The sequence below is a fragment of the Microbacterium saperdae genome (assembly GCF_006716345.1).
Classification (GTDB): domain Bacteria; phylum Actinomycetota; class Actinomycetes; order Actinomycetales; family Microbacteriaceae; genus Microbacterium; species Microbacterium saperdae.
In genome coordinates, this window is the sequence record NZ_VFOX01000002.1 from 167,750 (window position 1) to 223,960 (window position 56,211).

Annotated in this window: 55 protein-coding genes and 1 pseudogene (2 of these 56 only partly in view); 23 read left to right on the plus strand and 33 right to left on the minus strand. The window is 68.8% G+C overall.

Annotated features, from left to right (window positions below; translation table 11 throughout):
• Positions 1-266 carry the 5' portion of an HU family DNA-binding protein gene (locus FB560_RS15395; protein ID WP_017203554.1) on the minus strand. 22 nt of this gene lie to the left of the window's left edge, so only the first 266 of its 288 coding nucleotides appear in the window; the start codon lies at positions 264-266; the stop codon falls past the left edge of the window.
• 181 nt (positions 267-447) lie between these two features.
• Positions 448-1,032 (minus strand): TetR/AcrR family transcriptional regulator, encoded by a 585-nt coding sequence (locus FB560_RS15400; RefSeq protein ID WP_141873409.1) that lies wholly within the window; start codon positions 1,030-1,032, stop codon positions 448-450.
• 132 nt (positions 1,033-1,164) lie between these two features.
• Between FB560_RS15400 and FB560_RS15405 the strand changes: the two genes are divergently transcribed.
• A complete protein-coding gene (locus tag FB560_RS15405) occupies positions 1,165-2,229 on the plus strand; it encodes an LLM class flavin-dependent oxidoreductase (RefSeq protein WP_211350000.1) in 1,065 nt (354 codons plus the stop codon).
• Between the two features lie 18 nt (positions 2,230-2,247).
• Here the strand turns inward: FB560_RS15405 and FB560_RS15410 are convergent, their stop codons facing one another.
• Positions 2,248-3,564 (minus strand): NtaA/DmoA family FMN-dependent monooxygenase, encoded by a 1,317-nt coding sequence (locus tag FB560_RS15410; RefSeq protein WP_141873410.1) that lies wholly within the window; start codon positions 3,562-3,564, stop codon positions 2,248-2,250.
• A gap of 171 nt (positions 3,565-3,735) precedes the next feature.
• Here FB560_RS15410 and FB560_RS15415 point away from each other — a divergent pair, with 171 nt between their 5' ends.
• Positions 3,736-4,995 (plus strand): acyl-CoA dehydrogenase family protein, encoded by a 1,260-nt coding sequence (locus tag FB560_RS15415; protein ID WP_141873411.1) that lies wholly within the window; start codon positions 3,736-3,738, stop codon positions 4,993-4,995.
• A gap of 27 nt (positions 4,996-5,022) precedes the next feature.
• Here FB560_RS15415 and FB560_RS15420 read toward each other — a convergent pair whose 3' ends face one another.
• Positions 5,023-6,093, minus strand: coding sequence for an LLM class flavin-dependent oxidoreductase (locus FB560_RS15420; protein WP_170198179.1), 1,071 nt, complete (start codon positions 6,091-6,093; stop codon positions 5,023-5,025).
• A gap of 220 nt (positions 6,094-6,313) precedes the next feature.
• Here FB560_RS15420 and FB560_RS15425 point away from each other — a divergent pair, with 220 nt between their 5' ends.
• The 4 genes from FB560_RS15425 to FB560_RS15440 are packed head-to-tail and all read left to right on the plus strand — an operon-like array spanning position 6,314 to position 11,511.
• Positions 6,314-7,909 carry an ABC transporter substrate-binding protein gene (locus FB560_RS15425; RefSeq protein ID WP_141873413.1) on the plus strand — a complete coding sequence of 532 codons (1,596 nt, stop codon included), beginning with the start codon at positions 6,314-6,316 and terminating at the stop codon, positions 7,907-7,909.
• 9 nt (positions 7,910-7,918) lie between these two features.
• The gene (locus tag FB560_RS15430) at positions 7,919-8,872 is read left to right on the plus strand and encodes an ABC transporter permease (RefSeq protein WP_141873414.1); all 954 of its coding nucleotides are present in this window, start codon (positions 7,919-7,921) and stop codon (positions 8,870-8,872) included.
• A 3-nt stretch (positions 8,873-8,875) separates the two neighbouring features.
• A complete protein-coding gene (locus tag FB560_RS15435; RefSeq protein ID WP_141873415.1) occupies positions 8,876-9,775 on the plus strand; it encodes an ABC transporter permease in 900 nt (299 codons plus the stop codon).
• Positions 9,772-11,511, plus strand: a complete 1,740-nt coding sequence (locus FB560_RS15440; RefSeq protein ID WP_141873416.1) for a dipeptide ABC transporter ATP-binding protein — start codon at positions 9,772-9,774, stop codon at positions 11,509-11,511. Before FB560_RS15435 ends, FB560_RS15440 begins: the two co-directional genes overlap by 4 nt.
• 87 nt (positions 11,512-11,598) lie before the next feature.
• Here FB560_RS15440 and FB560_RS15445 read toward each other — a convergent pair whose 3' ends face one another.
• Together FB560_RS15445 and FB560_RS15450 are read right to left on the minus strand one after the other, a co-directional pair.
• Positions 11,599-12,609 carry an LLM class flavin-dependent oxidoreductase gene (locus FB560_RS15445; RefSeq protein ID WP_141873417.1) on the minus strand — a complete coding sequence of 337 codons (1,011 nt, stop codon included), beginning with the start codon at positions 12,607-12,609 and terminating at the stop codon, positions 11,599-11,601.
• The gene (locus tag FB560_RS15450) at positions 12,609-13,898 is read right to left on the minus strand and encodes an NtaA/DmoA family FMN-dependent monooxygenase (protein WP_141873418.1); all 1,290 of its coding nucleotides are present in this window, start codon (positions 13,896-13,898) and stop codon (positions 12,609-12,611) included. Before FB560_RS15450 ends, FB560_RS15445 begins: the two co-directional genes overlap by 1 nt.
• 223 nt (positions 13,899-14,121) lie before the next feature.
• Between FB560_RS15450 and FB560_RS15455 the strand changes: the two genes are divergently transcribed.
• The 9 genes from FB560_RS15455 (at position 14,122) to FB560_RS15490 (ending at position 24,288) form a co-directional block, all read left to right on the plus strand.
• Positions 14,122-15,132, plus strand: coding sequence for an LLM class oxidoreductase (locus tag FB560_RS15455; protein WP_141873419.1), 1,011 nt, complete (start codon positions 14,122-14,124; stop codon positions 15,130-15,132).
• Positions 15,129-16,508, plus strand: a complete 1,380-nt coding sequence (locus FB560_RS15460) for an O-acetylhomoserine aminocarboxypropyltransferase/cysteine synthase family protein (RefSeq protein WP_141873420.1) — start codon at positions 15,129-15,131, stop codon at positions 16,506-16,508. Before FB560_RS15455 ends, FB560_RS15460 begins: the two co-directional genes overlap by 4 nt.
• 166 nt (positions 16,509-16,674) lie before the next feature.
• Positions 16,675-17,688 (plus strand): GNAT family N-acetyltransferase, encoded by a 1,014-nt coding sequence (locus FB560_RS15465; RefSeq protein WP_141873421.1) that lies wholly within the window; start codon positions 16,675-16,677, stop codon positions 17,686-17,688.
• A 193-nt stretch (positions 17,689-17,881) separates the two neighbouring features.
• Entirely contained in the window at positions 17,882-19,675 is a 1,794-nt protein-coding gene (locus FB560_RS15470) for an ABC transporter substrate-binding protein (RefSeq protein WP_141873422.1), read from the plus strand.
• A gap of 64 nt (positions 19,676-19,739) precedes the next feature.
• Entirely contained in the window at positions 19,740-20,927 is a 1,188-nt protein-coding gene (locus FB560_RS15475; protein ID WP_211350001.1) for an ATP-binding cassette domain-containing protein, read from the plus strand.
• Entirely contained in the window at positions 20,831-21,367 is a 537-nt protein-coding gene (locus FB560_RS21065) for an ATP-binding cassette domain-containing protein (RefSeq protein ID WP_211350010.1), read from the plus strand. Before FB560_RS15475 ends, FB560_RS21065 begins: the two co-directional genes overlap by 97 nt.
• Positions 21,364-22,326 (plus strand): ABC transporter permease, encoded by a 963-nt coding sequence (locus FB560_RS15480; RefSeq protein WP_141873423.1) that lies wholly within the window; start codon positions 21,364-21,366, stop codon positions 22,324-22,326. Before FB560_RS21065 ends, FB560_RS15480 begins: the two co-directional genes overlap by 4 nt.
• A 5-nt stretch (positions 22,327-22,331) precedes the next feature.
• Positions 22,332-23,324: an ABC transporter permease gene (locus tag FB560_RS15485; RefSeq protein WP_141873424.1), complete on the plus strand. Its 993-nt coding sequence runs from the start codon at positions 22,332-22,334 to the stop codon at positions 23,322-23,324.
• Between the two features lie 127 nt (positions 23,325-23,451).
• Positions 23,452-24,288, plus strand: coding sequence for an alpha/beta hydrolase (locus tag FB560_RS15490; protein WP_141873425.1), 837 nt, complete (start codon positions 23,452-23,454; stop codon positions 24,286-24,288).
• Positions 24,289-24,421: 133 nt separating this feature from the next.
• On the opposite strand, the gene FB560_RS15495 is transcribed toward FB560_RS15490, so the two are convergent.
• The 16 genes from FB560_RS15495 to FB560_RS15570 form a co-directional block, all read right to left on the minus strand.
• Positions 24,422-25,111 carry an endonuclease domain-containing protein gene (locus tag FB560_RS15495; protein ID WP_233444109.1) on the minus strand — a complete coding sequence of 230 codons (690 nt, stop codon included), beginning with the start codon at positions 25,109-25,111 and terminating at the stop codon, positions 24,422-24,424.
• Positions 25,112-25,529: 418 nt separating this feature from the next.
• A complete protein-coding gene (gene rpsN / locus FB560_RS15500; RefSeq protein ID WP_017829734.1) occupies positions 25,530-25,835 on the minus strand; it encodes a 30S ribosomal protein S14 in 306 nt (101 codons plus the stop codon).
• A gap of 3 nt (positions 25,836-25,838) precedes the next feature.
• Complete coding sequence (gene rpmG / locus FB560_RS15505) at positions 25,839-26,009, minus strand: 50S ribosomal protein L33 (RefSeq protein ID WP_017203558.1); 171 nt, start codon at positions 26,007-26,009, stop codon at positions 25,839-25,841.
• Positions 26,009-26,245 (minus strand): 50S ribosomal protein L28, encoded by a 237-nt coding sequence (gene rpmB, locus FB560_RS15510; protein WP_141873427.1) that lies wholly within the window; start codon positions 26,243-26,245, stop codon positions 26,009-26,011. Before rpmB ends, rpmG begins: the two co-directional genes overlap by 1 nt.
• Before the next feature lie 135 nt (positions 26,246-26,380).
• Positions 26,381-27,124 (minus strand): DNA-3-methyladenine glycosylase, encoded by a 744-nt coding sequence (locus FB560_RS15515; protein ID WP_141873428.1) that lies wholly within the window; start codon positions 27,122-27,124, stop codon positions 26,381-26,383.
• Position 27,125: 1 nt separating this feature from the next.
• Entirely contained in the window at positions 27,126-28,994 is a 1,869-nt protein-coding gene (locus FB560_RS15520) for a hypothetical protein (protein ID WP_229672857.1), read from the minus strand.
• Positions 28,984-29,775, minus strand: coding sequence for a TIGR03943 family putative permease subunit (locus FB560_RS15525; protein WP_141873429.1), 792 nt, complete (start codon positions 29,773-29,775; stop codon positions 28,984-28,986). The genes FB560_RS15520 and FB560_RS15525 overlap by 11 nt, the downstream gene beginning before the upstream one ends.
• Positions 29,768-30,787, minus strand: a complete 1,020-nt coding sequence (locus tag FB560_RS15530) for a permease (protein ID WP_141873430.1) — start codon at positions 30,785-30,787, stop codon at positions 29,768-29,770. The genes FB560_RS15525 and FB560_RS15530 overlap by 8 nt, the downstream gene beginning before the upstream one ends.
• Before the next feature lie 32 nt (positions 30,788-30,819).
• Positions 30,820-31,236 (minus strand): Fur family transcriptional regulator, encoded by a 417-nt coding sequence (locus FB560_RS15535; RefSeq protein WP_141873431.1) that lies wholly within the window; start codon positions 31,234-31,236, stop codon positions 30,820-30,822.
• A gap of 65 nt (positions 31,237-31,301) precedes the next feature.
• On the minus strand, positions 31,302-32,153 hold the full coding sequence (locus FB560_RS15540; protein WP_141874571.1) for a metal ABC transporter permease: 852 nt from the start codon (positions 32,151-32,153) through the stop codon (positions 31,302-31,304).
• Between the two features lie 23 nt (positions 32,154-32,176).
• Positions 32,177-32,974: a metal ABC transporter ATP-binding protein gene (locus FB560_RS15545; RefSeq protein ID WP_141874572.1), complete on the minus strand. Its 798-nt coding sequence runs from the start codon at positions 32,972-32,974 to the stop codon at positions 32,177-32,179.
• Positions 32,975-33,078: 104 nt separating this feature from the next.
• Entirely contained in the window at positions 33,079-34,068 is a 990-nt protein-coding gene (locus FB560_RS15550; RefSeq protein WP_141873432.1) for a metal ABC transporter solute-binding protein, Zn/Mn family, read from the minus strand.
• A 132-nt stretch (positions 34,069-34,200) separates the two neighbouring features.
• Positions 34,201-35,892: a glycoside hydrolase family 13 protein gene (locus FB560_RS15555; RefSeq protein WP_141873433.1), complete on the minus strand. Its 1,692-nt coding sequence runs from the start codon at positions 35,890-35,892 to the stop codon at positions 34,201-34,203.
• 48 nt (positions 35,893-35,940) lie between these two features.
• Positions 35,941-36,819 carry a carbohydrate ABC transporter permease gene (locus tag FB560_RS15560; protein WP_141873434.1) on the minus strand — a complete coding sequence of 293 codons (879 nt, stop codon included), beginning with the start codon at positions 36,817-36,819 and terminating at the stop codon, positions 35,941-35,943.
• Complete coding sequence (locus tag FB560_RS15565; protein WP_229672861.1) at positions 36,819-37,790, minus strand: carbohydrate ABC transporter permease; 972 nt, start codon at positions 37,788-37,790, stop codon at positions 36,819-36,821. Before FB560_RS15565 ends, FB560_RS15560 begins: the two co-directional genes overlap by 1 nt.
• Entirely contained in the window at positions 37,787-39,130 is a 1,344-nt protein-coding gene (locus FB560_RS15570; protein ID WP_229672863.1) for an ABC transporter substrate-binding protein, read from the minus strand. The genes FB560_RS15565 and FB560_RS15570 overlap by 4 nt, the downstream gene beginning before the upstream one ends.
• Before the next feature lie 100 nt (positions 39,131-39,230).
• On the opposite strand from FB560_RS15570, the gene FB560_RS15575 reads away from it, so the two are divergent.
• A complete protein-coding gene (locus FB560_RS15575) occupies positions 39,231-40,451 on the plus strand; it encodes an ROK family protein (protein WP_141873435.1) in 1,221 nt (406 codons plus the stop codon).
• Between the two features lie 85 nt (positions 40,452-40,536).
• Here FB560_RS15575 and FB560_RS15580 read toward each other — a convergent pair whose 3' ends face one another.
• Positions 40,537-41,196 (minus strand): HAD-IA family hydrolase, encoded by a 660-nt coding sequence (locus FB560_RS15580; protein ID WP_141873436.1) that lies wholly within the window; start codon positions 41,194-41,196, stop codon positions 40,537-40,539.
• Positions 41,197-41,414: 218 nt separating this feature from the next.
• Between FB560_RS15580 and FB560_RS15585 the strand changes: the two genes are divergently transcribed.
• A complete protein-coding gene (locus FB560_RS15585) occupies positions 41,415-42,188 on the plus strand; it encodes a DeoR/GlpR family DNA-binding transcription regulator (RefSeq protein WP_141873437.1) in 774 nt (257 codons plus the stop codon).
• Complete coding sequence (locus tag FB560_RS15590; RefSeq protein ID WP_141873438.1) at positions 42,181-43,473, plus strand: MFS transporter; 1,293 nt, start codon at positions 42,181-42,183, stop codon at positions 43,471-43,473. Before FB560_RS15585 ends, FB560_RS15590 begins: the two co-directional genes overlap by 8 nt.
• An 88-nt stretch (positions 43,474-43,561) precedes the next feature.
• Here FB560_RS15590 and FB560_RS15595 read toward each other — a convergent pair whose 3' ends face one another.
• The 8 genes and pseudogenes from FB560_RS15595 to FB560_RS15625 form a co-directional block, all read right to left on the minus strand.
• Positions 43,562-44,152, minus strand: coding sequence for a hypothetical protein (locus FB560_RS15595; protein ID WP_141873439.1), 591 nt, complete (start codon positions 44,150-44,152; stop codon positions 43,562-43,564).
• Positions 44,153-44,255: 103 nt separating this feature from the next.
• On the minus strand, positions 44,256-46,130 hold the full coding sequence (locus FB560_RS15600; RefSeq protein ID WP_141873440.1) for an alkyl/aryl-sulfatase: 1,875 nt from the start codon (positions 46,128-46,130) through the stop codon (positions 44,256-44,258).
• 163 nt (positions 46,131-46,293) lie between these two features.
• Positions 46,294-46,668 (minus strand): GAP family protein, encoded by a 375-nt coding sequence (locus FB560_RS21070; RefSeq protein WP_170198180.1) that lies wholly within the window; start codon positions 46,666-46,668, stop codon positions 46,294-46,296.
• Between the two features lie 58 nt (positions 46,669-46,726).
• Positions 46,727-47,005 (minus strand): annotated as a pseudogene (locus FB560_RS21210) (GAP family protein); the annotation flags it as partial.
• Positions 47,006-47,251: 246 nt separating this feature from the next.
• On the minus strand, positions 47,252-48,589 hold the full coding sequence (locus FB560_RS15610; protein WP_141873442.1) for a dihydrolipoamide acetyltransferase family protein: 1,338 nt from the start codon (positions 48,587-48,589) through the stop codon (positions 47,252-47,254).
• Positions 48,590-48,714: 125 nt separating this feature from the next.
• A complete protein-coding gene (locus tag FB560_RS15615) occupies positions 48,715-49,695 on the minus strand; it encodes an alpha-ketoacid dehydrogenase subunit beta (protein ID WP_141873443.1) in 981 nt (326 codons plus the stop codon).
• The gene (locus tag FB560_RS15620; RefSeq protein ID WP_141873444.1) at positions 49,692-50,819 is read right to left on the minus strand and encodes a thiamine pyrophosphate-dependent dehydrogenase E1 component subunit alpha; all 1,128 of its coding nucleotides are present in this window, start codon (positions 50,817-50,819) and stop codon (positions 49,692-49,694) included. Before FB560_RS15620 ends, FB560_RS15615 begins: the two co-directional genes overlap by 4 nt.
• A 9-nt stretch (positions 50,820-50,828) precedes the next feature.
• Entirely contained in the window at positions 50,829-51,935 is a 1,107-nt protein-coding gene (locus FB560_RS15625) for a histidinol-phosphate transaminase (RefSeq protein ID WP_188894992.1), read from the minus strand.
• Between the two features lie 92 nt (positions 51,936-52,027).
• Here FB560_RS15625 and FB560_RS15630 point away from each other — a divergent pair, with 92 nt between their 5' ends.
• From FB560_RS15630 to FB560_RS15640, 3 genes are read left to right on the plus strand one after another with little or no spacing between them, the layout of a single operon-like run.
• The gene (locus FB560_RS15630) at positions 52,028-52,234 is read left to right on the plus strand and encodes a ribbon-helix-helix protein, CopG family (RefSeq protein WP_141873446.1); all 207 of its coding nucleotides are present in this window, start codon (positions 52,028-52,030) and stop codon (positions 52,232-52,234) included.
• Positions 52,231-52,593 (plus strand): type II toxin-antitoxin system death-on-curing family toxin, encoded by a 363-nt coding sequence (locus tag FB560_RS15635; protein ID WP_141873447.1) that lies wholly within the window; start codon positions 52,231-52,233, stop codon positions 52,591-52,593. Before FB560_RS15630 ends, FB560_RS15635 begins: the two co-directional genes overlap by 4 nt.
• 47 nt (positions 52,594-52,640) lie before the next feature.
• A complete protein-coding gene (locus FB560_RS15640; protein WP_141873448.1) occupies positions 52,641-53,045 on the plus strand; it encodes a phage holin family protein in 405 nt (134 codons plus the stop codon).
• Positions 53,046-53,067: 22 nt separating this feature from the next.
• Here FB560_RS15640 and FB560_RS15645 read toward each other — a convergent pair whose 3' ends face one another.
• Both FB560_RS15645 and FB560_RS15650 read right to left on the minus strand, forming a co-directional pair.
• Positions 53,068-54,345 carry a hypothetical protein gene (locus tag FB560_RS15645; protein ID WP_141873449.1) on the minus strand — a complete coding sequence of 426 codons (1,278 nt, stop codon included), beginning with the start codon at positions 54,343-54,345 and terminating at the stop codon, positions 53,068-53,070.
• On the minus strand, positions 54,342-54,605 hold the full coding sequence (locus FB560_RS15650) for a hypothetical protein (protein WP_141873450.1): 264 nt from the start codon (positions 54,603-54,605) through the stop codon (positions 54,342-54,344). Before FB560_RS15650 ends, FB560_RS15645 begins: the two co-directional genes overlap by 4 nt.
• A gap of 137 nt (positions 54,606-54,742) precedes the next feature.
• Between FB560_RS15650 and FB560_RS15655 the strand changes: the two genes are divergently transcribed.
• Positions 54,743-55,255, plus strand: a complete 513-nt coding sequence (locus FB560_RS15655) for a low molecular weight protein-tyrosine-phosphatase (protein WP_188894994.1) — start codon at positions 54,743-54,745, stop codon at positions 55,253-55,255.
• Positions 55,256-55,278: 23 nt separating this feature from the next.
• Positions 55,279-56,211, plus strand: the 5' portion of a protein-coding gene (gene purB / locus FB560_RS15660) for an adenylosuccinate lyase (protein WP_141873451.1). Its footprint extends 450 nt past the window's final position; only the first 933 of its 1,383 coding nucleotides appear in the window; its start codon is at positions 55,279-55,281; its stop codon lies off the right edge, out of view.

A 56,211-nucleotide genomic window follows, 5' to 3' on the forward strand; every position in this document is an offset into this window, starting at 1 on the left:
TTGGAGCCAGCGGTGACCTTGACGCGCTTGCCGGCCGGGATCTTGATCTCGGCGCCGGTCTGCGGGTTGCGGCCCGTGCGGGCAGCGGTGTCGACCTGCTCGAACGAGATCCAACCCGGGATCGAGACCTTGCTGCCCTTGGCAACAGCGTCGGAGACCGTGGCGAACAGCGAGTCGAGGACACCGGAGACGGTGGCCTGGCTCTGGCCCGTGGCGCTTGCGATGCTCGCGACGAGCTCGGTCTTGGTGATGGACTTGTCAGCCATGTCATCCTCCAGCGACGAGATCCCGTCGCATCGTTGTGGGTGTCGGAGCGGATGCTCCTGGTCGAGTGACCGCCTTGAATGTATCAACCACCACCCTCATTTCCGCGTCATTTCGCGGGTTTTGGCGATATCCAGGGCGTGTCGCACCACTTTTGTCACTCTGTTAACAGGTTTCCGGCCCTCAGAGCGGCCGATGCGCGTCGATCACGGCACGCGCCGTGCGCTCGAAAGCAGGGGCCACACGCTCCTCGCCATCGAGATATCCCCCCACGAGGGCGGCGTCGCGCAGCAGGACGAGGGAGGCCGCGACCTCGGCAGGACGCTCCAACTCCGCCGTCTCCGCCACGGACTGCAGCGTGCCCCGGAACCACTCCCGGTGCTCGTCGATGAGCCGACGCACGGCCCCCTCGGCATCCGGGTACTCCGCGGCGGCGTTGATGAACGGGCATCCGCGCGTGTGCCGCAGACGGATGTCGGCCGCGATGCCCTCGACGACCGCGTCGAGGAGTCCTTCCGGATCCGTGACGGATGCTCCCGCCGCGACGAACATCGCGCGGAGGTTCTCGTCCTCGTTGTGCAGGTACGCGAGGACGAGGTTCTCCTTGCCGCCGAACTGCTTGTACAGGGTGGCCCTGGTGACCTCGGCCTCGGCGATCACGCGGTCGACGCCCACGGAATGGATGCCCTCGGCATAGAAGAGACGGGTGGCGGTGTCGATCAGGCGCGCGCGAGCCGGGCTCGGCCGTTTCGACGTGGTGGTGGTCATGGGTTCCTCCCGCACGGATAGACAGAACGATTGGTCTACTTTCAGCGTACCCGGTTTCCGACTGTTGCAGGCCGCTGGGGCGCAGACGTCCGCACGGCCTAGCGTCATGACCATGTCTGCAGGAGGAGATTCATGACCACCGCCGCCCCGCGCATCCGTTTCGGATACTGGACCCCGATCTTCGGAGGATGGCTCCGCAACGTCGCCGATGAGCAGACGCCCGCCGATTTCGCGCACCTCGCCGCGATCGCCCGCGCGGCCGAGGACGGCGGCTTCGACCTGACGCTGATCCCCGAACTCAACCTCAACGACGTCAAGGGGCCGGAGGGGCCGGCACTCGACGCATGGACGATCACGGCAGGTCTCGCCGCCGTGACCTCGCGACTGGAACTCCTGGCCGCCGTGCGTCCCGGATTCCACAACCCCGCCCTCGCCGCCAAGCAGGCCGCCACGATCGACGCGATCTCCGGAGGCCGCTTCACCCTCAACGTCGTCTCGGCGTGGTGGGCGGAGGAAGCCAGGCAGTACGGCGGCGTGTTCACCGCGCACGACGACCGCTATGCGCGCACGATCGAGTTCGTCGACGTGCTCCGTGGGCTCTGGAGCGAGACCCCCTTCTCGTATGCGGGCGACTACTACACACTCGACGGCACGTTCCTCGAACCCAAGCCGCAGGTACGACCTCGCATCTACGCGGGCGGCGAGAGCGAAGCAGGGCGACGCACGATCGCCTCCTTCGCGGATGCCTATCTGACCCACGGCGGCACCGTCGACGAGCTCAGGGCGAAGGTCGAGGACATGACCCGACGTCGCGCCGCCGCCGGTCGTACTCCGTTCGAGGCGTTCGGCATGGCGGCGTTCGCGGTCGTGCGCGACACCGAGGACGAGGCCCGCGCCGAGGTCGAGCGCATCACGAACGTGCAGGACGGCCCCGCCTACGCGTCGTACCAGGAGTTCGTCAGCAAGTCGCAGCTCGACACCGCGGTCGACCTCAAGGACTACTCCGTGTCGAACCGCGGCCTGCGCCCCGACCTGATCGGCACGCCCGACCAGGTCGCCGAACGGTTCCTCCGCTTCGCCGAGGTCGGGGTGTCGACGTTCCTGCTGCAGTTCTCGCCGCAGCTCCCCGAACTCGTACGTTTCGCGGAGGAGGTCATCCCCCGCGTGCGGCGGCTGGAGGCCAAGCGCGACGCCTGAGTCGGCCTGTCGACGGCATCAGCGCGCAGCGGTGTACCGGTTCGCCGGGGCCGGGATGCCGAGGTGGCTGCGCAGGGTGTCGCCCGCGTACTCGCGGCGGAAGAGGCCGCGCTGCTGCAGGATCGGCACCACATGCTGCGTGAACTGCTCGAGCTGATCGGGAACCACCGCCGCCTGCAGGATGAACCCGTCGGCCGCACCGTCCTCGTACCAGTGCTGGATCTCGTCGGCGATCCGCTCGGGCGATCCGACCACCCGGAATCCGAACGCCGAGATCGTCCGGTAGAGGAACTCGCGCAGCGTGGCAGAGCCCTCGGCGATGTGCCGGTAGCCGGCGAGCGCGGTGTGGTGCTTCTCGGATGCGGAGGCGAAGCGGTCCAGCGGCACGGGGCCGTCGAGCGGATAGCCGGTCACGTCGATGTCGACCTCCTGGAGCCAGGCGGCCTGGTACTCCGGGATGAACGCCTCGGCGAGGTGCTCCTCGATCCGCCGCGCCTCCTCGTCCGTCGAGCCGACCACGAACGACAGGCCGGGGGTCACGATCGGCAGATGCGTGCGGCCGGCATCACGCGCCTGTCCGGTGATCCGGCCGTAGAACTCCTGCGCCCGCTCGAACGTGGGATGCCCGGTGAAGATCGCATCCGCGTGCCGGGCGGCGAAGTCCGTGCCCGCGGTCGAAGAGCCGGCCTGGAAGATCACGGGCTGCCCCTGCGGCGAGCGCCGTGCACCGAGCGGACCCGTGACGTCGAAGTGCTCGCCGTGGTGGTCGGCGCGGTGCACCTTCGAGACATCGAGGAAGATCCCGCGTTCGGCATCCGCGATCACGGCATCCTCCTCCAGCGAGTCCCACAGCGCACGCACGACCTCGAGCGTCTCCTCCGCCTGCCGGTAGCGGTCGTCGTGGGCGACCACGCCGCGCGTGCCGAAGTTGTCCGCCGCGGCCTGGGCGAAGCTGGTGACGAGGTTCCAGCCCGCGCGCCCACCCGTGAGGTTGTCGAGCGACAGCAGCTGCCTGGCGAGGTTGTACGGCGCCTGGAACTGCGACGACCCCGTCACCACGAGACCCAGCCGTTCGGTCACGGTCGACAGCGCGGCCGCCGTGGTCAGGGGTTCGAAGTCATCCGGTGTCTTGTGCGGCCAGGTGCCGGCGGGGCCGAAGTTGAGTCCGTCCGCGAAGAAGATCGCGTCGAGCAGCCCCGCCTCCGCGACGCGGGCGGTGTCGATCGTGCGCTGCAGCAGGCTCCTCCGATCGGTCGCGACCTCGGGAAGGCGCCATGCGCCGGTCAGCGCTCCTGGCACGTGGCCGAAGGCGAGCAGATGCAGCTGACGGGACATGGATCCTCCTGGGTCGGGTTCCGCGGAAGCGGTGCTCCGATGCAACCGTCTGCTGCGGGCAAGCGATGTCCGTGTGACGCGCCGTGACGGCGCTTTACGGCGCTTTACGCCGCGCGACGCTCTGCGATCGGTCGGGTGCGCCCCCCTCACGGCCACAGCTACCGTGCGAGCATGACGACCATCACCGCCTCCTCGCTCCTCGCCCCGCCGACCGCTCTGGACGCCGATCTCTCGGCGCGATTCCAGCCGGTGTTCGATCGCATCGCCGAGGGCAACCGGGAGCGCGAGTCCGTCAGGGCCTTCCCCACGGAGCAGGTGCGCTGGCTCATCGAGGCCGGCTTCGGGCGGCTCCGCATCCCCGAGTCGCTGGGCGGATGGGGAGCGTCGCTGCGGCAGACGTTCCAGCTGCTCACCGACCTCGGCGAGGCCGACCCCAACGTGTCGCACGTCTGGCGCAACCATCTCGCCTTCGTGGAGGACCGGTTGAACGCCGAACCGTCGGAGACGACCACCGTGTGGCTCGACCGGCTCATCGCCGGCGACTTCGTGGGCGGCGGGTGGACCGAGGCGAACAACGGCTCGTTCTCCGATCTCAAGACGATCCTGCGCCCGCAGGAGGAGTCGGACGGATGGCTGCTCACGGGCGCCAAGTTCTACGCCACGGGCAGCCTGTACGCGGACTGGCTCGACGTGCTCGGGCGCACGGACGACGGACGCATCCTCACAGCCCTCGTGCGCCGCGAGCAGCCGGGCGTCGAGCTGACCGACGACTGGCCCGGATTCGGCCAGCAGACCACCGCGAGCGGCAGCGCGACGTATCGGGATGCCCGTGTCGACGCGCAGGACATCTTCCCCGTCGAGACCCGGTTCAGCTACCAGGGCCTGTTCTATCAGACCTCGCTCCTGGCGATCCTGGCCGGCATCGCCAGGGCGGCACGGCGCGACGGGGTCGCCGCGCTCAAGGCACGCACGCGCACCTACGCCCACGCGCTCGACCAGTCCCCCGTCGACGACGCGCAGCTGCTGCAAGTCATCGGTCGGGTCTCCGCGCACGCCTACGCCGCGGAGGCCGCCGTGCAACGCTCCTCGGCCTCGATCGACGCGGTCGCCGAGGCGCACGCCGTGGGCGATGCGGCCGCCGAGAAGGAGGCGCTCATCCGCTCGACGGTCGAGACCGACCAGGCCCAGCTCGTCGCGATCCAGGCGGCGCTGGATGCCAGCACGATCGTGTTCGATGCCCTCGGCGCCTCCGGCGTCTCCAAGGACCTGCTGCTCGACCGGCACTGGCGGAACGCCCGCACCCTGGCCTCGCACAACCCCCGGGTCTACAAGGAGCGCATCGTCGGCGACTGGTTCGTGCGCGGCACCGACCCGACCAAGATCTTCGGCGAACTCAGCGCGAGCATCGCCGCGGGACAGGGCGCCGGCTGAACCGGACCGCCCCGCCCTCGGCCGGGATCAGCCCCGCGTCCAGCCGAGGGCCGGGGCGATCTCGGTGACGAGCTGTGCGATACGCCGCAGATCGACGTCCGTCGCCGGTGTGACGTCGCCCGCGGCCGGGTACAGGCTGAGGATGGCGTGGAAGTCGGTCGCGACATCGGCGATACCGACATCCGCACGCAGCTGATCGACGACATCCGGCAGCGCCCCGTAGCGCGTCACACGCGCCAGGTACTCCGCTGTGGTCAGGTCGCCGAGCTCCGGCGCGAAGGTCCTGATCCGCTCCTGATGCGCCGCGAGCCCCTCGCGCACCTCGTCCTCGATCGCGGCCCGCGAGTCTCCCGTGTAGACGAAGCGGCCGGCCGAGATCCGACGACGCACCTCCGCGTGCCCCGCTGCGGCGAAGGCCTGCGCGTAGGCATCGATCTTCGCGCGCTGGAAGGCAGGCGTGTCACTGAACGTGCCCGTGAGCAGCCGCACGCCGCGACGCCCCGCCTCGGCCGCGCGTTCCACCGTGCCGGCCGCCACCCAGACCCGGTCCCGCAGATCGCCCGCCGCCGGCACCAGTGAGGGCCCGCCGGCCTCGCCCGTCAGCGATGCTCCCTCGAGAGCCTCGAGGAGGCGTGAGAGGTGCGCATCGAACGCACGGCGGCGCCCCTCGCTCGATCCGTCCCGCCCGAACGCGCGGTAGGCGGGCTCCGAGCCGCCACCCGCCCCGACCCCGAGTTCGAGCCGCCCACCCGAGAGCAGATCCGTGACGACGGCATCCTCCGCGAGCCGCAGCGGATCCTCCAGGGGGAGCACCACGATCGCCGTTCCCAGGCGGATCCGGCTGGTCCGCTCCGCTGCGGCGGCGAGCAGGGGGAACGGCGACGGCAGCCGACCGCTGGAGGGGTCGACGTGGTGCTGTCCGACCCAGAACGTGTCGACGCCCAGCTCGTCGGCGGCCACGATCGCGTCGAGGAGGCGCGCATACACCTCGCGGATGTCCTGCCCCGTGCGCCCATGCACCTGGGAGAAGACGCCCAGTCGCCGGATGCGCGGCTCAGCGACGCCGCGGGCGGCGGTGGACTGCTCGGTGATCGTCATGCTTCCTCCCTCGCCGGGGGCGCCGAAAGTGCCGCCTCGGATGGCCCTCATCCTCCTCGCGAGCCCCTCGACGGCCGCGTGTGAGTCGTTCCGCGACGGATCACTACGTTCTGTAACGCGGTCTCGGCGCGCGTCGCGCGACCCGGCTTTACTGGGCCGATCCCGAACGACGCGTGGCCTGCATCCGCCGTCGTGACCCGCACGAGAGGACCACACAGACATGCGATTCAGAAGAGGGGCGGCTGTCGGCGCGATCGCCGTGATCGCCGCCCTCGTCATCAGCGGCTGCAGCACCAACGGCCCGGCCGACCAGAACGGCGGAACGGGCGAACCGGTCGCGGGAGGGGACTTCGTCTCGGCGCTGTACCTCGAACCGCTGGCACTCGACCCCCATCGCCAGGGCTACTGGGAGACCTACCGCGTCTCGCGCAACCTGTTCGAGGGACTCACCAAGGAGGACACGTCGGGAGAGACCGACCCGACCGAGATCCTCCCGAGCCTCGCGACCGAGTGGAGCGTCGACGACTCCGGCACCGTGTGGGACTTCACGCTGCGCGACGACGCGACCTTCCACGACGGCACCCCGTTCGACGCCGAGGCGCTCGACAAGAACGTGCGCCGCATCAGCGATGAGAGCTACGAGTTCTACGACGAGAAGAGCGCGGCGAACCTCGCCGTGTGGTTCGGCGGGCTGATCTCGGGCGAGGTCGTCGACGACACCCACTACCGCTTCACGTTCGACAAGCCGTTCCTCGGTTTCCCCCGCATCCTCGCGCAGTCGATGGCCACGCTGAACATCGGCAACCCGGCGGTCTGGGAGGAGTACGGCAACGACGGATTCGCCGAGCACCCCGACGGCACCGGCCCGTACACCTTCGTGTCGCGCACGACCGGCGACCGGATCGTGCTGGAGAAGAACGAGGACTACTGGGGCGACGAGCCGAATCTCGACTCGCTCACGTTCCGGATCATCCCGAACAACCAGACGCGACTCGCGGCGCTGCTCAGCGGCGAGGTCGACCAGATCAGCTACGTGCAGCCCGACGACGTCGACACCCTCGAGGAGCAGGGCTTCCAGGTGCCGGAAGGCACGGGCGCATCCCTCCTCTACCTGTCGTTCAACTTCCGCAACCCCGACATCAAGGACGAGCGCGTGCGTCAGGCGCTCATCCACGGTCTGGACCGCGAGAAGCTGACCGCCGAGGTCTACAACGGGTACGCCCAGCCGCAGTACTCCTTCCAGCCTCCGGGCAACGAGGCGTACGACCCCGAGGCGCGCGACTTCGAGTACGACCCGGAGAAGGCCGAGGAGCTGCTCGCCGAGGCGGGCTACACCGCCGACAAGCCGCTGTCGTTCACGATCGTGATCGACGTCGCGAACCAGAATGCCGCCGAGTGGCTGCAGGCCCAGTACAAGGAGATCGGCGTCGAGACCGAGATCGTCTCGCTGGACCGCACGAGCTACATCGCCCGCGCGTACTCCGACGCCGAGCCGACCGATGGCCTGACGTTCGACGAGTACGGCGGATCGTATGCCGAATGGCTCTACCAGGGGTACAACGGCCTCACCGCCAAGGGACTCGACACCGCGGACTTCCCGGAGATCTCGGCAGCGCTCGACGCCGCTCTCACGACGGACGACGAGAGCCAGCGCATCCCGCTCTGGCAGGCGGCAGAGAAGCTCGTGCGCGAGAACGCGGTCGTCATCCCGATCGCGAACCTCACGCGCTACTACGCGCTGAGCCCCGATGTCGAGGGCTTCGTCTGGCCGGCGACCAACTGGTACGACCTGACCTCGGTCTGGATCGACGGGTAGTCATCGCCCATGGGTACGCTCAAGCACGTCCTCCTGCGTCTGGTCAACCTCGTCCCGGTCCTCCTGATCGTGTCGGTGCTGACGTTCGCGATCGGCCACCTCACGCAGGGTGACCCGATCGAGGCCCAGTACGCGCGTACCCACACCCCGGAGCAGATCGAGGCCATCCGCGTCGCGTACGGCCTCGATCTGCCCCTGTGGGAGCAGTACCTGCGGTGGCTGCGGAGCCTGTTCGTCGAAGGCGGTGGCCTGTCGATCGTGCAGAACCAGCCGGTGTTCGCCATCCTGTGGCCGAACTTCCTCAACACGCTGATCCTCACGGCCGCCGGCGTGGTGGTGTGCGCCGTGTTCGGCATCCTGATCGGCACGCTCGCCGGCACCGGCCACGGCCGCCTGATCGATCGGGCGTCGATGTTCATCGTGCAGGTCGGCAGCAACCTCTCCGTCTACTGGTTCGGGCTGGTGCTGATCTGGATCTTCGCGCTGCAGCTGCAGTGGCTCCCCGTGAGCGGCATGTACTCGCGCCGCGGCGGCGGCTTCGGCGACCTGCTTCTGCATCTGATCCTCCCCAGCATCTCGGCCGCGCTGATCTCGATGCTCGTGCTCGCACGCTTCACCCGCATCGGCATCATCCAGGAGCGGCAGTCGGACCACTTCCGCACCTTCCGTTCGCAGGGCATCGGACCGATCCGCCTGTACGGGCGTCACGTCGGCCGCAACATCCTGCCGCCCGTCGTCAACATCATCGGGCTCGAGATCGGCACCCTCATCACCGGCGTCGTCTTCGTGGAGTCGGTGTTCAACTGGCCGGGCATCGGCACCCAGGTGCTCAACGCCGTCAACGGCAAGGACTATCCCCTGATCCAGGGCGGGGTGGTGCTCGTCGCCCTCTGCTACCTGGTGGTGAACCTGGCGACCGACGTCACCGTCGATGTGCTGAACCCCCGATTGAAGAGGACCTGACCGATGGTGCTGCAGACCGCGAAGGGCGAGGCGCTCACGATCGTCCGCGGGCCCCGTGCGCGCAGGCGCCGCTCGAGCAGGCGCATCCACGGCCAGCTGGCCCTCGCCGTGGCGCTCCTGGTCCTCATCGTCGGTGCCACGCTGCTGGCGCCGTGGATCGCCCCTCATGATCCGCTCGCCGCCGACGGCGCGCTGAAATACCTGCCCGTCGGATCACCCGATCACCTGCTCGGCACCGACGAGCAGGGGCGCGACATCCTCAGCAGACTCCTCTACGGCGGACAGACCTCCCTGCTCATCGCGATCGCCGCCGTGGCGGCCTCCACGGTCCTCGGCTCGGTGCTCGCGCTGATCGCCGGCTTCTCCAACGACAACATCGCCGGCGTGATCATGCGCACGATCGACATCCTGTTCGCATTCCCCGTGATCATCGCGGCCGTCGCGCTCGCCGCGATCCTCGGCCCGGGCACGACCGTGGTGATCGCCGCGATCGTGTTCTCCGCGACGCCGTATGTGGCGCGCATCGTGTTCGCCGAGGTGAAGCTGCAACGCGGGAAGGACTACGTCGAAGCAGCACTCTCGCTGGGCGCCGGGTTCTGGTCGGTGCTGTTCCGCGAGGTGCTGCCCAACGTCGCGGCCCCGATCTTCATCTACGCCAGCGGCCTGGTCGGCATCATGATCGTCTTCTCCTCGAGCCTGTCGGCGCTCGGGATCGGCGTGCAACCGCCGACACCCGACTGGGGGCGCATGATCTCGGAAGGTGCCAAGGTCATCATCTCGGGCAACATCGTGCCCGCTCTGCTCCCCGGACTGGTCGTGCTGCTGGTCGCACTCGCCTTCAACTGGCTGGGCGACGGGCTGCGCGACGTGCTCGACCCGCATCGACGGAGGATCCGCTCATGACCGATCTGCTCTCCCCTCCCGCGACCGCCGCCGACCGCGCGGAGTCCGCACCGCCCGCGTTGCGTATCGCCGACCTCGCCGTGGAGTTCGGCGAAGGTGATCACGCGACCCGCGTCGTCGACGGCGTCACGCTGGAGCTTCATGCCGGACGCACCTTCGCGCTCGTCGGGGAGTCGGGTTCCGGAAAGTCCATCACCGCCTCGACCGTGCTCGGGCTGCTCCCCCGTGATGCGCACGTCGTCTCGGGATCGATCACGGTCGGCGGCGAGGAGATCGCCGGGGCGAGCGAGGCCCGGCTGCGACGGTACCGCGGTTCGCACGTGGGCATGATCTTCCAGAATCCGCTCGCATCCCTGGACCCGTCCTTCCGCATCGGCAGTCAGCTCCGCGAGATCATCGCGCATCACCGCCCCGACACGCGCAGGCCGCAGCAGGACGACATCGCGCTGACCTGGCTCGAGAACGTCGGGATCACGGATGCCGAGCGCGTGCTGAAGTCGTATCCGCACGAGCTGTCAGGCGGCATGCGCCAGCGCGTGATGATCGCGCTCGCGAGCCTGTCGCAGCCGGCGGTGCTGATCGCCGACGAGCCGACCACCGCACTCGACGCGGTCATCCAGAAGCAGATCCTCGACCTGCTGCAGACCGTGGTGAAGGAATCCGGTGGCGCGCTGCTGATCATCACCCACGACTTCGGTGTCGTGTCCTACGTCGCCGACGACATCGCCGTGATGAAGGACGGGCGGATCGTCGAGACCGGCGAACGGCGAGTCGTGCTGCAGAACCCGCAGCACGACTACACCCGTACCCTCATCGCGGCGGTGCCGGGGATCGGCGCGCGCTTCCCGCTGGAGGCGGCCGGTCTGCCCGTGCGGCTCGGTGCGGCGGTGGAGGCCGGAACGGATGCCGTGTCGCCGCGCACGGCCGTGGAACCGGCGGATGCCCCGCCGACCCTGCTCCGGCTGGACGGAGTGAGTCGAGAGTTCCACGTCGGAGGGATCGGCACGGGTGTCACCCGCCGCGTCTTCCGCGCGGTCGACGACGTGAGCTTCGACGTCGCACGTGGAGAGGTGTTCGGGCTCATCGGCGCCTCGGGTTCGGGCAAGTCCACGCTCGCGCGGGTGATCGGCGGTCTGCTGCCGGCGACGGGCGGACGGGTGGAGTTCGACGGCGTCGATCTGACGGCCGCATCCGCGAATCGGGTGCGTGCGCTGCGGCCGCGGTTCCAGTTCATCTTCCAGGACGCGAGCAGCTCGTTGAACCCCCGCATCCCGGTGGGCGAACAGATCGCGCGACCGGTGCGGCGCTTCGGCAAGGCCACGGGAGCGAGCGAGGCCCGCGCCACGGTCGCCCGCGTGCTCGACCTCGTGGGGCTTCCGGCCGACTATGCCCGCCGGTATCCGCATGAACTGTCGGGCGGGCAGCGGCAGCGCATCGGCATCGCGCGGGCCCTCGCCCTCGAGCCGGAGCTGCTCATCCTCGACGAGCCGACCTCGGCGCTCGACGTGTCGACCCAGGCGACGATCATCAACCTGCTGCTCGATCTGCGCGAGCAGCTCGACCTCACCTATCTGTTCATCGGACACAACCTCAGCATCATCGAGTTCGTGTGCGACCGGATCGGCGTGCTCGACGCCGGGCGCCTGGTCGACCTGTTCCCCGCACGGGAGCTGTTCTCCGACGAGCGCGACCAGGTCACCCGCACGCTGCTCGACGCGATCCTGCCGGTGGAGTGAGGCGGCAGCATCCGCTCGGCATCCGCTCGGCATCCTGGAATGAAGGAGTTCTCGTGGAATGAAGGACCCCACGAGACAGGAGCTCCTTCATTCCACGAGAACTCCTTCAGAACGAACGGCGACGAGCGCGTCGACCTGGGCACGGGATGCCGTGGCGCTGAAGGTCGACTGCACAGCGGAGTTGGCCACGACATCTGTCGCGAGCGCGACCACCGGGTCTGCGGCGAGCGCCGCCTGCGCGTCGTCGGCGGATCCGTAGATCGCGCCGACCGCGTCGAGATAGTCCTCCAGCCCGAGTCCGCGGAGCCGATCGTTCCCGCTCACGCTCGCCCGGTCGGCGAGGAGCGGCAGCCGCGGCCCGAGGATCGGTTCGAGCTCGGCGAGCACAGCATCCCGCGACACCCCCAGGTACACGAAGCGGAACACCCCGATGCGGGGCAGGTCGTCGGGCCCCGTCGACGAGTAGGCGTCGAGATAGGCCTCGACCTTCGGCAGCTGCCCGTCGACGACGGAATCGAAGAAGGCGCCGACCTGGATGCCCTGGCCCAGCCTCCCGGCGGAACGAGCCCGGTCGAGCGAGGTCACCGCCTGCCACACGCGCCGGTGCAGGTCGGGGACGTGCGGCTGGATGATCGCCGGGGAGCTGTCCGAGACCGGTCGCCCGGCGAGGATGTCGTTGAGCCGCGCGATCTTCTCGTCGAAGAGGCGATGGCGGTCGGCGGAGTCGTGTCCGAAGGCCGAGAAGGCGCCGAGGTTCGCGCCTCCCGTGCCGACGCCGAGCTGCACGCGGCCGCCGGAGAGCACGTCGAGCGTGCCGGCATCCTCCGCCAGGCGGATCGGATCCTCCAGCGGCAGTGTGACGATCCCGGTGCCGAGATCGATGCGCGAGGTCCTGGCCACCGCGGCCGTGAGCAGCACGAGCGGAGAGGGCACGGGACCCGGGGTGTTCGTGAAGTGATGCTGCCCGATCCAGACGGCATCGATCCCGCTCTGCTCCGCATATGCGACGACGTCGAGCACATCCTCGTACAGCCGCGCGGTGGCCGGGACCGAGCGGTCCTCGAGCCCCAGGTTCAGCGCGAGCCCGAACCTCGGCATCAGGCGGGCTGCCCGACGGATGACGCGGCACGGAAGTGGTCGCGGAGCGTCTCGGTCTCGTACTCGTGCCGATACAGGCCGCGCTTGCGGAGCAGCGGCACCACCTCCTCGGCGATGACCTCCAGCCCGTCGATCAGCCGGTCGGGCTGCAGGTTGAAGCCGTCGATCGCTCCGGAGCGGTACCAGTCCTCGATGCGGTCGACGAGCTGTTCCGGGGTGCCGGCGAACCCGGCGTGCCCGGATCCGACGTAGCGCGTCTCGCGCAGGTACTCGCGCACGGTCGGACGCGTCTGTCGGATGCGCTCGAAGATCGACTGCCGGAAGCCGATGCTGCCACCGAACGTCGTCGGGTCGATCTCGCCCTCCAGCAGCTCGTCGGGGAAGCGCTCGTCCAGGGGCAGCGTCGAGACGTCGAAGCCGATCGACTGCGAGAGCCACTGCGTGGAGTACTCGATCGGGCCGAGCTCGTGCAGCTCGTCGCTGCGACGCCGCGCTTCCTCCTCGGTGCTGCCGAGCGTGAGCAGCAGCCCGGGCAGGATCTTCACGTCGTCGGCGGCACGCCCGAACCGCGCGGCGTGCGCCTTGACCTCGCGATAGTGCTCGATCGCGCCCTCCTTCGTGAGTTCGGCGGCGAACACGCCGTCGGCGACGCGGCCGGCCAGCTCACGCCCCTGCGGGGAGCCTCCCGCCTGGAAGATGATCGGACGCCCCTGCGGCGACGCCGGCACCGTGAGGCGACCTTCCACATCGAAGTGCGCCCCGTGATGGCGGATGTCGGCGCCGTCGCGCGCGGAATCCCACAGCGCGGTGACCAGATCGACGAACTCGCTGCCGCGTGCATAGCGCTCCTCCCGGCCGAGGAGCCCGTCGAGACCGAAGTTCGCCGCCGCCTGCGCATGCCGCGAGGTCACGACGTTCCATCCGGCACGTCCACCCGAGACGACGTCGAACGACAGCAGGCGCTGCGCGAGTTCCCACGGGTCGTTGAAGGTCGTCGAGGCCGTGGCGATGAGGCCGACGCGTTCCGTCGAGCGGGCGACGTGCGCCCACGCGACGGTGGGGTCGAGCCGCACGTTGTTGGCGTCGTTGGCCGGGTTCCCGAGCGCGGCCCCGTCGGCGAGGAAGATCGCGTCCAGCGTGCCCTTCTCGGCGAGAGCCCCGATCCGCGCCCAGTACGCCGGGTCGAGCGGCGCATCCTGCCCCAGCAGATCCGTCTGCCAGGCGGCGGGGAGGTACCCGAGCACGAGCACATTGACACCGAGGATGACGTGGCCGGCGCGATCGGACATCGAGGACTCCTGTTCTCCTCCGGCGGCTGCGCACCCGCGTGCGGCGGTCCGATCCGGAGGTGCCCGTCACATTAGGGGAGGCGTTCGGACCCCCGGGTCGGCGGCGACACATTCCTCAACACGCGGTCATGCAGGTACTCGCAGCGTCGCGTGCGGCCCTGTTTGTTTCGACCCGTGACGGACGGGAGGGGCCGCCGCGGGTCCTCCCTTTAGCGTGACGTGCGTGACCCGAACCGAGGAGGACCCCGTGAGCGAGAACCCCGAACAGCGACGCCGACTCGCCGTCGCCCTCACCGGAGCGCAGGTGCTGGATGCCGTGCAGACACCGGAGCTGTGGCGCCGGTTGCACGACACGGGTGTCGCCTACGTCGTCATCGGGATCGACCGTCTCGTGGACGACGCCGCCTGGGACGGCCCGGGCATCGACGGCTCGATCGCCGCGACCTACCTCGCCGACGACACGACGGGCGCCACTCTCATCACGGCCGCCGCCCACCGCGATCACCCCTACAACCTCGCCCGTCGCGTCGCGTCCAGCGATCACCTCAGCGGTGGTCGCACCGGCGTGCTGCTCGGACGCCGCGACGTGCTCGCTCCCGATGACCGCGGTGAGGCACGGGCCTGGAGCGGCGCACGACTCACCGACGGGGGTCCGCTCGCCCCCGCCACGACCCGCAACGCCGCCGAGGCTCTGCGGGCGCTGTGGCTGAGCTGGCCCGCCGACACCATCGTCGCCGACCGGGAGACCGGCATCTACGCCCTGTCCGACCGCATCCTCCAGGTCTCCCACACCGGTGTCTTCGCCAGCGCCGGGCCGCTCACCGTGCCCACCACCGCGCAGGGCGCTCCGGTACTCGCCTGGTACGCGGCCGATGCCGCCGACCTCGCCGCGGCGGAGGGCGTCGCCGAACTCCTGATCATCTCCGATGCCCTCGCCGCAGCCGGCGAGATCGCCGACGCGTGGACGCTGTCGACCGTCGACCTCGACGCTGGTTCGCTCACCGAGCTCGTGCTCAGCGAGACCGTGCGCGAAGCGGCGGGCGACGTCGTGATCCGCACGACGGCTCCGCTCGCGCGCATCGTCGAGACCCTGGAGCAGGCGCGCCGACAGGATGCGTTCCCCGCGGTCACCGGCACCACCCTCCGGGAGCGGCTCGGCATCGATGCGCCCCTGGCGCTGGAGATCTCCGACGACATCGTGCCCGCTTTCGCCGCGGCCCGGGCCACGCGATGAGCCTCGCGCCGGGCGAACAGGCGGCAGGCATCGACGAGACGGCGGCGGGCGCTCCCCGCGTCATCCCGGCGCGCTACGACTGGCGTGGATTCGGGTTCGAGACGCGCCAGATCCACTCGGGCGAGCTGCCGGAACCGGGCCACGGCTCCCGCGTGACGCCCATCCACCTCTCCAACGCCTTCCGCTTCGACGACTTCCAGCAGACGTGGGATCGCTTCGCCGGCGTCGAAGACGGGCAGCTGTATTCGCGGCACCTCAACCCCACGAACCAGGTCGCCGAGCGTCGGATCGCCGACCTCGAAGGCGGCACCGGCGCGATCGCCGTCGGCTCCGGCACGGCCGCGATCAGCTCGGCGCTGCTCGGACTGCTGGAGTCGGGCGACCACTTCCTCTCCACCGCGAGCATCTACAGCGGCACGCAGGTGCTGTTCGATCGCGCACTCGGACGCCTCGGCATCGAGGTCGACTACGTCTGGGACTGGCGCGACCGCGACGAGTGGGAGCGCCTGATCCGGCCGTCGACCAAGGCGATCTTCACCGAGACGATCCCGAACCCGAAGAACGACATCACCGACATCGCGGCGATCGCCGAGATCGCGCATGATCACGGCATCCCGCTGGTGGTCGACAACACGGTCGCGACGCCGTACCTCATCCGCCCGATCGAGCACGGAGCCGACATCGTCGTGCACTCCTCGACCAAGTTCCTCGGCGGCCACGGCGCCGGGCTCTCGGGACTCATCGTCGACGGCGGCCGCTTCGACTGGGCCGCGACCTCGCGGCACTACGGTCTGCTCACCGACCGGCAGAAGCCCGAGGTGCCGTCGTTCCTCGAACGGTTCGGCACCGAGCACGCCTTCGAGCGCTATCTGCGTCTGACCGCGGTGAACGACTTCGGTCCCGCGCTGTCGTCGTTCAACGGCTTCCTCCTGCAGCAGGGACTGGAGACGCTGTCGGTGCGGATGGATCGGCACGTCGACAATGCCCGCGCCCTGGCCGGGTGGCTGGACGAGCATCCGGTCGTGCGCAGCGTGGACTACGCAGGGCTGCCTTCGAGCCCGGACCATGCGCTCGCCGAGCGGCTGTACGGTGGCCGCACCGGATCGGTCTTCGCGTTCACGGTGCCGGGCGGCCTGGAAGGGGCGCGCACCCTGATCGACAATCTGCAGGTGTTCTCCCGCATGACCAACATCGGCGACACCCGTTCCCTCGCGATCAACCCCGCGACCACGACGCATCTGTCGTTCTCGCCGGAGCGGCGTGAACGCCTGGGCATCGACCCCGGGCTGATCCGTCTCTCGGTCGGTCTGGAGACGCTCGACGACCTCATCACCGACCTCGACGGCGCCCTCGGGGCGGTGGCCGCGCGCCTCTGAGTCGTGCGTTCGGCTCCCGTGCAGATGTCGGAGGATGACGCTCCACGACGCCGGACGACACTCCGCTACGGGCGGTGTCACTCGGGATGACGGGGGAGCGCGGCGATGCGCACACTGATGGTCCAGGGCGGCGGATACCGGATCGCCCTCATCCCCGGAGGTGCGTATGACCACGACAGCACAGACCACGGCGGACCTCTCCGTGAGACGGTCCGATCAGGCGGCGCCGACCGCTGCGCTCGTGCCGTACACGGATCGGCTGCTCGACGACCTGGTCGACTTCCACGCGCGCACGCTGCTGCCGGGCGGGCGCAAGTTCCCCACCTCGGATGTCGGCGTCGGAGACGGCATCGCCGGCCACGTGCCCGGCACCGCTGTCGTGCTCCGCGCCGGGCACGAGATCGCCGGGTACGCCGCGTTGTTCGCACCGCAGGTTCCCGGAGCGCCCGGCTGGCACGCGAATGTCGTCCACGCGCGCGAGATCTCGGATGGCTCCGCCGGGCTGCTGTGGAGCCACATCGTCGAGGCCTTCCACCTGCACCGGCCGCACGCCGCAGGGGTCGGCCACCTGCGGGTGTTCGAGTCGCGGGCCCATGATGCGGCGCTGCGTGCGGCCGCCGCGCACGGATTCACCGAGGAGCGCCGGTTCCACGCACGTCGTCGCCCGCTCACCCCGGCGGATCGGAAGGCACCCGAGACGCCGGGCCTGACCACGATCGGCTGGGACGAGGTGTTCGACCTCGGGCTCACCGAGCAGGTGCGCCACGTGCAGTACGTCTCGTTCCTCGAGCACTTCGGCGGACTGAGCAAGTCGCCCAGCGCCTGGGAGCATCACCTGCGCGGACCGATCTTCGCACCGGAGCTCTCGGTGGCCGTGCTGGCGGACGACCAGGCGGTGCCGACGGTCGTCGGCGCCCTGCTCGCCTCCCGCTACACGGATGACAGCAGCGGCGTGCGGGAGAGCCAGGCCCATGCCGACTACATCGGCGTGCTGCCCGAGTGGCGGCGGCGCGGCGTGGCCGAAGCGGCCATCCGGGCCCACCTGTCGCGGGCCGTCGAGCGCGGCTACGCGGCCGCCTCGCTCGGTGTCGACACCGTCAACGACGCTGCGAACCGCGTGTACCACCGCCTCGGATACGAGATCAGCGGCGGCTCCGCGGCGTTCCGCCTCGACGCCTGACACCGCTCTCGCCCACTGCTGCCGGCTGCGGGGATATCCCCGCATGGCGGTGCGTGACGAACCGAGACGGGCTGTGTCGCGCCGTGTCATCCACGACGCGCGGCCACCCGCGCTTCTTCCACACTGACCGCAGAACCCGCGCTCGCGGGGCCCGACACCTGCGCCCATCCCGGCGCCACCCCCTGGAGAACTCATGACCCTGCCCTCACGCCCCCGTCGGCGACTGGTGGCCGGCGCCCTCATCGGCGTCGTCGCCGTCGCCCTCGCCGCCTGCTCGACCGCGGGCGGTCCCGCCGCGGACACCGACCTCACCGACGTCGACAGCGCCACTCCCGGCGGCACGCTCGACATCGTCGCCGTCGGTGACTTCTCGGCGCTCGACCCGCTCAACGCCTACGCCGTCGACGACTGGGGCCTGCTCCGTGCGACGCAGCGCCAGCTGGTGACCTACCCCGGCAGCGCCGAGTCCATCGCGGCCGACACCGAACTCGTCCCCGACCTCGCCGAGAGCTGGGAGGTCAGCGACGACCGGCTCACCTACACGTTCACCCTGAAGGACGGGATCTCGTACCGCGGCTCCACCGACCGTGCGATCACGGCCGAGGACTTCGTCTACCAGATCAAGCGCTTCCCCGACCCGAACAAGCAGGTCGCGGCGATCAACTACTTCAACAGCGCCATCGTGGGCTTCGAGGAGTTCGCCGCCGGATTCCAGGAGATCGCTCCCGGTGACCTGGCCGCGGCGAAGGAGTACCAGGACACGCACGACATCGAGGGCGTGAAGGCGCTCGACGACAAGACGCTGCAGTTCACCCTCACGCAGCCGGCCTACGACTTCCTCGGCATCCTGTCGATGGGCTTCGTCTCGCCGCAGCCCGAGGAGATCGTGTCGCAGTACGTCGGCGACTCACTCGAGTACCGCCAGAACATCGCCTCGTCCGGCGCCTACGCGGTGACCGAGTACGTGCCGAACCAGAAGGTGGTGCTCGAGAAGGATCCCGAGTACGACGGCAGCACCGATCCCCGCCACAACTTCGTCGACAGGATCGTCGTCGACACCACCGCCGACTCCGCAGCGACCGCGCTGCAGCGCATCGAGACCGGAGACGCGGACCTCGCACTGAACGTCGACATCCCGCCGATCTCGACGATCCAGCAGTACGTGTCGCAGAAGAGTCCGTACATCTTCTCGTCGCCGTCCGGCTCGCTGAGCTCGATCGGCTTCAACTTCCGTGAGCCGCAGAGCCCCGGCCAGGAGGCCATCCAGGACATCCGTGTCCGCCAGGCGATCGCCTACGCGGTGAACAAGGAGAACCTGGTGCAGAACCGTGGCGGTGAGGCGACGGGCAGCCCCAGCGGCCAGATCATCACCAGCACGCTGCTGGGATACGAGAAGTTCGACCCGTACGCCACCGAGGGAAGCCGCGGAGACGTCGACAAGGCCAAGGAGCTGCTCACCGAGGCCGGATACCCCGACGGTGTCACGCTGAACGTCGCGTACCGCACCAACGAGGATGCCGAGAAGGAGGCGACCACGCTGCAGGAGGATCTCGCCGCCGCGGGGATCACGCTGAACCTGCTGCCGGTCCCGCCCGCCGACTTCCACGCGTTCCTCCAGGACGATTCCCGCTCCGCGCAGTGGGACATCATCGCGAACCTGGTCTACGCGCCGGACTGGCAGGGCGACTCGACCCGCATGATCCTCGGCGGCTGGCTGAACTCGGACGCTGCACCCTGCGGCGCCGGCAACGTGTACGGCATCTGCTACGACAATCCGGAGCTCAACGCGCTCGCCTCCGAAGCCTTCGCCTCGGAGGACCCGGGTCCCATCTGGGCCGAGGCCGACAAGGTGGCATCGACCGATCTCGCCTGGGTGCCGGTGTACGAGCGCAACCGCATCGTCATCGTGAGCGACGACGTGACCTACTTCCAGTGGTCCAACCTCGCCACGGGCGCCGACCCGACAGGTCTCGCCGTCCGGCAGTGACCGAGAGGGGCGGCGGCCTGCACACCGCCGCCCCTCTCCCCCCTCCGTTCCGAAAGGGAATCCCATGAGCGTGTTCGAACTCGACGACCTCCGTGTCGGCTTCACGGCAGGACGAGCCGTCACCGAGGTCGTCCACGGCGTCTCCCTCGCGGTGGACCAGGGTCGCACCCTCGCGATCGTCGGAGAGTCGGGCTCGGGCAAGTCGGTCTCCTTGCTCGCTGCGACCGGTCTGCTCTCTCCCCGGGCACGGGTCAGCGGCAGTGCACGATACGCCGGACGCGAGCTCGTCGGGCTGGCGGATCCGCAGCTGCGCACGGTGCGCGGACGCGACATCGGGTTCGTGTTCCAGGAGCCTTTGACGAGCCTGCATCCGCTCAAGAGCATCGGGGCGCAGGTCGCCGAGGCGATCTCCTCCCACGAGCGGATCTCCTCTCGTGTCCTTCGCGATCGCGTCGTGGAGCTGCTCGAAGAGGTCGGCATCCGCGATGCGGCTTCACGGCTCGACGACCCTCCAGCCCTGTTCTCGGGCGGTCAACGTCAGCGCATCGGCATCGCCTCGGCGATCGCGTTGCGCCCTGGTCTGCTGATCGCGGATGAACCCACCACGGCGCTGGATGTCACGATGCAGGCGTCCATCCTCGAATTGCTCGGCCGCCTGCAGCGCGAGCACGGCACGGCGATCGTGTTCGTCAGCCACGACCTCGCCGTGGTCTCCGATTTCGCGGACGATGTGGTCGTGATGCGCGACGGCCACGTCGTGGAGTCCGGTCGCCTCGCCGACGTGCTCGACGCGCCGGCGCATCCCTACACGGCTGAACTGCTCGCCGCAGCGGAGCACCGGTTGCCGGTCGCGCCTCCATCCGGCGCGATCACGGACGAGCCGATCGCCGAGCTCCGCGCCGTGAGCCAGACGTATGTGTCCCGCGTGCGGGGGAGGAAGCGCTCCCGACCGGTGCTGCACGACATCGACCTCCCCGTGCGCACCGGCGAGATCCTCGGGTTGGTCGGCGAGTCCGGATCCGGGAAGTCGACGATCGGCCGCACTCTCGCGGGCGTCGTGCGCATCGACGGCGGCGAGGTCCGTGTCGCGGATGAGGCCGTCAACACACCGGGGCGCGGGCGCCTGCCGCTCACGCTCGCGCAGCGCGCGCGTGTGTGCAGACGATCTTCCAGGACCCGCTGGGCAGCCTCAACCCGCGGCACCGCATCACCGACATCCTCGCCGAGCCCCTGCGCGTGCACCGGCGGGTGACGGCGGATGGCATCAGGGCCGCAGTGGATGACCTGCTCGACGCCGTGCGCCTCCCCCGCACCTTCGCGAACCGGTACCCGGCGCAGCTCTCGGGCGGTCAGCGGCAGCGGGTGGCGATCGCCCGGGCGCTCGCCCTGAATCCCTCGCTGCTCGTCGCCGACGAACCCGTGTCAGCGCTCGACGTCACGACCCAGCGCCAGATCGTCGAACTGCTGCGCGACCTGCGCCTCACCCGCGGCGTCAGCATCCTGTTCATCTCCCATGATCTCGGCATCGTCGCCGAGCTGTGCGACCGCGTGGTCGTGCTCTCCGAGGGGCGCATCGTCGAGACCGGCGACACGGCCGAGGTGTTCCAGAATCCCCAGCACGAGTACACGCGTGCGCTGATCGCCGCGATCCCCGGACGCGGGATCATCGACCCCTCCGAGGTGTCCGCATGAGTCTTCGCATCACCGTCGACCCCGCGCACGCCGGGGAGCACGGCGCCGTATCGCCCGCGACCGAGGGGCCGTGGCGCAGCTTCGCCCGCGCCCTCGCGAAGGAGCGGCTCGTGATCGCCGGAGCCTCGATCGTCGGCGTGGTCGTACTGCTCGCGCTGCTCGCCCCGGTCTTCGTGGCCATCACAGGGCACGGGCCGACCGATCAGTTCCGCGACCAGGCCGTCGACGGCTTCGGCATCCCGGTCGGTCCGAACTCCTCGTTCTGGTTCGGTGCCGACGGGTCGGGCCGTGACGTGTTCATCCGCGCCGTGACCGGCGCCCAGGTGTCGCTCGCGGTCGGCATCCCCGCCACGACGCTGGCACTGCTGGTCGGCACGACGCTGGGCCTGATCGCCGGGTACTTCGGCGGCCGTGCGGATGCCGTGATCTCGCTGCTCATCGACGTGACGCTCTCGTTCCCGTTCCTGGTGACCGCCCTCTGCCTCGTGATCCTGAATCGCGGCGAGAACGGCCAGCCGATCGTCCCGCCGGTCACGGTCGTCGTGGTCGTGATCGCCCTGTTCTCGTGGACGTTCTTCGCCCGCATCGTGCGCGGACAGGTCATCGAACTCCGGCGGCGGCCCTTCGTCGAGGCGGCCGAGGCCGTCGGTGCATCCCGCGCCCGCATCATCCGCCGGGAGATCATCCCGAACGTGCTGCCCATCGCGATCGTCTACTGGGGCGTGCAGCTGCCGCTGAACATCGTGGGTGAGGCGACGCTCTCGTTCCTCGGAGTCGGAGTGGTCCCGCCGACTCCGAGCTGGGGCAACATGATCGCCGACGCCCAGGCATCCGCCCTGTTCCAGAGCCAGCCCTGGATGCTGCTCGGCCCCGGACTCTTCCTCATCGTCACGGTGCTCGGATTCAACCTGCTCAGCTCGGGGCTCCAGAACGCCCTCGATCCCGCTCGGAGTCGCTGACCGCCATGCTCCAGACCTTCTCCCGCACGGGCCGCGCCCTGCTGACGCTCGTCGCCGTGTTCGTGCTCACGTTCCTGCTCACCCGGCTCGCCTACCGCAACCCGGCCCTCACGCTCGCTCCCCGCAACGCCTCGCCCGACACGGTCGCGGCGATCTCCGCCCAGTACCACCTCGACGAACCGTGGTTCGTACAGCTCTGGTACTACCTCGTGCGCGGGCCGGAGATCCAGGGCACCCCGACCGGGCTCGTGAACTGGCCACCGTCGCTCGGCCACTCGTTCGTGCAGTCGCGACCCGTCACCGACCTGATCCTCGAGAAGCTCCCGGTCACGGCATCGCTCGCGATCGGAGCGCTCGTGCTGTGGGTGCTGCTGTCGTTGCTGCTGGGGGTGCTCGCGGCGCGGCGGCCCGGTCGCCTGTTCGATGCCGTCACCTCGGTCGGGGCCTTCATCGGCCTGTCGATCCCGACCTTCCTCGGCGGGGTCCTGCTGTTGTACGTGCTGTACTACCAGCTGTCGCTCGCCGGTATCCGGATCTTCCCCGGCGGCGGCTACGTGCCCCTCACGGAGAACCCCTGGGAGTGGGCGCGGCACCTCGCCCTGCCCTGGCTCACCCTGCTGATCGTCGAGGTCGCCACCTTCCAGCGCGTGGTGCGCTCGAGCATGCTCGAAGTGCTGGGCGCCGACTACATCCGCACCGCCCGGGCCAAGGGCGTGCCCGAACGGCGGGTGCTGTTCGACCACGGCCTGCGCGCGGCGCTCAACCCCGTGATCACGCTCGGCGGCCTGGAGTTCGCCGCGATCCTCGGCGGAGCGATCGTCACCGAGACGATCTTCGGGCTCGACGGCATCGGCCGGGCCGCGTACACGGCGGCGGTCTCGGGCGACTTCCCCGTGATCGTGGGGATCACGCTCTTCAGCGCGGTGGTGTTCGTGGGGGTGAACCTGATCGTGGACCTGATCACCCGGCTCCGGGATCCCTACGGCGCGACGGTCTGAGGCCCGTCGCCTGATGGATCTCGATTTTCGGGAATAGGTTGCGGTAGATAGAACGTTCGGTCTACTATCAGTGCAACGCACTCCCCCTCGGGGCACATCGCCCGGGTCGAACAGAGAGAAGAAGATCATGAGCACCACCGCCAAGACCCCCATCGTCCTCATCCACGGACTCTGGATGACCCCCACCAGCTGGGACACCTGGGCCGAGCGCTTCCGCGCCCAGGGCCATGAGGTCATCGTCCCGGGCTGGCCCGGCATCGACGACCGCACCGTCGCCGACATCCGCCGCGATCCCTCCGCACTCAAGGGCATCGGCCTGAAGCAGATCACCGATCACTACGAGCGCATCATCCGCGCCCTCCCCGTGAAGCCGATCATCATGGGCCACTCCTTCGGTGGCGTCATCACGCAGATGCTCGCCGACCGCGGCCTCGGTGTCGCCTACGTGGGAGTCGCCCCCGGGCAGACCGCCGGCGTCACCGCCCTCCCCCTGTCGACCCTCTGGACCGGCGCCCCGATCCTGTCGAACCCGTTCGGCCGCAACGGCGCGAAGCCGCTGTCGAAGCGCCACTTCCACTTCACCTTCGGCAACGATCTGCCTCGCGCGGCATCCGACGCCCTGTGGGAGGAGTACGCGGTCAACTCGTACAACCGGGTCTTCTTCGAAGGCGTCACATCGGTGCTCGACGAGAAGGGTGGCGTGACACACGTCGACTACGCCCGCACGGACCGCGCCCCGCTGCTGTTGATCGCCGGCGAGATCGACCACGTCGTGCCGCCGACCATCGTGCGCGCGATCGAGAAGAAGTACCGCTCGTCCGGCAGCCCCGCCATCGTCGAACGCAAGGAATACGCCGGCCGCACCCACCGCCTCGTCAGCCAGGACGGCTGGGAGCAGATCGCCGACGACGCCCTCGGCTGGGCCGTCTCGCACGCCACGGCATCCGCCACTCCCGCGGCCTGATGCGCGGTGGCGGTCGGGGCGCGGGTTCGGGCACACGACCAACGTGAAGGAGATCTCACGATATGCAGGAGCGGATGCGGTATTCGCTCCTGCATATCGTGAGATCTCCTTCATTGCGCGCGAGGACAGCCGGTCACGCGAGGTGCTTGCCCTGGGCAACCGCCTCCATGATCACGGCCTGCACGTCATGCCAACGCTCCATGACCTGCTCGTAGCTGAAACGCAAGGGGTGGTAGCCGCGCAGCAGCAGCTGCGCATCGTGCGCGATGTCGCGAGTGCGTTGCGCACCGGTGTGTGTCGCCCCGTCTATCTGGACGACCAGCCGCTCCCCGATCAGCAGATCGACCCGCCTGTCGAGGATCCACGCCTGGGGCAGCATCCGAAGCCCCATCCATCGCAGGCGGGAGATGAAGATCGACTCCAACCCGGAGTCGGCGAACGGCCGCGCCCTCGCGAGGATTTCGCGAGCCGGCGCCGGCAGATCAAGGCAGCGGAGCCGCGGCGCGTCGACGAGCCCTTTGTTCATCGCCGACTCCCATATGACCAGCGCCGACTCGAACGGTTGGCATTGTGCGATCAAGACGAGCGCATTCACCAGTCCGTCGACCGTCGCATCCGGCGGACGCGGCATGATCGGTCTGGCCCAATGAACGACGACCTGCGACGGCACCGCGATTCTGGCGGCATTCGGCGAGGCGGCGACATGCAGCGGGAGCTTCTCCGGCACCCACAGTCCCTCCCTCTCCGCCGCCGTGACGCAACTGAGGACGACGCCACGCGCCACCGCTCCGACGACCTGCGGGTCGGCATCCGGCAGCGCCACCCACCCCTGACGCACCGTCCGGATCTCGCCCCGCTCCTTCGAACGCCGGAGTGAATACGCGCTCACCCCGGATTCTCGAAGGGCGCTCACGCGCGCGACTCCCCCACGATGATGCAGTTCTCCGACAGGATCCATCGAATGATGATGGCGCGACGACGAAGCGCGACGGCCCCTCGTCGCGGTGAGTGTGCAGAGGTACTTCTTCGCACTCTGACGTGCAGGCGAAGTGGCACCCGCGACTCCCCCGCACGTTATGACGGAGATCGCTCGAAATGAAGGAGCGAATTCCCCCACGCGCCCTTCATCGCCGGAGATCTCCTTCGCGCCGCGAGGCTCGACCCGCGGCAACACCCACCCCGGGTACGCGAAAGGGGCGAGGATCCGAAGATCCTCGCCCCTTTCGACTGTCTGCTGAGACTTACCAGCTGGACTTGGTCACGCCGGGCAGCTCGCCACGGTGTGCCATGTCACGGAAGCGGACACGCGAGATGCCGAACTTCGTGAGGACACCGCGGGGGCGGCCGTCGATGACGTCGCGCGAACGCACGCGAGCCGGCGACGCGTTGCGCGGCAGCTTCTGCAGGCCGACACGTGCGGCCTCGCGGGCCTCGTCGGTGGCGTTCGGGTCGACCAGGGTCTTCTTCAGCTCTGCGCGACGCTCTGCGTAACGCTCGACGATGACCTTGCGCTGCTCGTTGCGAGCGATCTTGCTCTTCTTAGCCATTGATCAACGCTCCTCTCGGAATTCGACGTGCTGACGGATGACCGGGTCGTACTTCTTGAGCACGAGGCGGTCGGGGGTGTTGCGGCGGTTCTTCTTGGTCACGTACGTGTATCCCGTACCTGCCGTGGAACGCAGCTTGATGATCGGACGTACGTCCTGAGCCTTCTTCGCCATTAGAGCTTCACACCCTTCGCGAGGAGGTCCTTGACCACGTTCTCGATACCGCGGACGTCGATCGTCTTGATGCCCTTGGCGGACACGTTGATCGTGATCTTACGACCGAGCGACGGCACGAAATAGGTCTTCTTCTGCACGTTCGGGTCGAAGCGGCGCTTCGTCCGGCGGTGCGAGTGCGAGACGTTGTGACCGAAACCGGGAACAGCTCCGGTCACCTGGCACACTGCTGCCATGATGGTGACTCCTTCTATACCGTGAGGCCGGACGGCCTCACCCAAGATCCCTTGTCTGCGTGCCACAGCCCCCTCGACAAGCGCGAGGACCCGACAGCACACGAACTGCGCACAGGAGTGTGCGCAGACAAGGAGTCAGTTTAGCATGGCCGGAGCAGCGGGCGTGTCGCGCGCCACCCGCGCTGCCTCCGCAGCGCCCCGCCCCCAGCGGAAGGGCGAGACCGTGCGGTCGCCCGGAATCCAGAAGCGCCAGGGGAAGGCATCCGTTCCGGCGATCCCCGCGACACCCACCCGAGGGCCGAAGGCCACGTCTTCCACAGGGGCACCGAGCCAGAGTCCGGCGCGCGCCCCGTGAAGCTCCTCCCCCGTGATCGCGTCGATCCCGTCGTGGAGCGGATGCCGCAGCCCCACCGCCTGACCGAGACGACCGGGTCCGCGGGCCAGGTCGCGCCGCACCGTGGCCCCGAGCGGCGGCGTGGCACCGCGGCGCCGCGCTGCGGCATCCTCGCCGAAGACGACCTCGCCCGCCCGCAGCAGCACACCGTCGCCCTGCCCTTCCGGTCCGCACACCACGTTCACGCAGGAGTGGATGCCGTGACTGAGGTACACGTACAGATGCCCCGGCTCACCCCACATCGTGGCGTTGCGATTCGTGCGGCCCATCCGCGCGTGCGAACCGGGGTCGGCGAGCTCGCCGGTGCCCTGGCCGTGGTACGCCTCGACCTCGGTGATCCGCAGCCGCACCTCGACCGCACCGCCGTCCTGCCCGTCGACGACCGTGCGCAGTTCGGCCCCGAGCAACCGCGGGGCGACCTCGACAGCGGATCCGCTCAGGTCCGCGCGGGCCGCGCGGCGGAGAGCACCGTCGGACCCTGACATGTCAGAACTGCGGAGCCGTCTGGCACCACGACACGTCGAAGCCCGTGAGAGCGACGAGCTCCTTGCCGGTGCGCAGGTCGATCAGGTGCGTCTCCATGTTCTGCGGGAGCGGCAGCAACATCTCGTCGTAGGCGTTGTTCGCCAGATCCGGCGCGATCACGACCGCCGCGTACTGGCCGCTCGGCGACGCGCATGCCTGCAGGATCGAGTCGGTGGACGCGACCTCGACGAGCGGTTCCGCGGTGCCGTCGTCATCGACGCGGATGATCGCCTGTCCGGAGGGGATGCCGTTCTCGTCACGCGCGACGACGTGCCGCAGCGTTCCTCCGGGGAACGGCGTGATGGTGGTCGCCGTGCCGTAGTCCGGATCGGATGCCGCGAGCGGAACCTCCGACCCGTCGGTGAGGTTCAGCTCGACGACGGTGCCGTCGAGGCGCTCCACGATCGCGGTGTAGGTGCCGCGGGAGACACCTTGGATGTTGGCCGCCAGCCCCAGGGACTGCACGCCGGCATCGCTCGAGCGGTCGACGAGAGACAGCGCGCCGTCGAAGTCGATGAACAGCACCGCCGCACTGTCGGGCACGAACTGCCAGGCGAAGACGCTGGCCTCCTTGTCGGCGACCTCGATCACCTGCGGTTCGTCGTCGCCCTGCAGCGACTGGGTGACCAGCACGCTCGCTCGTCCCTCGGTGTCGCTGAGCTCACGGTCGGAATAGCTGTAGCCGACGAGTCCGCCGCGTTCGGACACCTGGACCGCCCGGACGTTGCCGACTCCCGGCAGTTCGAGCTCACGCGGTTCCGAACCGTCGCGGTTCATCACCAGCAGCGTCGACCCCTCCTTCTCCTCGACCGCGACCACGAGCTGGGTGGACGTCGCCCGGAAGTCGTTGATCTTGTCGGCGGAGAAGACGGGGACCGCCTTCTCGCCCGTGAGGTCGGTGCGGAAGATCTTGTCGTCGCCGTCCACATCGCGGCGCAGCAGGAAGATGCTGGCCGGGGGCGTCGTGAAGGTGGTGCTGAGCTCGGTCTTCGGGCCCCCACCGACCCCGACGACGTCGGACACGCGGATCGTGTACTCCGTGTCGTCGTCGAGCGGGACGGTGAAGCGGATGCCGACGCTCCGGCCGGACGCATCGACCGTGAACGGTGCGGCCGGCTCGACCGTGACCTGAGAGGCGTCGATCGCGGCGAGCGACTGGTTAGCGGTGAGGATGACGCGGCTGCCGGAGGACTCGATCGCCTGCGCGGCATCGGACTGCACGTTCGTCACCCGCGGCCCCTGCAGCAGGCTGAGGATGCCGAGCCCCGTGCCGAGCAGGACGAGGACGCCGAGCACGGCGACGAGAGTGAGGACGAAGCGACGCGACGGCAGCGTGCGTGTCGACTGCGCGGAACCGGATTCCGGCGCCGAACGGGATCCGCCCAGGGGCGGGGATACGTCGACCGGCTCAGCCACCGGTGGCTCCGGCTCAGCCACCGAGGTCTCGGGCTCCGCATCGGGAGCTTCGGGCTGCGCCCCCACGATCACGGGCTCAGGAGCGAGAGGGATGGCGGGGACCGCGGTCGCTGCGACATCTTCCCGAGCGGAGGCCTCGAAGGCGGCCATCTTCCGGGCGGCAGCTTCCTGTTCCGCGACCTCCCGGTCACCGGCACGGCGCACAGCCTCCTCACGCGCAGCCGCTTCGCGCGCGGCCGAACCGTCGGAACCGGCATCCGGCGCATCATCACCCTGTGCGCTCTGATCTGACGGCGCGACGGCGCGGCTGATCCGCTCGGCCTCCTCCTGCTCGGCGGCCTCCCGGGCAGCCCGCATCTCTGCACGGGTCTGCGGTACAGCGGGCACTTCGGGGCGATCGTCGTCAGTACTCATACGGGTCTCCGGGCTCGTCGATCGCGACGACGTCGCTCGGCTCGATGTGCAGGGCTCCGTCGGCATCCGCGCGCACGGTTCCGGTGATCTCGACCCACTGGCCGGTCTTGTACTCGCCGGGGTCGACCTCGACGGGGAGCATGGCGGTCTGCGCGTCGATCACGCAGTGCGTGATGACCAGGCGCGTCAGGTTCACGCCGTCCGAGCCGGAACCCGGCGTGACGAAGCCGGTGAGCGTGACGTCGGCACCGTCATAGGCGGCCGTGTTGGTCGCGGTGGCGAACACGCTGGCCCAGTCGCCGATGCCGAAGGTCGTGGTGTCGGCGACGCCGAGCGACACCGTGTCGGCGCCGGCGAACAGGGCTGTCGTCTCCCCCGCCCGTGACATCGCGAGCTCGACCGACAGCGACGCCGGGGGCAGCACGAGGGCCGCAGCGACGACACCCGTCGCGACGACGCCTCCGGTCACCGCGCCGACCGCCGCGAGAGTGCGACGGCGCGACACCGCGGGCGTCGCGTCGCTCTCGGCATCTGCGGCGTCTCCGTGGTCATGACCGTGGTCGCCCTCCGCCCCGATGGGCAGCGTGCACGACCAGATCGCACCCGCGAGGGTCACGAACGCGGCGGCGCATGCGAACCAGACCGATTCCGGGCTGATGTAGAGGGTGAGCCTGCCGGTGAACCCGAGGCCCAGGGTGACGACGGCGATGACCGCGGCGAGGCCGACGCCCAGCCACCGGGAGCCGAGCGCGCGAGCGCGGGAGGACGTCTGCTCAGACAAGGACGTTCACCCCGATCCCGATCGCGAAGGCGGCGGTCACGACGATGCCCACGATGCCGGCGAGCGTGCGACCGGTGAAGGTGGTGCGCATGAGCGCGAGCATCTTGATGTCGACCAGAGGTCCGACCAGCAGGAAGGCGACGAGCGCGCCCGAGGAGAAGGTCGATGCGAACGACAGCGCGAAGAAGGCGTCGACGTTCGAGCAGATCGCGACGGTCATCGCGAGCACCATCATGGCGACGATCGACAGCACCGGATTCGACCCGATCGCCAGCAGCATGTCGCGCGGGATGAGCACCTGCACGGCACCGGCGAGCGCCGAACCGATCACCAGCGCCGGCATCACCGCCCGCAGCTCGACGAGGAACTGCGTCAGGCTGCGCTTCACGGGGGTCCCGTGCTCGTGCGTGACGCGGTCGCAGGTCTCGACGAAGCGCTGCGTGAGCAGGGCGTCGGGCGAGGGGTGACGGCTGTAGATCCAACCGATGAGGTTCGCGATCAGGTAGCCGCCGACCAGGCGGGCGACCAGGATGCCGCCGTCCCAGCCGAAGGCCGCATGAGTGGTGAGGATCACGATCGGGTTCACGATCGGCGCCGCGATCAGGAAGGTGAGCGCTTCGGCCGGAGCGAGTCCGCGCATCATGAGTCCGCGGGCGAACGGCACGTTCCCGCACTCGCACACCGGGATCAGCATGCCGAGCAGCGACAGCACAGCTCTCCGTGCCCAGGCCCGCTTCGGCAACCAGCGCTGGATCGCGTCCGGCGGCAGCCACACCTGCACGACGATCGACAGGATCACACCCAGGATCACGAAGGGCAGCGCCTCGATCAGCACGCTGAGCGCGAGGGTCAGACCGTCCTGCGCGCGCGTCGGCAACGATGCGGGGAACAGCGTCGGGAGGAACTGGTCGATCAGGAACAGCGCCGCGATGACGACCGCTCCGAGTCCGACACCGATCCAGGGCGAACGCGGGGATGCGGCGGGACGATGCGAATGACCGGAATGCGACACCCCAGGCCGGGTCCCTGAGTCTGTCCGGAGGATCACGCCGTCGCAGCCCTCTCGGCGTCACGCTTGTTGGCGCAGGGAGTGCACAGTCCGAAGATGTCGACCACGTGCGCGGCGTCCGTGAAGCCATGCAGGGCCGCCGTGCGATGCGCCCACTGCTCGACGTCCTTCGCCTCGATCTCGACGGTCAGCCCGCAGGAACGGCAGATCAGATGATGGTGATGCCCCTGCGTGGTGCAGGCGCGATACAGCGCCTCGCCCTCGGGGCTCTGCAGCGAGTCGGCGTCGCCCGAGGCCGCGAGTCCGGCCAGCGCGCGGTACACCGTCGCGAGTCCGATACCGGTGTTGTCATCGCGCAGCGAGGCGTGCAGACTCTGCGCGCTCACGAAACCGCGCGCGTCGGCGAGTGCTTCGCGCACGCGTTCGCGCTGCCAGGTGTTCCGCTGAGCCATACCGAGAGTCTAAGCGGCGGGCATTGCCGAGGGCTGGGAACAGATGGCCCGCCGAGGAGCCGCGATCACGCCGCCACGCGCCGCACGCGGGCGCGTGACCGCTGCACGAGCCAGCACACCACGTAGATCGTGAACGACAGCGTGGTGATGTACGGGCTGACCGGGAGGGTTCCGGCGAGGGCGAGCAGGATGCCGCCGACGGCCGAGATGAAGCCGAACAGCGCCGCCAACAGGGGCACCGCGACCGGACCGGCGGTGACCCGCATGGCGGCGGCCGCCGGCGTCACCAGCAGTGCCATCACCAGCAGCGCGCCGATGATGTGCACGCTGACGGCGACGATGAGTCCGAGCAGCACCATGAACAGCAGGCTCACGGCCCGGGTCGGCACTCCGCGTGCGGCGGCGGACTCCGGGTCGAGCGAGTCGAACCGCAGCGGGTTCCACATCACCAGCAGCCCGACCAGCACGACACCGCTGATGCCGATCAGCCAGCCGAGGTCGGGGCTCGAGACCGAGACGATCTGCCCCGTGAGCAGGCTGAAGCGGTTCGCGCTGCGGCCGTCGTACAGCGACAGGAACAGGATGCCGAGGCCGAGGCCGAACGGCATGAGCACACCGACGATGGAGTTGCGGTCGCGGGCCTTCGCGCCGAGCAGCCCGATCAGGATCGCGGCGACCAGTGCGCCGCCGAGCGAGCCGACCACCACGCTGCCTCCGAACAGGAGCGCGGCCGCGGCGCCGGCGAACGACAGCTCGCTCACCCCGTGCACCGCGAACGCGAGGTCGCGCTGCATCACGAAGACGCCGATCAGTCCGCCGACGATGCCGAGCACGGCGCCGGCGATGATCGAGTTGGCGAGCAGGGCCACGAGCTCGCCGTAGTCCTGGAAGGAGAAGACGTCACTCCAGTCAACCATCGGGACGATGCCGGTCAGGACGTTCATGCGGCACCTCCGTGGTCGTGGTCATCGTCGTGGAAGTGGTGGGGCTCCGCATCCGGCACGCCGACGACGACCAGGCGATCGCCGGCACGGAGCACGAAGACAGGCGTGCCGTAGAGCTCGGTGAGCACCCGCGTCTGCAGCACCTCGTCCGGTGTGCCCAGCAGGAAACGGCCGCCCGCGATGTAGAGGATGCGGTCGACGCGACCGAGGATCGGGTTGATGTCGTGCGTGACGAACAGCACCGCGGCACCGCGCTCTCGGCGCTGGCGGTCGATGATGTCGGTCACGCCGACCTGGTTCGCGAGGTCGAGGTTCGACAGCGGCTCGTCGCACAGCAGCAGCGAGGGCTCATCCGCCAGGGCCTGTCCGACCCTCAGCCGCTGCTGCTCGCCACCGGACAGCATCCCGACCCGACGCTCGGCATAGTGCGCGGCTCCGACGGCCTCGAGCAGCCGGTCGACCTTGGCGCGGTCCCCGCGGTGCGGGATCGGGAAGCCGAAACGGCTGCCCTGCACACCGAGAGCCACGAGGTCGCGGGCGCGCATGCTGGTGTCCGGGGCGAGCGAGCGCTGCTGCGGGATGTACCCGATGCGCGAGTTGCCTCGGTGCACGGGCTCGCCGGCGACGCGGATCGTGCCGGAGGACAGCGGCTGCAGGCCCAGGATGCTGCGCAGCAGCGTGGTCTTGCCGGAGCCGGACGGCCCGAGCACGGCGATGAACTCGCCGGGCTGCACCGTGAGGTCGAGCCCCGACCAGAGCTCGCGGTCGTCGCGGTGCAGCGACGCGTTCGCGATCTCGAGGACGGGGCTCGCCCCTTCGTCTCGCTGCGCTCGCTCAGGAAGCGAAGGCTCGCGCCCGTCCCCTGAGCGACGAGCGGAGCGAGGAGACGAAGGGCGGCTCACGACTGGATCGCGGCGGCGAGGCTCTGGATCGCGTCACTCATCCACTCAGAGTACGACGATCCGTCCTCGAGCAGCTCCGTGAAGGCGACGACGGGGATGCCGGCGTCCTTCGCGGCGGTCTCGACGCGCTCGGTCTCGGAGCCACCGGTCTGCGCGTTCGTGAGCAGCGCGCCGACCTCTCCGCTGTCGATCACGGTGAGCGCCTCGAGCAGCACGGCGGGGGCGACATCCGTCCCCTCCTCGACCGACTCGGCGAAGCCCTCAGGGGTGACATCCGTGAGACCGGCCGCGGCGGCGAGGTAGCCGGGAAGCGGTTCGGTGATGAAGACGTTGACGCCTTCGGCCTCGGCCTGCAGACCGGCGAGGTCGGCTTCGAAGCCCTCCAGGTCGGCGGTGAGCGCGGCGGCGTTCGCCTCGAAGTCGGCCTTGCCGTCGGGGTCGATCTCGGTCAGCTCATCGGCGATCGCCTCGACGACGTGGATCATCGTGTGCGGGTCGAACCAGACGTGCTCGTTGAAGCCCTCGATGTGGTTGTGGCCCTCGTGACCCTCCGCATCCTCGGCGTGGTCATGATCGTGGTCGGCCTCGTCGCCCTCCGCCTCGTGGCCTTCGTTGCCGGGGAAGTCGTGCGAGTACTCGACGGCGGTGACCAGGTGCGGATCCTTCGCGTCTTCGAGCAGCGTGTCGATGAACGCGTCGTAGCCGCCGCCGTTCTCGATCACGAGGTCGGCCTTCTGCACGGTCAGCCGGTCGCGCGCCGTGGCCTCGTAGGAGTGCGGGTCCTGCGTCGCGGACGAGATGATCGATGTCACGTCGACCCGGTCTCCGCCGATCTGCGCCGCGATGTCGCCGTACACGTTGGTGCTCGCCACGACGGTGATCGTGCCGTCATCGCCGCCCTCTCCCGCAGCGGGAGCGGTGGAGCATCCGGCCAGCGTCAGGGCGGCGACGGATGCGAGGGCGAGAGCGATCAGGGGCTTCTTCATGCTCTCACTCTAAACGCTAATGAGAACCATTATCAAATCAGGATCACACCCCACACTCGCGATGACGCAGATGGCCGCACCCCTCCCGGATGCGACCATCTGCGTCCTCTCGCCCGATTCCGTCGAGCGACCTCAGCCGAGCAGCCCGGCCGGAGCGATCCAGGCGGTGGCGTCTCCCGGCAGCGCGGAGCCGTCCAGCGCGGCACTGGAGAGCACCGCGTCGGCGGCATCCGCGCCCAGGTCGAACGGCTCGGCGCCGAAGTTCGTCACGATCTGCCAGCCGTTCGGCCGCGTGAAGCGCAGCACGTCGGCACGGCCCGTCTCGATCCACTCCAGCTGCTCGCCCGCCTGCAGCACGTGACGCAGGCGCAGCGCCTCGCGATACAGCGACAGCGTCGACGAGGGGTCCCCCGCCTCGACGTCGACCGCGGCCGATGCGAACCAGTCCGGCTGCGGCAGATGCGCCTCGGCGTCCCCGAATCCGAACGAGACGCCGTCCGCAGTCCAGGGCAGCGGCACACGGCATCCGTCCCGTCCGAATCCGTCGAACTCCGCCTGACGGAAGAACCCGGGGTCCTGCCGCTGCTCCGGGGTGATCTCGGCGACCTCGTGCAATCCGAGCTCCTCCCCCTGGTAGAGGTAGGCGCTGCCCGGGAGGCCGAACAACAGCAGCGAGGCCGCCCGCGCGCGACGCAGACCCTGCTCGCGGTCGAGCTGATCCGCCGGGCCGCCGGCGATGACCCATTCCGTGCCCTGCTTGACCGGGCGTCCTTCCAGCGGCGCGAGTCCGTAGCGCGTCGCGTGCCGGGTGACGTCGTGGTTCGACAGCACCCAGGTCGTCGACGAGCCGGTGCGCTGCGACTGCTGCAGGTTGTCGTCGATGATGCTCCGGAACTGCCCGGCATCGAAGTCCGCCACCAGCAGGTCGAAGTTGAACGCCTGGCCGAGCCCCTCGGCGGAGGCGTAGCGCGCCCGCCGCTCGGGGGTCTCGACCCAGGCCTCCGCGACGGCGGTACGTGGCGGGTCGTACGAGTCGAACACCTCACGCCACTCGGCGTAGATCTCGTGCACGTCGTCGCGGTCGAGCAGCGGATGGGTGCCCGAGGTGCGATCCATCGCGTCGAGCTCCGCCCGCGAGGGCAGCGGCTCGCTGAGGTCCTTGGTGAGCATGTGGGCCACGTCGATGCGGAACCCGTCGACGCCACGGTCGGACCAGAAGCGCAGGGTCTTCAGGAAATCGGCACGCACCTCGGGGTGGTCCCAGTTCAGATCGGGCTGCTCGACGGCGAAGTTGTGGAAATACCACTGCCCGTCCTCGACGCGCTCCCAGGCGCTGCCCCCGAAGACCGACACCCAGTCCGTGGGCGGCTCGGCACCGTCGGGCCCCGTGCCCTCGCGGAAGATGTACCGCTCGCGGGCCGCCGAACCGCGTCCGGCGGCGAGCGCCTCCTGGAACCACTCGTGCAGGTCGGAGGTGTGGTTCGGCACGATGTCGACGACGACGTTGATGCTGCGGGCGTGCAGCGCCGTCACCATCGCGTCGAAGTCGTCGAGGGTGCCCAGCCGCGGATCGACGTTGCGGTAGTCGGCCACGTCGTATCCCCCGTCGGCCAGCGCCGAGGGATAGAACGGGCTGAGCCAGACCGCGTCGATCCCGAGCTCGGCGAGATAGTCGACGCGGGAGAGGATGCCGGGGATGTCGCCCAGCCCGTCGCCGTTCGCGTCGGCGAAGCTGCGGGGGTAGATCTGGTACACGGCGGCCTGTCGCCACCATGCCGCCGTCTTCTCGTCTTCGTGGGACTCGGTGAGAAGCGCATCGGTCATGAGGGGTGGTGCTCCTTTTCTTGTTGCGGTCTGGTGCGTGTGCGCCGGTCAGCCCTTGACGGCGCCCTGCGTGACGCCCTCCATGACGAAGCGCTGCGTGAACAGATACGCCAGGATCGCCGGGGCCATCGCCATCAGGTACGAGGCGAACGACACGTTGTAGTTGTTGCTGAACTGGGTCTGGAAGAGGTTCTGCCGCACCGGCAGCGTCTGCAGCGCCGGATCCGAGATGATCAGCGACGGCATCATGAAGTCGTTCCAGGCGTAGAGGAACGCGAAGATGCCGACCGTGGCGCTCATGGGCGCAAGCAGCGGGAAGATCAGCTGCCAGAACGTCTGCCAGGTCGTGGCGCCGTCGATGCGCGCGCTCTCCTCCAGCTCCAGCGGGATCGACCGCAGGAATGCCGTGAACAGCAGCACGCTGAAGCTGAGCTGGAACATCGTGGCGAGGATGATGACGCCGAAGGGGTTGTCGAGGCCGACGCGTCCGGTGAGCTGGATCTGCGGCAGCGCGACCACGGGGAACGGGATGAACATCGCCGCGAGCAGGTAGAAGAACGAGTAGCGGAACAGCTTGCGGTCCCAGTTGCGCACGATCGCGTAGGAGGCGAACGCGGCGAGCACGATCGTCGCGACCACGGTGCCGGCGGTGACCAGCAGCGAGATGCCCGCGCCGACCGGGAACTTGGTGAGGTTCCAGGCCTCGACGAATCCGTCCAGGCTGAACGGTGCCGGCAGCGAGAAGGCGTTGCCGTCGACGGCCTGCGCCGTGGTCTTGAACGCCATCGAGATCGTCACGTACAGCGGCAGCAGCACGGTGACGGCGCACAGGATCAGGATGATGGTGCCGGACCAGTTCACGCGCTCCATGCGGATGCGCGGCTTCTTTCCGGAGGCGGTGACGGTGGTGATGGTCTGCGTCGACATCAGAGTGCGTTCCTTCCGCGGGTCAGCGAGAGCTGCAGCAGGGAGATGAGCACGGCGACGATGAAGAAGATCGTCGCATTGGCCATCTGGTAGGCGTAGTCGCCGCCGTTGAAGCCCGCGATGATGGTCATCGCGACGCTGCGGGTGGAGGTTCCCGGTCCGCCGTTGGTGAGTCCGACGATGATGTCGTAGGCGTTGAGGAAACCCTTGAATCCGAGGATGACGTTGATCACCACATAGCCCGCGACGAGGGGAAGCGTGATGCGCGTCAACTGCTGGGTCTTGCTCGCCCCATCGATGCTGGCGGCCTCGTAGACCTCGCCCGGCACCGAGAGGAGACCGGCGATGTAGATCAGCAGCGTGCCGGGCACGGCCTGCCATGCCGTCACGATCACGATCGCGACCCACGCGAGGTCGGGGTTCGCGAGCAGGCTCGTCGACAGCCAGGGGATGCCGGTCGCTGCGCCGGCGGCGGGGATCGAGTTCGAGAACAGGAAGTTGAAGACGTAGGCGATGATGATGCCCGAGATGACCATCGGGATCACGAAGACCGTGCGCAATCCGGTCTTGAAGCGGATGCGGGAGGTCAGCCCGACCGCCAGCAGGAACGCGACCACGTTCACGACGATCACCGTGGCGATCGAGAAGCCGAACGTGAACAGGTAGCTCTGCAGGATGGCCGGATCGCTGAACATCGCGATGTAGTTCGTGAGGCCGTTGAAGCTCCACTCGCCGATGCCGATCGAATCGGTGAAGCTGAAGAAGATGCCCATGACCCCAGGCACCGTGATCGCGAGGGTGAAGAGCACGAGCGTCGGCAACAGGAACAGGTAGTAGATCGGCTCGACCCGGCGCGTGCGCCGACCGAGCTTGCGCGTCCCGCCCGTGACGATCGCCGTGGTGTCGGTCGTCGGAGTGTTCGGCTTAGTGATGCGGGACGTTGCCGGGTTCGGCAGTGCGGTGTTCGTCATGGCGCGGACTCCTCTGTCTCGCCGGATGCGGATGCGTCGCCCGATGCGGTGTCCTGGGTCGACGGGAGGGGAGCGCGGAACGCGATCCTCGCCCAGTCGGCATCCATGGTGCGCAGGGTGGACGTCGTGGACGCGCCGAGCACCATGGCCTGCGCGTAGTTGAAGATCGGGAGCGTCTTGGGGACGAGCACGGACGGCCCTTGGTAGATCTGCCCGTTGTCGTAGTACTCGATCATTCCCTCGATGCGCGGGTCGTCCGGCGCGGGAGCATCCTTCGTGGGGGTGAAGCCGAGCTGGGAGGTGTTGTACTCCTGGATGTGGTCCGGCTGATACAGGTACTCGAGGAAGTCACGGGCGGCCTCCTGATGACGAGAGCCCTCGGGGATCATCGCCGCGAGGTCCATGTTGACGCGCACGCCGAGGTCGGCGGGGTCGTCGGTCATGGGCAACGGGAAGGTGCCGAGCTCGAGGTCCGGCGCGGTCTTCGCGATCTCGCTGAACGCCCACGGACCCTGCAGGTACATGGCCGCCTCGCCCTTCGCGAAGGCGAGGTTGCCGTCGCCGTAGCCGCGGCTCGCGGCATCCGGATTCGTGTACTCGTCGGCGAGCTGCATCATGCGGTCCATGGGCTCGGCGAAGTCCTTCTGGAACGAGACCTCCGAGTCAGGGCCGACCCCCGTACCTTCCTGGGCGAGCGCGTCGAAGAAGTCGATCACGTCGACCGAGCCGCCGGCGGTGTAGTCGTACCAGCCCTGCCCCACTGTCCAGTCGTCCTTGAACGTGCCATAGAACGGATCGATGCCCGCGTCCTTCAGCTGGTCGCAGACCGCGATCAGCTCGTCCCAGGTCTGCGGGACCTCCAGCCCCTGGGCGTCGAAGATCTCCTTGTTGTAGATGACGGATGCCGCCATCACCGAGTAGGGCAGGGCGCTCGTGCGCCCGGCGCAGGAGCCGTACTGGTCCATGAGCGGCTGCAAGTCGTCGCGGATGGTCGCGGCCGCGTCCGTCTCGGAGAGGTCGGTGAGCGCACAGCGCTGCACGAAGCGCGCGATCTCGTAGTTGTAGTTGGCGAGCATGATGTCGGGCGGGTTCCCCCGCACGAAGCTCGCCGAGACGACGTCGACGCCGGAGGTGTCGATCACGACCTCCACGTCGTCCTGGGAGGCGTTGTACTCGGCGACCAGTTCGGTCATGAACCCGATCGCCTCGCGCTTGCTGAAGGTGAAGCGGATGGTCTCCGCTCCGGAGCCGGCTGCGCAGCTCGTGAGGGCGGCCCCGACCAGCGTGAGCCCCAGCGCTCCGGCGACCAGTCGCACCGCGCATACTCGATTCACAGACACCGTCGTCCTTTCGATATGTAGATCCGCCTACTAAATCTAGTGAGCGAATTTACTCTGTCGAACGGTACTCTCTCATTGGACGACAGGGAGGTCAAGTGCTGTGACAGAAGTCTCCGCAGACCTGGGCACCGGACGCGCGAGCGTCGGCGCCGTCCTCGACTTCGCCTGGACGGCCGGCGAGTTCACCGCGACCGAGGCGATGGCGAGCACTTCGCTGACCCGCTCCACCGCGATCGACGCGATCGACACGCTCCTCGGTGCCGCGCTCCTGCGCGAGCTCCCGAACGCGCGCGCCGCCGGCAGCTACCGCTCCGGTCGCCCCTCCCGGCGCTTCGTGCTGTCGTCGGAACTCGGGGTCGTCGTCGGCGTCGACGCGGGCGACACGCACCTCGCGGTGACCGTCGCCGACCCGCTCGACCGCACGCTCGTGCACCATCGCGTCGATCTCGAGCCCGAGCAGTCCGCAGCCGCACGCCGAGCGACCATCCTCGAGCGGATGGACGACGCCCTGGCCGAGGCCGGCGTCACGCGAGACGATGTCTTGGCGCTGTGCGTCGGTGTGGCAGCACCCGTGAACCGAAACGGCATCTCTCCCCCGCATCCCGAGGGGTTCTGGGAGCGCACCAACCCCGGTCTCGCCGAAGCCCTGCACGGGTGGGCGCCGGTCGTGCAGATCAAGAACGACGCGCAACTGGCCGCCATCGCGGAGGGCACGGAGGGCGCAGCGATCGGATGCCGCGACTACGTCGCCCTGCTCGCGAGCGAGAGATTCGGCGGTGGTGTGGTGGTCGACGGCCACGTGCTGCACGGCGCGCACGGCGGTGTCGGCGAGGGGGTGGTGTTCGACCACATCGTCGGCGTCGGCTCGGCCTTCGGTCTCCGCTACGCCGTGCAGGACCAGGTGCGCTCGGCCGTGGACGCCGGTGAGATCGCCGCCGGCAGCGCGGTCGGCCGACTGGTCGAGGGCGACCGCATCGACCCGCGCCTCGTGCTGACGCTCGCCGCGTCGGGAGATGCGGATGCCCTCCTCGTCACCTCACGCGTCGGCGCGACCGTCGCCCGCATCGTCGGCGTGCTCGGCAGCATGTACGACCCCGCGCGCGTGATCGTGTGCGGAGCCGTCGCCGAGAGCATCGAGCCGGTGCTGGCCGCGGCACGACGCATCCTGCCGGAGGAGCTGCACCTTCCCGCTCCCGAGATCCTCGCCTCGAGCCTCGGCGCCGAGGTGGTCTCCCGCGGTGCCGTCGCCACCGCGCGCCAGGCCGCTAGGGAGCACGCCGTACCGCTGCTGGCCGAGCAGCGCCTGCGCGCGACCGCATAGCGCGACCACGTAGCGCGACCATCTCCTTCGCGAGGGGTCACGACGCGCCGCAGCCGGATGCAGGGACACGGCGTGTCTTGACCCCTCAGCCGGGTGCGCTCACGGACCGCGCCGCACGACGGCGGGTCCACCACGGACGCGGCTGGCGGTCGCCGAAGTGGATGCCTGCGAGCACCGCCTGCAGTTCCTGCGCCGTGGTGAACCGATGCGTACGAATGCCGCGAGCACCTGCCGCACGGATGTTCTCCCACCGGTCATCCACGAACAGCGTGTCCTGCGGCGTGGATTCGGCGAGTGCGAGCGCGGTGTCGAAGATCTCGCCGTCGGGCTTCGCCAGCCGCAGCTCTGCACTGAACACCATGAGAGTGAAGATCTCCGCCAGCACGGAGGATGCCCGCACCTCGACAGCGAGATCGCTCGGCGCGTTCGAGAGCAAAGTCAACTGCGCACCGCGTCGGCGCGCCTCGCGGAGCACGGCGATGGTCTCGAAGTTCAGGCGCGTCCACCCCTCGACATCCAGCCGTCGCAGCAGGAGAAGCTCCTCGCCACGGACAGGGCGCCCGGCGACGAGCTGCCAGTAGTCGTACGCCGCGAGGCCGCGGTCATAGGACGCGCGTGAGCCCCAGTAGCGCTCGGTGAATGCTCTCGCCGGCACTCCCAACAGCTCGGCCATGGTCCGCATCGCGGCAGGGCTCTGCACATGGCTGATGACCTCGCCGAAGTCCACGAGAACGTGATTCGTCATGATGCTCCTTCCGATCCGTCGTGAGAACGATCAGAGTACATGATTGTACGAACATCATAATGTGCGTTTTATGAGCGCCGGGTTCTAGGTGCTGGTCCCCCGATCTCCCTCGATAGCACGCCTGGACGGATCGAAAGAGGCACCTGACAGGCAGCGCGGGACTCTCAAAGAGAAACTTCCATTGTTCGAATGAAACATTTCTGATGTATGTTCGGATCATGAGTGGATCATCCCGACACGACGCCATCCTCGAGGCCCTCTATGCCACCGGGCGCGTGAACGTCGCCGACGTGGCGTCCGAGTTCTCCGTGTCCGAGGTGACGGTGCGGCGCGACCTCGATCAGCTCGCGCGCGCCGGCGTGCTGCGAAGGGTACGCGGCGGCGCCGTCAGCGTCGCGCTCCGCGGGGAAGGCCTGCCCTATTCGATGCGACGGCTCGAGGCGTCAGGGCCGAAGGAGCGGATCGCGCAGCTCGCCGCCTCGCTGGTCCTCGACGGTGAGGCGGTGGGCGTCGACAGCGGCACGACGGGGGCGGCCGTCGCCCAGCAGCTCGCGAGCCGACGCCTGACCGTGATGCCCTTCAGCGTGCAGGCACTCGAGGCTCTCACGCGGAGCGCGACCGTGCGGATCATCCTGCCCGGCGGCTCGGTGAGCCCGGAGGAGGGATCGATCGTCGGTCCGCTCGTCGAACGATCGCTGCGAGACCTCCGCTTCGACACGGTGTTCCTCAGCTGCTGCGGGGCGTCCCTCGACTCGGGAGTCACCGCGTATGACCTCGATGACGCGGCGGCCAAGCGGGCGATGATCGCCGCTGGGCGCCGCGTGGTCCTCATCGCCGAGGGGGCGAAGTTCACGCGATCGGCGATGTCCGTGGTGTGCGCGCTGACAGCCGTCGACGTGGTCGTCACCGACGAATCCGCTCCCGCCGACGTGCTCGACCAGCTCCGCGCGGCCGGCGTCGATGTGCTGATCGCCGGAGCCACGGATGACTGACGGCGGAGGCGCGACGCTCGCCCCCGCCAAGGCCTCGACCATCCGCGTCGTCCTGTCCCACCCGCTGTATCGGGCTTCGACGCTCGCGCTGTTCCTCTCCGGGCTGGGCATGTCCGCGGCGGCGCCGCTGATCGCCTCGTTCCTGATCACCGAACTCGGGGCGTCGTTCACGGTCGCCGGCCTCTACTACCTGACCAGTCTCACGGCGCCCGTCGCCGGTTACCTCGTCGGCGCACGCTCGGACCGCACGGGTCGACGACTCGGCCTCTTCCGCATCTGTGCGGTCGGCGGATTCCTGGGGTGGTTGGGCATCGCGTACTCGACCGAGTTGTGGATGCCGTTCGTGATCAGCGCGGTCGTTCTCGGCTTCGCCGGTGCGGCGACCTCCCAGCTGTTCGCCGCGATCCACGACGAGCTCACGGCGCAACCGACCGTCGCGAACGACGGTGTCGTCGCGGTCGTGCGGATGGCCCTGACGGCCGGATGGGTGATCGGTCCGGTGCTCGGATCGTTCCTCGCCGCCTCTGCGGGCTATCGCACGATGTTGGTGTTCGTCGCCGTCGCCACGCTCGCTCAGATCGTCCCCCTCGGAACCCTCCGCAGCACCCCACCGCTCAGCGAGGAGCAGTCGCCCCGGGGATCCGCTCGGGCAGCGAAGAGCGCGCCGACCCTGCGTGCGATGCTGCCGCTGCTGGCCTTCACGGCGCTGTACATCTGCGTCTACGCAGGCGAGTCCGTGAAGTACGCGTTCCTCCCGCTGTACATGAACGAGCAGCTGCAGCTCGCCCCCGAGCTCAGCGGAGCGATCATCGGCATCCAGCCCCTGGTCGAGCTCGCCCTGATGCCTCTGGCCGTCGTCGTCGGGCGCCGGATGGGAATGGTCCGGCTGATGACTTTCGCCGCGGCGTGCGGCGTCGGCGCGAACCTCTTCTTCGCCCTCTCCGGGACCGCGGCCGGACTCTTCGCCGGGCAGATCCTGATGGGAGTGGTCTGGGGTGTCTTCGCCGCCCTCGGCATCATCGTCGCCCAGCGACTCCTGCCCACAGCCGTGGCCACCGCATCCGCGATCTTCATCAGCTCGACCGCGATCAGCTCCGCCCTCGGCGGCCTCACCGGCGGCCTGGGAGCAGCGGCGATCGGTCTCCCGCTCGTCTTCCTCGTTCCCGCCGCCCTCGCCGGGGTCGCGGTCATCGGCCTGGCGATCATGAGCCGGAAGGAGACGCGTCGGACGTCGATGGACGTGGTCGGCGAGACCGAGGAGGTCGCACCGCGTAGCGACGGCTGATCCGGTCGCCGAGACGAAGAGGCTCCGCCGCTGCGAACGGCCCTTCGGCGTCGCCCGGCACGTGACGACCTGCGCTGTGGCTGGTCGGTCAGAACAGGGTCACTGTGCGGGAACTCGTCGATCCGTCGGTGGGCGACCCCGTGGCCTGGACGGAAACCGAGATGCCCGAATGCAACGGAGCCGACCCGAGGACACCGAAACTGACATGGGTGACGCCCTGTCCGGAAATCGATCCCACGAAGCTCAACGTGTAGGAAACGGTCCCATCGCCGTTGTCACTCGCGCCGAGCGACGTCCATGTCGGATCGGTTGCAGGGAGCGCACCGACGACGGGGCTGCTCCCGCCGGCGTTGGCGATGATGGCGGGCTGCACCACACCGACATCGACGGATGCGAAGGTCACCACGACAACCCCGCTGGTGATCGGCTCCGCAGGAAGTGTGGTGGCCTGGGTGTCGTCATTGCGCATCTGGATCGACGCACCGTAGTACTGCGGATTCACCCATGTACCGCCGAGCATCGACTCGATCACGAACCGGCCACGTGCACCTGTGGACGCCGCAGCGAGCGGCGTCGCGGTCGCTATCGCGATCACGGGGACAGACCACGCTGCTCCGGCCAGGAGTGTGCGGCGCCGCACACCGTGCCGGCTCTGCTCTCCTGCTGTCTCGTCGATCATCGTCTTGTCGACCTCCCAGATCCTTCTCGTCGCGAACCCGTTCGAACCAGCGCGGCGACGTCGGATCTGCCGCTCTCGACGCCGCTCGGTCCGGCTCCGTTGTTCAGGGCGTCACTATGTTGAAGGAGGGATCGCCGGCAGTCAAGACGGACGTCAGCGTGCTGAGGGCACTGGCGTCGCCCGAGATCTCCACTCCGGAACTCTCGACGTCTCCCGCGACCAGCGCCAGAAGACGCGCTTTCGTGAGTGACAACGCTGCTTTCGCCGTCGCGGGATCCGCATCCTTCGCAATGTAGACCAGCACGCCGTTTCGCAGGGTGACCCGGAAGTTCCGGCCTTCGTCCGTGAGCGTGAAATCGAGCGCGAGATCGAGCTCCCAGGCACTCGGCCCGTCCACCGAGATCGCGACCGAGTCGAAGAGCTGCTCCGCCGTGAGCTGAGCGAGAATCTCCGGTGCGTTGGTGGTCGTCGGCGTCCCGAAGTTCCCCGAGCGCAGCTCCGTTGCGCCCGACATGTAGAAGTTCCGCCACGTTCCGTTCTCGGCGCCGTAGGCAAGTTGTTCGAGCGTCGCCGCGTAGAGGTCCCGCACCGCGGCGTTCTCAGGATCAGTGAAGATCGCATGGTCGAGGAGCGTCGCCGCCCATCGGAAGTCACCGCCATCGTAGGCAGCCTCGGCAGCTTCGACGATCCGCTCGATTCCGCCGGCGAGAGCGACGTACCGTTCGCCGAGTGCCTTGGGCGGATGCGGCCACAGTCGTGCAGGGTTGCCATCGAACCATCCCATGTAGCGCTGGTAGATCGCTTTCACGTTGTGGCTCACGCTGCCGTAGTAGCCGCGTGCGTGCCAGGAGTTCTCGAGGACCGGAGGCAACACGATCTCCTCCGCGATCTCGGCGCCCGTCATGCCCTGGTTGATCATCCGAAGAGTCTGATCATGGAGATACGCGTAGAGGTCGCGCTGCAGGCCGAGGAACTCTCGGATCTCCGCGTTCCCCCAGGTGGGCCAATGGTGGGAGGCGAAGAGCACGTCGGCCCTGTCGCCGTAGCGCTCGATAGCCTCGGTCAAGTACTGCGACCATCCGTGCGGGTCGCGCACCAGCGCCCCTCGGAGCGTGAGCAGGTTATGCAGGGTGTGCGTGGCGTTCTCCGCCATGCAGAGCGCTCCGTACTTCGGGAACAGGAAGTGCATCTCGGCCGGTGCTTCCGTGCCCGGAGCCATCTGAAACTCGATCTCCAGGCCGTCCACCGTGTGAGTCTCGCCGGTCCGCGCGATCTCGATAGTGGGTGGGATGATGCCCGCGTGTCCCGTAGAGGTCGTCTGCCCGAGCCCGGCGCCCACCGCTCCTTTGGCCCCGCGTTCCAACGCCGCACCGTACATGTAGCCCGCCCGGCGTCCCATTGCGATGCCCGCGAAGACGTTCTCGGCGACTGCCTCAGCGACGGTGCCTTCTGGAGCGATGATCTGGACGCTCCCCGATTCGACCTCTTCCTTCGACGCGATGCCGAACACCCCGCCGAAGTGGTCGATGTGGCTGTGGGTGAAGATCACCGCGACCACGGGGCGGTCTCCGCGGTGTTCCCGGTACAAGCCGAGCGCCGCCGCCGCTGTCTCCTTCGAGATCAGCGGATCGATGACCACCACGCCGTTATCGGACTCGACGAAGCTCACGTTCGAGAGATCGAAACCGCGAACCTGGTAGAGCCCTTCGACCACCTCGAAGAGTCCGTGCTTGGCCGCGAGCGAGGACTGCCGCCACAGGCTCGGGTTCACCGTGTCGGGAGCGCTGCCTCCGAGGAAGTCGTAGCTGTCGGCGTTCCAGACGATGTTCCCTGCGTCATCGTGTACAACACCAGGACTCAACGTGCCGATGAATCCTCGTTCCGCCGCGTCGAAGTCTCGTTCGTCCTCGAACGGGAGCGTGGTTCTCAGCGCTTCCTGCTGCTTCTGGATCGCCGCTGAGGCATCATTCTGCACCATCATTGACTCCTGGATCTCCCCTGCGGGCGGATGCTATGGATACATGGAAGCTCAGGTTTTCACCACGCCATCTGGACAACAATCACGCCCTCATCCTCTCCAGGTGAGGCGACGCACCGGAGCCTCCGCACGGCTCACACCCGCGCCAGGTGGACCCCGCTCATCACGAGCCCTGTATCGCCTTCACGACCTGGAGAACTCCGACGATGAACAGGACGGCCGCACTGAGGTACCCGTTGTGATGCAGCATCCACTGCTTCAAGCCCCTCAGCATCGGCTCCGCCTTGTCCCCGCGGATCAGGACGGTCAGGACAGGCGCAGCGACAGGGAGCGCTGCGGCGACGAGGAAGCCGCACACGATCAGTACCAGCGGGAAGGGGCGCAGTCCCGAGACGACGAGCGAGATGGCAGCTGCAGCGACGAGTGCGATGTTCATGGGGTTCATGAAGATTCCGAGCCCGAGAAGCAGAGACCGCGCGGGGGGTGTACCGCTCGACGGAACGCACGATGCCGGGAAGCTGTGGAGCTGCCGCCGCAAGCTCGTCCGGCGTGCGGGCAGCAGCGACGCGCGCCACCACGGTTCGTGCGCGCAAGAAGGTCCAGATCGCGCCGCCGATGCAGATGATTCCGACGGTCAGATGAACCATCTGCACCCACCCGGCCTCGCGATACGCGCCTGGCGCATCGGCAGCGGTGAAGACCACGAGGCAGATCGCGAGAACGGTCGACGTGGACAGCGCCCAACCGACGAGGTAGGCGACGCCGTTTCGCTGGGGGTTCTGCGAGAGCAGAATGCCGACCAGCGCCATCACGGCGACGGGGCTCGCCATGACCCCGAACGCGACCGGTGCCAGTTGCCAGATCGCCGCGACCATATCCGGCCTCCGATTCTCAGCGGGATGAACGGGAAGCGAGCGTGAGCTACGCGCAGCGAGTGGCCATCGCCCCTGCGACGGCCCTCACCGACGCGAGAACCCCGGTGCTGCCTCGTCATCACCTCTGATCCGAGCGATGTGCGACTCATGCTCGCACCGGGTCAGCCAGGGACGGTCGGGATGCTCACCCCAAGCGGGTGAGCGCGGCGATGACCCCGTTCGCGAAGCGCCCTCGAAGGGCAACGGTCAGTCGACCAGCAGCGCGGGCTCCTCCAGCACCGAGGCCACGTCCGCGATGAAGCGGCTCATGCCGTCGCCGTCGATCACGCGGTGGTCGAAGGACCCGGCGACCGTGGTCACCCAACGCGGACGCACCTCGCCGTCGACGACCCACGGCTTCTGGCTGATCGTGCCCATCGCCACGATGCCGGCCTCGCCGGGGTTGATGATCGGCGTACCAGCGTCCATGCCGAAGACGCCGATGTTGGTGATCGTGATGGTGCCGCCCTGCTGATCGGCCGGGCTGGTCTTGCCCTCGCGCGCGGTGACCGTGAGGCGGTTCAGCGCCCGAGCCAGCTCCTTCATGCCGAGGTCCTGCGCGTCCTTGATGTTCGGCACGAGCAGGCCGCGCGGCGTGGCGGCCGCGATACCGAGGTTCACGTAGTGGCGCACGGCGATCTCGGCGCCGGCATCCGTCTCGATCCACGCGGCGTTGACCATCGGCGTGCGGCGCGCGGCCCAGATCACGGCGCGGGCCATGATCAGCAGCGGGGAGACGCGGATGTCGGCGTAATCCGGCGAGGCCTTGAGGCGCTTGACGAGCTCCATGGTGCGGCTCGCGTCGATCTCCTTCCACACCGTCACGTGCGGCGCGGAGTACGCGCTCTGCACCATCGCCGACGACGTGGCCTTGCGCACACCCTTGACCGGGATCGACTCGGTGCGGCTGTCGTCGCCCGCCGCGGCAGCCGGGGCGGCGATGCCACGCGCGAGTCCGGCCGGGGCGCTCTGCGGCGCCGGCACGGTCTCTTCACGGACGGCGCCCCACTCGGGCGTCTCGATGTTGCGGAACACGCTCGCCTGCGAGGCGTGCTTCATCACGTCATCACGGGTGACCTCGCCGTCGGCACCCGTGGGAGCGACGGTCGTGAGGTCGACGCCGAGGTCACGGGCGAGCTTGCGGATCGGCGGCTTCGCGATCACCCCGACCGAGGAGCTCACCGGACGCTCGGCCGCGCGCTTGCGACGGGAGGTCGCGCCACCGCCCGTGCCGTAGCCGACGAGCACCGAGCCGCCACCCTCCTCCGGGGCAGGGGCCACGGCCACTGCCGGAGCAGCTGCCGCCTCCGTCACGAAGGTGATGATCGGGGTGCCGACCTCGACCGTCGTCCCCTCGGCGACCAGCAGCTCGCCCACGACGCCGGCGTGCGGCGAAGGCAGCTCCACGAGCGACTTCGCGGTCTCGATCTCGCAGATCACGTCGTTGATGGCGACATTGTCACCGGGAGCGACCTTCCAGGTGACGACCTCGGCCTCGGTCAGACCCTCGCCGACGTCGGGGAGGTTGAAGTTCTGCGTGCTCATGAGCGGTCCTTTCGGAAGGTGCCTCGTTCATAACTCCTCAGAGATGCGAGGCGCACCCCACTCTGACGCAGATTCAGTCCTTCTGCGGCCTGATTCGGAGGAGTTGTGAACATGGAACGGCGGTGTCAGTAGGCCAGCGAGCGATCGACGGCTTCGAGGATGCGGTCGGCATCCGGCAGATAGGAGCCCTCGAGTTTCGCGGGCGGGAACGGGGTGTCGTACCCGGAGACGCGCAGCACCGGCGCCTCGAGCGCATAGAACGCGCGCTCCATCACGGTCGCCGCGACCTCGCTGCCGATGCTGGTGAAGCCCTGCGCCTCCTGCACGTAGACCATGTGCCCGGTCTTGCGCACGGAGTCGAGGATCGGTGCATAGTCGATCGGCGACAGCGAGCGCACGTCGACGACCTCGCAGCTGGTGCCCTCGGCTTCGGCGAGCGCGGCCGCCTGCAGCAGCACCGTGACCATGGCCCCGTGCCCGACGAGTGTGACGTCGGTGCCGGTGCGCACCACGCGCGAGGCGTGCAGCGGCACGGCGGACGCGTCGAGGTCGACCTCGCCCTTCTGCCAGTACTTGCTCTTGGGCTCCATGAAGATCACGGGGTCCTTCGACGCGATGGCTTCCTGGATCATCCAGTACGCGTCGTTCGGGGTCGAGGGCGACACCACGCGCAGCCCCGGGGTGTGCGCGAAGTACGCCTCCGGGCTCTCCTGGTGGTGCTCGACCGCGCCGATGTGCCCGCCGTAGGGGATGCGGATCACGATCGGCAGGCTCAGCGCGCCCTCGTGCCGGTTGGTCAGCTTCGCGAGCTGGGTGGTGATCTGGTCGAACGCGGGGAACACGAAGCCGTCGAACTGGATCTCGATGACCGGACGGAAGCCCGTCATCGCCAGTCCGATCGCGGTGCCGACGATGCCGGACTCCGCGAGCGGGGTGTCGAGCACGCGACGGTCGCCGAAGTCGCGCTGCAGGTGCTCGGTCACGCGGAAGACGCCGCCGAGCTTGCCGATGTCCTCACCCATGAGCAGGACCTTCGGGTCGTTCTCCATGGCCTTGCGCATACCGGCGTTCAGCGCGCGGCTGAACGGCATCGTCTCGAGGGTCATGCCTGGTCTCCTTCGAACGACGCCTCGTACTGCGCGCGCCATGCCTTCTGCTCGTCGATCAGCGGATGCGGCTCGCTGTAGACGTGGTCGAAGATCTTGCCGGCGGGCGGCGGGCCGAGCGCGACGGTGCGGGCACGGAGGTCCTCCGCAGCATCCGCTCCCTCGGTCTCGACATCCGCGAAGAAGGATGCCGAGGCGCCCTTGCTCTCGAGGAATGCGCGCATGCGGACGATCGGGTCGCGCAGCGCCCAGGACTCCTCCTCATCGCTGCCGCGGTACTTCGTGGGGTCGTCGCTCGTGGTGTGGGCGCCGAGTCGGTAGGTGACCGCCTCGATCGCCCGCGGGCCTTTGCCGCTGCGGGCCTCGTCGAGGGCGACGCGCGACACGGCGTAGCTGGCGAGCACATCGTTGCCGTCGACGCGGACGCTCGGGATGCCGTAGCCGGCGCTGCGCTGCACGAGCGGAACCCGCGACTGGGTCGCGACCGGGACGGAGATGGCCCACTGGTTGTTCTGCAGGAAGAAGACGGTCGGCGCCTGGTAGCTCGCAGCGAAGACCATCGCCTCGTGCACGTCCCCCTGGCTGGAGGCGCCGTCGCCGTAGTAGACGATGACCGCGGCGTCGCGGTCGACGTCGCCGGTGCCGGACTTGCCGTCGAACTCGAGTCCCATGGCGTAGCCGGTGGCGTGCAGCACCTGGGAACCGAGCACCAGCGTGTACAGCCGCGTGTTGCCGTTCTTCGGGTCTGTGGGGTCCCACCCGCCGTGCGAGACGCCGCGCATCAGCTTGATGATGTCGACCGGGTCGACGCCGCGGATGCGCGTGACCGCGTGCTCGCGGTACGAGGGGAAGATCGTGTCCTGCGCACGGGCGGCGCGACCGGAGCCGACCTGCGCCGCCTCCTGCCCCCGGCTCGGCGGCCACAGGGCGAGCTGTCCCTGGCGCTGCAGGTTGGTCGCCTGGGTGTCGATGGCACGGATGACGACCATGTCCCGGTAGAACTGCTCGAGCTCTGCGCCGCTGATCGCTTCGATCAACGGCAGATACTGTTCGGCAGCCGGACTGGGCGCGAAGCGGCCATCCGCCTCGAGGACGCGGACGAGTTCAGTCTCTGACGAGGTCACCGTTCCACGCTATCCGAGGTTCGAGTCCTCGGGCTGGAGGGTCCGCACAATGGATGCGGAAACCTGTAGGACCTTCTCCACGGACTCATGCTCCCCGACGGATATGCGGATGCCGTCGCCCGAGAACGGGCGCACGATCAGGTCGGCTGCGACGAAGGCGGCAGCGGCGTCATCCGTGCCGTCTCCGGTCGGCAGCCAGACGAAGTTCGCCTGCGCGTCCGGCACATCCCAGCCCTGCGCGCGGAGGCCGTCGACCAGGAGCGTACGGCGCTCGACGATCACCGCGACGCGTTCGAGGAGTTCGGCCTCTGCATCGAGGCTGGCGATCGCGGCGTTCTCGGCCGCGGACGTGACCGACAGCGGGATGCCGGTGGTGCGGGCCGCATCGAGCACCTTCTCGTTGCCGATCGCGTAGCCGATGCGCAGTCCGGCCAGACCGTACGCCTTGGAGAAGGTACGCAGCACGACCACGTTCGGGTGCGCTTCGAAGACGCGCTCCGCCAGCCCGTCGACCGCATCGGTCGCGGTCACGAACTCGGCATATGCCTCATCCAGAATGATCAGGATGTCGGACGGGACGCGGGCGACGAAGGCCGCGAACTCGGCGCTCGTGATGATCGGGCCGGTCGGGTTGTTGGGGGTGCACAGGATGATCGCACGCGTGCGATCGGTCACGGCATCCGCCATCGCATCGAGGTCGTGGCGCGATTCCGCCGTGAGGGGCACCTGCACCCCGGTCGCTCCGGCGACGAGCGGCAGGCTGGGGTACGCCTCGAACGAGCGCCACGCGTAGATGACCTCATCGCCGACCGAGGCGGTCGCGAGGATCAGCTGATGCAGGATCGACACGCTTCCCGCGGCGACGTGCACCTGGTCGGGCTCGACGCCGTGGCGCGCACCGAGGCGCTCGCGCAGGCGGGTGGCGGTGGCGTCCGGGTAGCGATTGATCGGCGTCGTGTGCTGGAGCGCCGCGATCACCGAGGGGAGCGGATCGAACGGGTTCTCGTTGCTCGACAGCTTGAACGCGTCCGGGCCCGCCTGCTTGCCCTGGCGATACGGCGCGAGGGCGGCGATGGCGGGACGGATGCGGGGCAGGATCGGCTCGGTCACAGTCATGAGTCTAGAAGTCGGGGCGAGCGCGGCGTCCCGGAAGCAGGGGATTCTGCGGCTTCCCGTCGAGGTCGACGTCACCGTAGTACCATTTTGGTATGGCGATGACAGTGCGACTTCCGGAAGAACTCGATGCGCAGCTCGGTGAGCTGGCTTCGCGACGGCACACTTCCAAGCACGCCCTCCTGATCGAAGCGGCCGACCGCTTCCTCCGCGAGGAGGTGACGACTGAAGAGGCCGTCTCGATCGCGCGCGGCGTCGCCGACCGCTACTCCGAGCTGCTGAAGAAGCTCGAAGACGCATGACCCGATTCATCGAGCTGCCGCATGCGGTAGGCGTTCTCGATGTGCTCGGCCTGCATATTCGCGACATCGGACTTCTGTCCTCCGCGCTCGCTCGGCCCTCGAGTTCGATGTTCGGAGTCGAGGCCTACCCAGAACTCGAAGTCAAAGCGGCGGCGCTGCTCTCGTCGTTGAGCCAGAACCATCCACTCATCGATGGCAACAAGCGATTCTCCTGGGTGCTCACGCTCACGTTCCTCGAGATGAACGGGGTTGTCATAGAAATGGATACCGACGCTGCCTTCAACCTCATCCTCCGCGCCGCACAAAGCAAGGCGGACCTTCCGGAGATCGCCGAGCTGCTGCGGCGGCATCGACGCTGACCCGAACCGCTGACATCGCGCGGCGATCGTGGAAGACTGGACGGACCATGCGTTTCATCATCCGAGTCGTCGTCAATGCGTTCGCCCTGTGGGTCGTGACGCTGCTGCCTGCCCTGCAGGTGCAGATCACCGCGTTCCCGCCCGCCGAGACGCTGCAGCTCGTGCTCACACTGCTCCTGGTGGCCGCGATCTTCGCGCTCGTGAACACGATCATCGGCACAGTGGTGAAGATCGTCGCGTTCCCGCTCTACATCATCACGTTGGGCCTCATCGGTTTCGTGATCAACGGTTTCCTGCTCTGGTTGACCGCCTGGATCACGAGCGGCTTCGGCTGGGGCCTCACGGTCGGCGACTTCTGGTGGGGCGTGGTGGCCGCGTTGATCATCTCGCTGATCAACGGCATCTTCGGCTTCATCCTGCGCCCGCAGAGCAAGAAGCCCCGGCGCGACTGAGTCGGCCTCTCGCCGCCACCTCTCAGCCATCGCGCTCCGCGTGATACTCGGTCGCGGTGATCTCGATCGCGCCATCGAGTTCTGACCAGAGTTCGTCGAGCGCCGCCGTACGGGGGTCTCCGGATGCGTCGACCTGCTCCGCGGTCTCGATGTAGGCGTCGAGCTGGTGCGGGGCGAGCAGGAGGTCCTGCAGTCCCGCCGCGGGATCCGCCTCTCGCTCCGCGGTGAAGCTGTCGGGCGAACCAGTGCCGTCAGGTGAACCTCCGGCGGCGAGCGACGACACGACGTCGTCCGTGTGCCGCAATTGGATCAGCAGCTGATCATCGTCGAGAGTCGGTTCGACGGGACTCCCCGCCGTCATCTGCACCTGCACGTCGTACTCGCTCTCCATCGCGAGGTGCGCCGCGATCACCCCACCCTGGGAGTGGGCCACGATATCGACGCGATCCCCCGGCTCGGCACCCGCTGCCTCCAGCGCGTCGAGCGTGGCCTGATACGACGCCGACTTCTCGCCCGTGTACAGCTGCGTGTTCGACCGCATGTCCCACGGCTCCGCCCCGCCGATCCCCACCGACTGGGATCCCTTGATGTACGCCATGTAGCGCTTCGTCCCATCCGTCATCACGTACTGCTCGATCCGCACCTGCGCTCCGGGCGCGGTGGGGAAGCGGCGGAACGCGTCGGCGAGGCTCGACGGCGCACTGCTCGGCGTCGACGTGCGCACGGGAGCCACGGTCACCGGATCGGCGACTCCGCGCAATGTCATCCCGGGGCGCACCGTGCCGAGACCGATCAGGATGCCGGCGAGCGCGCCTCCCGAGAAGAGCGGCGCCATCAGTCCGCCGAGGTCGTACTGCTCCCCCAGCCCCTCGAACCGGCCGCCCTTCCACCCCGCGACGAGCCAGTCCGCCATCGTCGCGATCCTCTCGTCGGACGCGGTCAGATGCTCGATGCGTGCCTGCAGCGCCGCGGCCGGCGCGGTGTCGGCCAGCCCCATGGCCCGGGCCTGCGCGCGCAGTTCGACGAGCTCGAAGGCGTCGGCCATGAGCAGCGTGCCCACCGCCGCGTCGCCGCACTCCCCACCCAGCACGGCGGCGCGATCCCCCGCCGCCGACAACGCACCCGCATCGACGCTCGCGAATCCGGGCTGCTCGGCGACCACCGCGTGCGCCCGCGCGATCGCCGCGCGCGCGTCAGCGAAGCGCACGCCCACTGCCGCGAGTCGCGTGCCGACGTCGCGCAGAGCATCCGTGTCAACCGCGATGGCGCCGCCGTGGTGGATGTCGAGGTCGCCGCTCACGATGCTCCCGCCCGCGTGATCTCCCAGTCGCGCACATGCAGCTCGGCCATCAACGCCTCCGCCCTCCGCTGCAGCTCCACGAGCAGCTCATGCAGCGCGCGCATGCCCTGCGACTGCCAGTCGGCATCGGTCGAGAGCTGCTGGAGACTGCCGGCGGCCTCCTCGACCGCATCCAGCGCGGCGCGGGCTTCACGGCCGGCGACGAACCAGGACCAGAGCCCCTCAGAAGACCAGGATTCAGCAGTTGCGAAGGAGTACATGCGCCCAGCATCCGCCCCTGCGACACCCGGTGATCGACGACTTCGCGGCCGCTGTGGAGCCCGCGCCTCCGCTCCGCACCGTGCAGGAACAGTTCTGAGAACTGTGCAGGATCGGCCGGTACGGGCAGAATAGGTGAGTGACATCCCCGGATCCCTTCCGCGTGATCTTCGTCTGCACGGGGAACATCTGCCGCTCGCCCATGGCCGAGGTGGTGTTCCGCGATCTCGCCGAGAGGCAGGGACTCGGATCGCGCATCGTCTCGCGCAGCGCCGGCACCGGCGACTGGCACCTCGGCGAACGCGCCGATCACCGGACGATCGACTCACTGTCACGCCGCGGCTACGACGGCTCCCAGCACCGCGCCAAGCAGTTCACGCTGGCGTCGTTCGCCGACAACGACCTGATCGTGGCACTCGACCGCACGCACGAGCGGGTCCTGCGCGAATGGGCGATGGACGAAGACCAGGAGGGCAAGGTCACGCTCCTGCTCGCCTTCGACCCCGACGCATCGACGCACGACGTCCCCGACCCGTACTACGCCGGCACCGACATGTTCGATTCGGTGCTCGGTATGATTGAGACGGCGACGCGGGGCCTGTTCCGCCAGCTCGAGCCCGCTCTTCGTCTCCCCCGCACGCCCCGCATCTGAGGGGCCCGATCAGGAGGACTCCCCTGACTTTCCAGCCTTCGCTTCCGCCGCAGCCCCTGAGCCCTCTCGACGGTCGCTACCGCGCCGCCGTGACCGGACTCGCCGACTTCCTCTCGGAGGCCGGACTCAACCGGGCCCGGGTCGAGGTGGAGGTGGAGTGGCTGATCGCCCTGACCGATCGGTCGCTGTTCGAGACGTCCCCGCTGTCCGACGCCGACAAGGAGCGCCTGCGTGCGCTCTACCGCGACTTCGGTCAGAACGAGATCGACTGGCTCGCCGAGAAGGAAGCCGTCACCCGTCACGACGTCAAGGCCATCGAGTACCTCGTGCGTGACCGCCTCTCGACGCTCGGACTCGACGCGATCTCCGAGCTCACCCACTTCGCCTGCACCAGCGAGGACATCAACTCGGTCTCTTACGCCCTCACCGTGAAGCGCGCGGTCGAGAGCGTCTGGCTTCCGGCGCTCGACGGCGTGATCGCCAAACTGCGCGAACTCGCCGTGGAGCACGCGGATGCCGCCATGCTCTCACGCACCCACGGACAACCGGCGACGCCGTCGACCATGGGCAAGGAGATCGCCGTGTTCGCGTGGCGTCTCGAGCGCGTGCGCGACCAGATCGCGGCATCCGACTACCTGGCCAAGTTCTCCGGCGCGACCGGCACCTGGTCGGCGCACCTGTCGGCGGACCCCGACGCCGACTGGCCGACCATCGCCCGCGAGTACGTCGAAGGCCTCGGCCTGGGCTTCAACATCCTCACCACGCAGATCGAGTCGCACGACTGGCAGGTCGAGCTCTACGACCGCGTGCGTCACGCCGGCGGCATCCTGCACAACCTCGCCACCGACATCTGGACCTACATCTCGCTCGGCTACTTCGCGCAGATCCCGGTCGCCGGTGCCACAGGCTCGTCGACCATGCCGCACAAGATCAACCCGATCCGGTTCGAGAACGCC

Excerpts from the sequence above, each read along its gene's own strand:
- FB560_RS15400 (WP_141873409.1), bottom strand. The coding sequence starts at position 1,032 with ATGACCACCACCACGTCGAAACGGCCGAGCCCGGCTCGCGCGCGCCTG.
- FB560_RS15405 (WP_211350000.1), top strand. The coding sequence starts at position 1,165 with ATGACCACCGCCGCCCCGCGCATCCGTTTCGGATACTGGACCCCGATC.
- FB560_RS15410 (WP_141873410.1), bottom strand. The coding sequence starts at position 3,564 with ATGTCCCGTCAGCTGCATCTGCTCGCCTTCGGCCACGTGCCAGGAGCG.
- FB560_RS15415 (WP_141873411.1), top strand. The coding sequence starts at position 3,736 with ATGACGACCATCACCGCCTCCTCGCTCCTCGCCCCGCCGACCGCTCTG.
- FB560_RS15420 (WP_170198179.1), bottom strand. The coding sequence starts at position 6,093 with ATGACGATCACCGAGCAGTCCACCGCCGCCCGCGGCGTCGCTGAGCCG.
- FB560_RS15425 (WP_141873413.1), top strand. The coding sequence starts at position 6,314 with ATGCGATTCAGAAGAGGGGCGGCTGTCGGCGCGATCGCCGTGATCGCC.
- FB560_RS15430 (WP_141873414.1), top strand. The coding sequence starts at position 7,919 with ATGGGTACGCTCAAGCACGTCCTCCTGCGTCTGGTCAACCTCGTCCCG.
- FB560_RS15435 (WP_141873415.1), top strand. The coding sequence starts at position 8,876 with ATGGTGCTGCAGACCGCGAAGGGCGAGGCGCTCACGATCGTCCGCGGG.
- FB560_RS15440 (WP_141873416.1), top strand. The coding sequence starts at position 9,772 with ATGACCGATCTGCTCTCCCCTCCCGCGACCGCCGCCGACCGCGCGGAG.
- FB560_RS15445 (WP_141873417.1), bottom strand. The coding sequence starts at position 12,609 with ATGCCGAGGTTCGGGCTCGCGCTGAACCTGGGGCTCGAGGACCGCTCG.
- FB560_RS15450 (WP_141873418.1), bottom strand. The coding sequence starts at position 13,898 with ATGTCCGATCGCGCCGGCCACGTCATCCTCGGTGTCAATGTGCTCGTG.
- FB560_RS15460 (WP_141873420.1), top strand. The coding sequence starts at position 15,129 with ATGAGCCTCGCGCCGGGCGAACAGGCGGCAGGCATCGACGAGACGGCG.
- FB560_RS15465 (WP_141873421.1), top strand. The coding sequence starts at position 16,675 with ATGACCACGACAGCACAGACCACGGCGGACCTCTCCGTGAGACGGTCC.
- FB560_RS15470 (WP_141873422.1), top strand. The coding sequence starts at position 17,882 with ATGACCCTGCCCTCACGCCCCCGTCGGCGACTGGTGGCCGGCGCCCTC.
- FB560_RS15475 (WP_211350001.1), top strand. The coding sequence starts at position 19,740 with ATGAGCGTGTTCGAACTCGACGACCTCCGTGTCGGCTTCACGGCAGGA.
- FB560_RS15480 (WP_141873423.1), top strand. The coding sequence starts at position 21,364 with ATGAGTCTTCGCATCACCGTCGACCCCGCGCACGCCGGGGAGCACGGC.
- FB560_RS15485 (WP_141873424.1), top strand. The coding sequence starts at position 22,332 with ATGCTCCAGACCTTCTCCCGCACGGGCCGCGCCCTGCTGACGCTCGTC.
- FB560_RS15490 (WP_141873425.1), top strand. The coding sequence starts at position 23,452 with ATGAGCACCACCGCCAAGACCCCCATCGTCCTCATCCACGGACTCTGG.
- rpsN (WP_017829734.1), bottom strand. The coding sequence starts at position 25,835 with ATGGCTAAGAAGAGCAAGATCGCTCGCAACGAGCAGCGCAAGGTCATC.
- rpmG (WP_017203558.1), bottom strand. The coding sequence starts at position 26,009 with ATGGCGAAGAAGGCTCAGGACGTACGTCCGATCATCAAGCTGCGTTCC.
- rpmB (WP_141873427.1), bottom strand. The coding sequence starts at position 26,245 with ATGGCAGCAGTGTGCCAGGTGACCGGAGCTGTTCCCGGTTTCGGTCAC.
- FB560_RS15515 (WP_141873428.1), bottom strand. The coding sequence starts at position 27,124 with ATGTCAGGGTCCGACGGTGCTCTCCGCCGCGCGGCCCGCGCGGACCTG.
- FB560_RS15520 (WP_229672857.1), bottom strand. The coding sequence starts at position 28,994 with ATGAGTACTGACGACGATCGCCCCGAAGTGCCCGCTGTACCGCAGACC.
- FB560_RS15535 (WP_141873431.1), bottom strand. The coding sequence starts at position 31,236 with ATGGCTCAGCGGAACACCTGGCAGCGCGAACGCGTGCGCGAAGCACTC.
- FB560_RS15540 (WP_141874571.1), bottom strand. The coding sequence starts at position 32,153 with ATGGTTGACTGGAGTGACGTCTTCTCCTTCCAGGACTACGGCGAGCTC.
- FB560_RS15550 (WP_141873432.1), bottom strand. The coding sequence starts at position 34,068 with ATGAAGAAGCCCCTGATCGCTCTCGCCCTCGCATCCGTCGCCGCCCTG.
- FB560_RS15555 (WP_141873433.1), bottom strand. The coding sequence starts at position 35,892 with ATGACCGATGCGCTTCTCACCGAGTCCCACGAAGACGAGAAGACGGCG.
- FB560_RS15560 (WP_141873434.1), bottom strand. The coding sequence starts at position 36,819 with ATGTCGACGCAGACCATCACCACCGTCACCGCCTCCGGAAAGAAGCCG.
- FB560_RS15565 (WP_229672861.1), bottom strand. The coding sequence starts at position 37,790 with ATGACGAACACCGCACTGCCGAACCCGGCAACGTCCCGCATCACTAAG.
- FB560_RS15580 (WP_141873436.1), bottom strand. The coding sequence starts at position 41,196 with ATGACGAATCACGTTCTCGTGGACTTCGGCGAGGTCATCAGCCATGTG.
- FB560_RS15585 (WP_141873437.1), top strand. The coding sequence starts at position 41,415 with ATGAGTGGATCATCCCGACACGACGCCATCCTCGAGGCCCTCTATGCC.
- FB560_RS15590 (WP_141873438.1), top strand. The coding sequence starts at position 42,181 with ATGACTGACGGCGGAGGCGCGACGCTCGCCCCCGCCAAGGCCTCGACC.
- FB560_RS15595 (WP_141873439.1), bottom strand. The coding sequence starts at position 44,152 with ATGATCGACGAGACAGCAGGAGAGCAGAGCCGGCACGGTGTGCGGCGC.
- FB560_RS15600 (WP_141873440.1), bottom strand. The coding sequence starts at position 46,130 with ATGGTGCAGAATGATGCCTCAGCGGCGATCCAGAAGCAGCAGGAAGCG.
- FB560_RS15610 (WP_141873442.1), bottom strand. The coding sequence starts at position 48,589 with ATGAGCACGCAGAACTTCAACCTCCCCGACGTCGGCGAGGGTCTGACC.
- FB560_RS15615 (WP_141873443.1), bottom strand. The coding sequence starts at position 49,695 with ATGACCCTCGAGACGATGCCGTTCAGCCGCGCGCTGAACGCCGGTATG.
- FB560_RS15625 (WP_188894992.1), bottom strand. The coding sequence starts at position 51,935 with ATGACTGTGACCGAGCCGATCCTGCCCCGCATCCGTCCCGCCATCGCC.
- FB560_RS15630 (WP_141873446.1), top strand. The coding sequence starts at position 52,028 with ATGGCGATGACAGTGCGACTTCCGGAAGAACTCGATGCGCAGCTCGGT.
- FB560_RS15635 (WP_141873447.1), top strand. The coding sequence starts at position 52,231 with ATGACCCGATTCATCGAGCTGCCGCATGCGGTAGGCGTTCTCGATGTG.
- FB560_RS15640 (WP_141873448.1), top strand. The coding sequence starts at position 52,641 with ATGCGTTTCATCATCCGAGTCGTCGTCAATGCGTTCGCCCTGTGGGTC.
- FB560_RS15650 (WP_141873450.1), bottom strand. The coding sequence starts at position 54,605 with ATGTACTCCTTCGCAACTGCTGAATCCTGGTCTTCTGAGGGGCTCTGG.